This is a genomic window from Zoogloea oryzae, from assembly GCF_030161255.1.
Classification (GTDB): domain Bacteria; phylum Pseudomonadota; class Gammaproteobacteria; order Burkholderiales; family Rhodocyclaceae; genus Zoogloea; species Zoogloea oryzae.
On the sequence record NZ_BSPX01000022.1, the window covers coordinates 1 to 55,632 of the forward strand.

Sequence of the window (55,632 nt, forward strand, 5' to 3'; positions counted from 1 at the left end):
GCCGCCCCCTGCTCCGCCCGCCGAATCCCGCCCGGCGCCGCCGCCGCCGCCTCCGCCCGAGCCCGAAGACGAACCCGCGCCCACCCCGCCGCCGCGCAAGCAGCCGGATATCGCCATCAAGGCGCCGGAGCCCAAGAAGCCGCCACCGCCCAAGCCGGTAAAGGAAATCGTCAAGCCCGAGCCGAAGAAGCCCGAACCCAAGCCTGAGCCCAAGAAGCCCGAGCCGAAACCGGAACCCAAAAAGCCGGAACCGAAGCCCGAGCCGAAGAAACCTGAGCCCAAGCCCGATCCGAAGGCCGAAGCCAAAGCCCGCGCCGAGCAGGCCCGTATCGACCAGGCCAAGGCCGACAAGGAAGCCAAAGCCTCCGCCGCCCGCGCCCGCGAACTCGAAGACCGCCGGATGCGCGAGCTGATGGCCCACGACAGCGAGAACGCCAGCCAGTCCCGTCAGATCCAGGAAGAACTCGCCCGGGTCGCCGGCGCCAAGGCCAGCGCAGCCCGCAACAAGGCCATCGAAGCCTACATCGAGAAGATCCGCGCCAAGGTGAAGGGCAACATCGTGCTGCCGCCGGGCGTCAGCGGCGATCCCTTCGCGCTGTTCTACGTGGATCAGCTCCCCGACGGCTCGGTGATCGAGGTGCGCCTCAAGCGCTCCACCGGCAACGCCCAGCTCGATGGCGCCATCGAACGCGCCATCCAGAAGTCGAGCCCGCTGCCGCGCCCCGACAAGCCGGAACTGTTCAACCGCACGCTGGAGCTGAAGTTCTACCCGCTCCGCGACTAAACCGAGAGTCCTCCGCCCATGACCTCACGCCTCCTGTCCCTCCTGCGCAGCGTCGTCCCGGCCTGCGCGCTGGTGCTTGCGTCCTCCCTGGCCCAGGCCCAGCTCGCCATCGAAATCACCGGCGCCGGCGCCAACCGCATGCCGGTGGCCGTCGCCAGCTTCGAGGGTGAGAACGCCCTGCCCCGCGCCGTCACCGATGTCGTCCGCGCCGACCTCGAACGCAGCGGCCTGTTCAAGATGATCGAACTCGGCCCGAGCCCGATGGGCGCCGCTGGCCCGGTGGATTACGCCCGGGTCCGCTCCCGCGGTGCCGATGCCGTCGCCGTCGGCACCGTCAGCCCCAACGGCGCCGGCCGTTACCAGATCGAGGTGCGCCTCCACGACGCTGCCAAGCAGCTCGGCCTCGGCAGCCAGGCGATGGTGATGTCGCCCAACCAGTACCGCGCCACCGGCCACCGCATCGCCGACTTCATCTACGAAAAGCTCACCGGTGAACCCGGCGTGTTCTCGACCCGCATCGCCTACGTCCTCAAGTCCGGCCCCCGCTACGAACTGCAGATCGCCGACGCCGACGGCAGCAACGCCCAGACCGCGCTGGCTTCGAAGGAGCCGATCATCTCCCCGGCCTGGTCGCCGGACGGCTCGCGCCTCGCCTATGTGTCCTTCGAGGCCAAGAAACCGGTGGTCTACGTGCATAACCTCGCCACCGGCCAGCGCAACGTGGCCGCCAACTTCAAGGGCTCCAACTCCGCCCCGGCCTGGTCGCCGGACGGCCGCCGGCTGGCGGTGGTGCTCACCAAGGACGGCCAGTCCCAGCTCTACTCGGTCAATGCCGACGGCTCCGGCGTGCAGCGCCTGGCCTCTTCCGCGGGCATCGACACCGAACCGGCCTGGTCGCCCGACGGCATGATCTACTTCACCTCCGACCGCGGCGGCAGCCCGCAGATCTACCGCGTGCCGGCCGGCGGCGGCGACGCCCAGCGGGTCACCTTCGAGGGCGGCTACAACGTCAGCCCGCGCCCCTCGCCCGACGGCAAGAGCCTCGTCTACGTATCCCGCAACGGCGGCCGCTTCCAGGTCACGATGCTGGATCTCGCATCCCGCCAGACGCAAATCCTCACCGACTCCTCCAAGGACGAATCCCCGAGCTTCGCCCCCAACGGCCGCATGGTGCTCTACGCCACCGAGATCGGCGGCCGTGGCGTGCTCGCCGCCGTGTCCGCCGACGGTCGTGTGAAACAACGTCTATCGGTACAATCAGGCGACGTGCGCGAACCCGCCTGGGGGCCCCAGCCCCGAAACTGACCTGCTCGCGCGAAACCCGACGCTTCACCACGCATTCATCCAGCCCTTGCACGGATGCCCCACGGAGTCCACACCATGAAGTTCCAGCACCTCACCCTGTCCCTGATCGCTGCCGGCCTGCTGGCCGCTTGTAGCTCGGCCCCCAACCAGAACCAGGGTGCAGCCGTCGAAGACCGCAGCAGCGGCGCCGCCAGCAGCGGCATCGATGGCAACCGCGTCACCACCGTCAACGCCAACGACGGCGCCAACGGCTCCGCCTACCCCGAACTGCGCGACCCGAAGAACATCCTGTCCAAGCGCAGCGTGCTGTTCGACTACGACAGCTACGTGGTCAAGGATCAGTACCGTCCGCTCGTCGAAGCCCACGCCAAGTTCTTGGTCGCCCACCCCAAGGTCAAGATGCTGATCCAGGGCAACACCGACGAACGCGGCAGCCGCGAATACAACCTGGCCCTCGGCCAGAAGCGTGCCGACGCCGTCAAGAAGGCCCTGGGCCTGCTGGGCGTGGCCGAAAGCCAGCTCGAATCCGTCAGCCTCGGCGAAGAAAAGCCCAGCTGCACCGACGCCTCCGAGTCCTGCTGGTCCGCCAACCGTCGCGGCGACATGCTCTATTCGGGTGAATTCTGATGTTCCCGCGCCTTCTGCCCCGCCTGTTGGCCGGGCTGCTGGCTGGCCTGTTGGCCAGCCAGGCCCAGGCCGGCCTGTTTGACGACGAGGAAGCCCGGATGCGCATCAATCAGATGCGCACCGAGTTTTCCGCCCGTCTGGACAAGCTCGAAGCCAGTTCCCGCGCCCAGCTCGAACTGGCCGACCAGATCGAAAACCTGAAAGCCGAAATCGCCCGCCTGCGCGGCGAGAACGAAGTCCTCAGCAACGATCTGGCCAACGCCAACAAGCGGCAGAAGGACTTTTACGTCGACCTCGACAACCGCCTGCGCAAGGTCGAGCCGCAAGCTGCGGCCGAGGCACCGGCAGCGCCTGTCGCCCCGGCCGCCGCCGATCCGGCCAACGAAAGCCGCGATTACGAAGCCGCCCTCACCCAGCTGCGGGCCGGCAAGTTCCGCGAAGCCGCCACCGGCTTCGTTGCCTTCACCAAGGCCTACCCGAACAGCAGCTTCCAGCCCAACGCGCACTTCTGGGCCGCCAGCGCGCTGTATCAGCTGAAGGACAACGTCGGCGCCGCCGAGCACTACGCCAAGGTCGCCAGCCAGTGGCCGGACGACACCCGCGCGCCCGACGCCCTGCTCGGCCTGTCCAGCACCCAGGCCGCCCGCAACGACACCGCGGGGGCCACCAAGACCCTCGAACGGCTCGTCGCCAAGTACCCAAGCAGTTCGGCGGCAACCATCGCCCGCCAGCGCCTCAAGAAGTAAGCCCGCCGCGCCCGACACCGGGCGCGCTTTTTTTCCCATGCCAACAACCGCCAGCCCCGCCCCCCGCGCCGCCACCCTGCGCATCACCGAGATTTTCCACTCGCTCCAGGGTGAAACCTCGCGCGCCGGCCTGCCGACGGTGTTCATCCGCCTCACCGGCTGCCCGCTGCGCTGCAGTTGGTGCGACACCGAATACTCCTTCACCGGCGGCACCACCCGCACCCTCGACGACATCCTCGCCGAAGTGGCCGGCTACCACTGCCCGACCATCTGCGTCACCGGTGGCGAACCGCTGTCCCAGAAGAACTGCCTGCCGCTACTCACCGCCCTGTGTGACGCCGGCTACTCGGTATCCCTCGAGACCAGCGGCGCCCTCGACATCGCCGGCGTCGACCCGCGCGTCTCGCGCATCGTCGACCTCAAGGCGCCGGGCTCCGGCGAAGTCGCGCGCAACCTGCTCACCAACATCCCGCTGCTCAATCTGCGCGACGAGGTGAAGCTGGTGCTCGCCAGCGAGGCCGACTACGAGTGGGCCAAGGCGCAGATCGCCGAATACAGCCTCACCGAACGCTGCCCGGTGCTCCTCGCCCCGGTCCAGGGCCAGCTCAAGCCGGCCGACCTCGCCGCGTGGATCCTCCACGACCGGCTGCCGGTGCGGATGCAGGTTCAGCTGCACAAGGTCATCTGGGGCAACGAACCCGGTCGGTAAGCGGTCAAACCACGCCGGGCCAAGCCCCGGCACCGGATCACCCCTTGCCTGGATCCATTTTTTTGTATTGGATGAAAGCATGAGCACGCCCCGCGCCCTCGTCCTGCTGTCCGGCGGCCTCGATTCCGCCACCTGCCTCGCCATCGCCCGCGCCGAAGGCTTCGAGACCTACGCCCTGTCCGTCGAATACGGCCAGCGCCATGCGGCCGAACTCGCCGCTGCCCGTCGCGTGGCCGCCGCCCTCGGCGCCGTCACCCACCGGGTCGCCCACGTGGATCTCGGCCAGTTCGGCGGCTCGGCCCTCACCGACCCGGCCCTCGCCGTGCCCACCGACGGCGTCGGCGCAGGCATCCCGATCACCTACGTGCCGGCCCGCAACACCATCATGTTGTCCATCGCCATGGCCTGGGCCGAAGTGCTGGGCGCCGACCACATCTACGTGGGCGTCAATGCCGTCGATTACTCCGGCTACCCCGACTGCCGCCCGGCCTTCATCGACGCCTTCGAGAAGATGGCCAACCTCGCCACCAAGGCCGGCGTCGAAGGCCACCACCTGGCCATCCACGCGCCGCTGATCGACCTCTCCAAGGCCGACATCATCCGCCGCGGCACCCAGCTTGGCGTCGATTACAGCCTCACCGTGTCGTGCTATCAGGCCGACGACGACGGCCGCGCCTGCGGCCTGTGCGACGCCTGCCGGCTGCGCAAGGCCGGCTTCGAAGCCGCCGGCCTGCCCGACCCGACGCCCTACGCCTGAGCCTGCCATGGACGCCGCCAGCCTACCGCTCGCCCTGCCCGCCATCGCCTGGGCCGCCTTCGCGATCGGCGCGGTGTTCGGGCTCGCGGCCCAGCGCAGCAACTTCTGCACCATGGGCGCCATCGCCGACATCCTGCTGATGGGCGACTGGACGCGGCTGCGCATGTGGGCGCTGGCCGTCGCGGTGGCCATCGCCGGCACCGCCGGCCTGCAGATGGCCGGGCTGGTGGACGTGCACAACTCGATCTACACCGGCAGCCGCCTGCCGTGGCTGTCACACCTGGTTGGCGGCGCGCTGTTCGGCGTCGGCATGACCCTCGCGTCCGGCTGCGGCGCTAAAACACTTGTGCGGCTCGGCGGCGGCAACCTCAAGTCGCTGGTGGTGTTCGTCTTCCTCGGTCTCTCGGCCGCGATGACCCTGCGCGGCCTCTTCGGCGGCTGGCGCGTCGAATGGCTCGACCCCGTTGCCCTGCAGCTCGCCACCCCGCAGGATCTGCCGACCCTGCTCGCCGCCCGCTTCCAGCTCGACGCCCGCAGCGCGTGGCTGGCCTGCGCCACCGTCGGTGCCGGCAGCCTGGCCCTGTTCGCGCTCTCGAGCCGCGACAATTGGCGGCCCGGCCCACTGCTCGGCAGCATCGCCATCGGCGCCTGCATCGTCGCCGGCTGGTATCTCAGCGGCCACCTGGCATGGCTGGCCGAAGATCCCGAAACCCTCGCGCCCGCCTTCCTCGCCACCAACAGCGGGAAGATGGAATCCCTCAGTTTCGTCGCGCCCTACGCCTACAGCCTCGACCTGCTGATGCTATGGACCGACAAGAGCCGCATCGTCACCATCGGCATCGCCACCACCCTCGGCGTCATCGCGGGGGCGCTGCTGGGCGCGATCACCAGCCGCAGCTTCCGCATCGAGGGCTTCCGCGACACGCCGGACCTCGTCCGCCACATCGCCGGCGCCGTCCTGATGGGCTTCGGCGGCGTCACCGCGCTGGGCTGCACCATCGGTCAGGGCCTCTCCGGGCTCTCCACCCTTTCGGTCGGCGCCATCCTCACCGTAGGCGCCATCATCGCCGGCGCAACGGTGTCGATAAAAATTCAGCTACGAAACAGTTGACGGATCCCTTGGAAGGGCTATAATGCGCGTCTCTTCCGGGGGGTCGGTAGCTCAGTCGGTAGAGCAGCGGACTTTTAATCCGTTGGTCGCGAGTTCGAATCTCGCCCGACCCACCAGTTGATTAGGTGGGCTATTTAAAACCGGCTCCCGCAAGAATGGGTTGTTAGCTCAGTTGGTAGAGCAGCGGACTCTTAATCCGTAGGTCGAGTGTTCGAGCCACTCACAACCCACCAAGATTTTCAAAGACTTAGGCCACCTTCGGGTGGCCTAAGTCTTTTTGCGCGGGCTTTCAGTCCGTGGTTCGGTCCATTCCCGGACGGGGTGCCGTCAAGCGGACACCCCGCGCGCAAGCTACAACCAGTTCCCCATCAGCACGTACGGCGCCCAGAAGTACGGGTGGCGCAGGTCGGTCTTACCGCTGGCGTCCTTGGTCCGCCCCTTCAACATGGCCTGTTGCGCGCTCTGAAGCGCGGCAGACTTGCTCATCGCCTGCTGCTCACCCCGCAGGCGGTAGAACTCCACCATCAGCGGCGCAGCGCCCACATCGGCCACCGGCCACAGAGTTGCCAGCACGGCCTTGGCGCCTTGGGCGCGGAACACCCCGCCGAGGGACTCGACGCCCCCTTCGCTCACTCCCGAATCGCAGGCCGACAGGGCAATCAGGTCGTACTGCCCGAGCCGCGGGGTCCACTTCAGGATGTCGGCGGTGGAGAGCTTGCTGCCATCCCCCAGCAGCAGCAGCGACTTATCCAGCTTGAAGTGGGTCGCGATGTGCAGAAAGCTCGCCCCACCGCTGGCCGAACCGAACAGACCCTGCAACACTTCCGGCGTAAAGCCATCGTCCAGATAGCGCCGCCCGCCAATCGAACCCTCGCCCGGCCGACAGGCCTGGTCAGACGAAGCCCGCACCACACCGCACACCTCCCGCGTTACGCCGGGCAGCGCCACGTTGCCAAACTCCGGGTCGGCCCGAGAGGCACCCAGCGCCACACCCTGCCAAGTGGAGCGCGGCGCGATTTCCAGCCCGGCGAGGCGGCTTGTGCCGTCGGCGGTGAGCACGGTCACCGCATAGTGCTCGACAAAAAAACTACCATCTGGCCGCTGAAGGGCGGCGAAGGGCACTTCGCGCAAGCTGCCGTAAGGCAGAATCGCCCATTGGCGTATGCCGGCGCTGGGCCCCAGCTGGGCCTCGGCTGGCGCGATCAGGTGAGCGTACAGCGCCTGGGCCGCCGGCTGAAAATCGGTCCGGTCGCGAATCGCCGCCCGCAAGGCTTGCACCAAGCGGTTCAGTTCCTTCTCCGACACCTTGCGCATCAGGGGCACCGCCCCGTTTTCGGTGGTGACGATCAGGTTCAAGCCCCGCGCGCCCGGCAACAGGAGCAAACCCGCGGTAGCCAACCCGCCATCGCCCCGCGCGTGAATCTCGGCGAGCTTGGTCGCCAACTCCGTGCGCGCTGCATCGTAGGCATTCAGCCGAGCCGCGTGGGCGGCCTGGGCGGCGTCGACAAAACGCCGGCCCGCCTCCTGCAGCGCGGCGGTGGTGCTCGCCTCCAACTGCGCGCGACGGGCGTCCAGTTGCGCCACCTCGGGACCGTCCGGACTACGGCTGCCGCGCTTGACCTCGTCCGCCAGCACGCGGCGACGATCCTCAAACCCCCGCCAACGCCCGGCCACCTCGTCCAGCACCTGTCGATAGACATCCTCCTCCGCCGTCCACCGCAGCCCCGGCTGGGCCGCAGCGTCGCTGCCGTTGCGGCGCACGTATTCGATCAGGTCGACCTCCTTCAGCATCAGCAGGACCCGCTCAGCCTCGGCGATCCGTCCGCGCTGGATCAGGAGTTCGGCAAGCGCCTTGTAAGGGCCTGCGACCTGCAGGGTAAAGGAGTCGCGCATCGCCGCATCCAGGCCGCGGGTACCCACGCGCATACGCTGGCGAGTATTGACCGACAGCTTGTAGTAGAAGATCGCCTCGTCAATCTGCCCCTCGTCATCGCCCTTCGCCAGCAAGTTCGCCAGATTGGCGGACAACGTCGCCAGATGTTCGATCGCCCCGTGATCCCGCCTGGAGTCTCGAATGTCGGTAACCGCGACGGCGCGAACCGCCCTCCGGAGTAGCAGCAAGGCTTCGTCGTTACGCCCCATCTCCTCATACAGCCTAGCCAGATTGTTCAGATTACTCGCAGTAGCCGGATGGTCCGCACCCAGCACCTTCTCGTTGATCGCCAGCGCCCGCTCGAACAGTGGAAAGGCATCGTCGTAGCGGCCCATCGCCTCCTTCAGCACGCCCAGATTGTTCAAGCTATTTGCCGTATCGGGATGCCCCGAGCCAAGCACCGCTCCTCGAATCATCAACGCTCGAATGTACAGCAGGTAAGCTTCGTCGTAGCGGCGCATCGCTCGGTACAGTCCCGCTAAGTTGTTCAAGCTCGTCGCCGTGTCCGCGTGCCCCACGCCCAACACCTTCTCGTGAATCGTCAGCGCCCGACTATAGAGTGGCAGGGCTTCGTCGTAACGCCCCATCTCCTGGTACAACCTGGCCAAGTTGCTCAGGCTTGCCGCCATATACGGATGATCCGCGCCCAGCACCTTATCCAGGATCCATAGCCCCCGACGATATAGCGGCAAGGCTTCATCGTAACGCCCCATCGCCGTGTATATCCCGGCTAGGTTGTTCAGGCTCATCACCGTATGAGGGTGATCCACACCCAGTTCCCTCTCCCGGATCGACAGCGCCCGACGATGTAGCCGCAAGGCTTCGTCATGACGCCCAATCGCTTCATACAAAAGAGCTAAGTTATTCAGGCTCGTCGCGGTGGTCACATGAGCAGGGCCCAGCACCTTCTCCATTATCGCCACTGATCGCAAACATAGCGGCAAAGCTTCCTCGTAACGTCCCATCGATCGGTACAACTCGGCCAGGTTGTTCAGGCTCATCGCGGTATCTGGATGCTCCGCTCCCAATACATCCTTCTGGATCGCCAGCGCCCGGCGGGATAGCGGCAAGGCTTCGTCGTAACGAGCCATCACCCCATACAAAAAAGCTAGGTTGTTCAGGCTCTTTGCCGTATCCGGATGCTCCTTACCCAATGTCGTTTCCGTAATCGCCAGGGCTCGCCGAAGCTGCGGCAAGGATTCATCGTAACGACCCATCGCTTGGTACAATCCGGCTAGGTTATTAAGGCTCTCCGCCACGCTCAAGTGATCCGCGCCCAGCGCCTTTTCCCGGATCGCCAGCGCCCGACGGTACAGAGGTAAGGCTTCGTCGTAACGCCCCATCTCTGTGTGCAAAAGAGCTAAGTTGTTTAGGTTTCTTGCGACATCGGGATGGTTCGCACCCAATGCTCTCTCATTTATTGCCAGCGCCCGACGATACAGCGGCAAGGATTTGTCGTAACGCCCCATCGCCTTGTACAACCCTGCGAGGTTATTCAAGCTCGTCGCCGTATTCGAATGCCTCGCGCCCAGTTCCTTCTCATGGATCGCCAGCGCCCGACGGTACAGTGGCAACGCTTCGTCGTAACGCCCCATCGCCTCGTACCCTCCGGCCAAGTTGTTCAGCGTCGTCGCCGTGCGGGTATCGTCCGCGCCAAAACCACGTTCGGCCTCAGCCACAGCCTGTCGTGCCATCGGCAGCGCCTCGCGATACTTGCCCTGCTGGTACAACTGCACTACCTGCCGATTGAGTTCATCTACATCGGCCCACGCGACCATCGGCCCAAACAGCCCAAAAGCAAGCGCCGTTGCCCGCAGCAATCCCATTGCCGGTTTCATCGTTTGAACTCCCAGTATTCGCCGTTCGATCCCTTCACTCGGGCAAGCCGCGGGCGCTGCCCTGGCGACAACCCCTGATGGATGACCAGAAAAAGGTCGCTCATCACGGTTTCGTTATCGCCAAAGTAGCTGTGGCCAAGCCCGAACCATTCCCTGGTGATGTGGCTGGCGTCTACGGAGTCGAGGGGCGGCAGCACCGCGATGTCCGGCCCGCCGGAACCGAGACGTTTCTCGCCGTGCAGCCACGCGGAAACGGCGACCGGAATGTCCTGCCTGGAGGCGTAGAGGGTGAAGCGCGGCGGGTTGGCGCTGTTGAGTTCGTAGATCCAGCGCTGGCGGAATTCTTCTTCGCCGATGTCGGGCGAGGCGAGCACCACTTGGCGGAAGGCCCGGTCGGCGCCGGGGCGGCGGCGCAGGAGTTCGGCTAGACCCTGGGTGAGCACCCGGTTGCCCATGCTGTGGGCCACCACATAAACGGGCACGCCGGGCCCGAGGCGGGTCAGGTGATCCAGCACGTCGGCCATCTGGCGCCAGGCGGTGCGGGCTCTTTCTTCGTCGCGGGTGTAGGCCACGAATTCCCCGTTCGAGGGCCAGCTGAACAGCACCGTCGGGCCGGGAAAGGCGAGGTCGTAGGCAAGTTGCCCAGCCTGCTTGGCCGCCTCCGCAAAGGAGTTGTTGTAGCCATGCACGAAGAGCAGCACTCCACCTTTATCAAAGGCGCCGGCGCGGCGGGCCAGCTCCGCCTTCCAATCGCGCGCAAGCATTGTTTCGACACTTGGAGCCAGCAGCACATGACGCTTGGGGTCGACGTCCCATTCGAGGCGCAGCAGCGACGGGCTTTCGAGCTTGGCCCAGCGGTGATCAGCGGGTATCGACACGTCCACCGCGCCAAACTTCACGTTATTGCTGGGCTGGCCGCCAAAGGCCTCCTCTGCCCGAGTGGCGCCGGTGGGCTGGCGGGTGGTAGCAAAGTAGACGCGTAGCCAGTCGTGGCGGCGCACATCTGCGGCCGCGCCAGGGGGCTGGCCCTTGGGCGGGGCGGCCTGGCCCGCGCCCCCGCGGGCCACGGCACTTAGCCGGGGCTGATCGCCCGGCCCACGGCTGCGTTCGATCTGGATCACGGCGAGGTCATCCGGGCTGTAGCTCAAGGTCAATTCGGCGGCCGGCTCGCTGCCGCAGAGCACCTCATCGAAGGGTGCCACCTGGACCTCGTCCGGCTTCAGCTCCGGCCAGAGCTTTTCGCGGACGGCGCGGCCTGCGATCGTCAGCAGGAGATCACCCGCTGCCGGCCCCTCGCTCTTGAGCTTGAGTTGCCGGGTCTGCAGAAACTCCCGACCGGGTTCAAAGGACTTCCCGCGGATGCACAGGCGCACCTCTTCCGCATGGGCCGCAGCAACCAGCGCGACGCTGGCAATACAACCGACGATCACTCTCCCGAATCGCATTCCGCACCTCTTAATTTTCAGGGCAACACAGACCAAGCAGGCTAACGTGATCTTTAATGCAAATCGCAAAAAAATCCAGTAGAAGCCCGGAGTGACCGTCAGGCCACCCCGGTTCCGTCTTCTTTCTTCGTGGCTCGCCCAAGCCTTTACGCGGCCTTGGCCACGCCCAACGCGCCCGTCGAGCCCTCCACCTGAGCCTCACCCGCGGCGACTTCCGCACCCGCAGCCCGGCCCACCACACGGGCCATCGCTTCCGACGCAGACTTCAGGCTGGTATCAACCAGGTGCAGGTAGCGGGACGTGACGTTCAAGGAACTATGGCCCAACGCGTTTTTCACGACAACAGCATCAACACCACTCGCCAGCAACATGCTGGCGTGTGTGTGGCGAAGATCGTGAATGCGCGCCTTTTCCAGTCCAGCCGCCTTGAGCATCCGGTTGAACGGCTTGGTCAGGTTGTAGATGGGCTTCGCCGGACCATCACGGCCCGGGAAGACCCATTCGGACACCCCGCGGCTAGTTTGGGCCTGCAGGAGCGCGACCAGCACCCCGCTCAACGCGATCCGGCGGGTCTTGCCGTTCTTGGTGTCGTCGCCGTGCAGCAGCCAGACACCGCGCTCCAGATCGAGCGCACTCCACTTCAACTTGGCGACCTCGTTCCGGCGCGCGCCGCACAGCAGCAGCATCTTGAGCGCAGCAGCAGCGGTGCGATTCGGGTCGGCATCCATCGCCTGCACCAGCTTGGCGATCTCGCTTTCGGTCAGAAAGCGCTCGCTGGCGTTGTTCTCGCGGAACATCTTGACCCCGGTGCAGGGGTTCTTCTCGACACGCTCCCATTCCACCGCACGGCGGAAGATCGCGCTGAGTAGTGCCAGGTGGCGGTTCGCGGTGGCGGGAGTGTGACTGTCGCGCACGGCCGCGTGATAGAGCTCGATATCGCGGCGCCCGATGGCGGTCAGCTTCTTGTCGCCGAAACGTGCCAGCAGGTGGTGATTGAGCTTCGAGATGTCGTCCTTGGCGGTGCGTTTCCCCATCTCCAGGATGTAGGGGACGAATTCATCCATCGCAAAATCCCGGAAGGTCGGGATGACGGCGTGGGCGCGGTCACGGACATCATTCGGGTTGAGTCCGCGCTCGACCAGCCCCTTCATGTCCATTGCCGACTTGCGGGCTTCGGCCACGTCAACGGCTGGAAACTCGCCAATACGGGCGTAACCGCGCTGACCGTTCAGCACGAAACGGAAGATAAAGGTCTTGCGGTTCGCCTTGGTCACTTCCAGCTTGAGTCCACTGACGCCAGAGTCGGAATACGCGGCAGCGTTGGCAGCGGCGGTCGGCAACTGCGCGGGCAGCGCCTTGATGCGCCGGTTGGTGAAATCGAAAGTCTTGCTCTCGGCCATGGTGATGGTCCTTTCCTGACAAGAAAAAAGAACGGCCGCGACCGGATAGGAACCGGGGCGGCCGCGGCATGGCGAGGGCCGGGTCGGCAACTCGCTATCGGTTTGTTCTGGCTTCCGCGCCAAAAAAGAAGCCGACCCACGGAATGCGGGTCGGCGGATCGGGACGGGCTGAATGAGGGATGAAGGGCGCTGGCAGCCCAGGTCTTACGTCTCCGTGGTCCGCAGGCCCGGCGATGGGCCGGAGGACCCATCACGGCTTGCCGAGGCTGGCGCGATCGACCCGCACGGACGCGGGCGTGCCCCCGTCTGCCACGCCCCGGTCCATTCCCGGCCGGTCTGGCCGGTTTAGCGGCGCGCTACACCGCCCTGCTCAGCCAGGCGAAGCCGCCAAACCGCGTATCAAGCACGTCACGGACATCAACACGCACGACGGTTGAGGCGCCAAGCCTCAACAGACGCGCCCGGCCTTCAGCTTCATCGGAAACGAACACCCACCGCGCCGCAGCTCCGAACTCGGCCTGCAAGGCGATGGCCTGCGCAGGAAAGCCGAGACGTGCCAGGGTCTGGATCAAGGCCTGGCGCTCGGCCTCCAGACGCGGCAGGCGCGCATCGAATTCGAGGATGCCGGCGCGCTCTTCGAAGGCCTCGCGGCGGTTGTCGTCGAGCTGCGCGACCAGGCGGGCGACACCCGCATCAAGCGGGACAGGGTGGTGACTGGCAGGCATGCTCAGTACTCGGCGGGCAGCAAGAATGTCGTCGCCGAGCGGTCGCCTTCAGTGAGCAGCCAGACGGTTTGCCCGCCGACTGCGTAGCTCGACAGGATGCGGCCACCGGTCGCGACGGCAGCCTCGTTGGCCTGCGCGTCATCCGCCGACACCTGGCCCCAGTCACCCGACAAGTGCCTGGCCAAAAGCCGGACCGGGGCGATGTTGTGCTCGCGCAGCAGGGCGTCGGCGCCGGGCGTGGCGACGACGTCACCAAACGGAAAGCGCAATTCAGTTGCAGCGTTCATTTCAAGCTCCAGAAAGCAAAACGCCCGATGCGGTGGAGGCATCGGGCGTCGGGGTTCAAAAACGGGCAGAAGCAGGTGCGCATTAGGGGCGGAGCACCCCGCCAGCTAGACCTCCACCGGCTCACTGACGGCATACTCGGCAGCCAGCGTCAGCAGGCGTGGCTCGACATCCGGGTGGCGTGGAACGAACAGCGTGACGCCATCATCGCCCGCGCCGAGAAACACCAGCTCGTACCAGCGTGCATGGCGTCCGGCGTACTCGAAGATCGGCGTGAAGTCGGGATGCCCGTACTCGACGCCGGACACGGGGTTACGAAGAAGTGGCGTTCCAAGCGCTGCCTCGACCACCGCCACACCGTCCCCCGGCACCATGACGACGAAGAAACCGTTCACGTCCGGGTCATAGGGCAGCCCGTCGCAGCGTTCATCGATGCGCCGGGTGATCAACTGGCGCAGGAAGGCGTCGTCGAGGGCGGCAAGGCCGGCCAGGTCACGGATGGTCTGCATGGTCACCCTCCCCCGCTTCTGCGGGCGCAGCCTCGACCGGGATCAAGCGGTTGCCGCCACGACGGTTCTTCTTCCCGGGCTTGTCCGCCACAGGCGCGACGCCACCCGCGCTGACAAACACTTGAACAGCCTCGGGCAAGGCGGGCGGGAACAGGAAAGTCTCGGCGTCATCACGCGCCAGTACGCCAGCTTCAAAAGCAGGCCAATCACCGATCTTGAGGTACTTGTGCTTGACTTCGCTCGGTGCCAGCAGCCCGGCATGGACCAACGCGGCGGCCAGGAAGCCCGCGTTGTTGTTCGACTTGCCGATGAAGGCCACCCGGAAGACCTTCACACCAAAAGGCGTCTCGGCGGGCTGGTCGGCGATGGCTTCCTCGATGTCGTCGAAGGCGACGATCTCGCGGTTGAAGTTGCCACCGCCCTCGTTGGCGAGGATGGTCAGAAAGACCCGGCTGCGGCCAGGGTCGGTGAGCACGGCGTAGCGGATACCACCGCTGCCGCTGAGGGTCGGTGCGCGCGCTTCGATCACCTGTCGGTAAGCGGTCTGGGCGAGGGCTTCAGGGCTGTTCATGTTCAAGGCTCCAGAAAGAAGAAGCCCCCGGGGTCACGAGGACCGCGGGGGCGAAAAGAAAGAAGAGGTAACGGGATTCAGTCGATCGTCAGGCGAAAGTCGATCTTCCGCTGGGTGACGACGTAAGCGACCACGGGCACGAGCAGGGAAACGACCGGCCCGGCACCAGGCACCGCCACCAAGGCGGCGCGGGATAGCACGGAAGCAAGCACATTGATCCTCCAGATGATGGATGGGGTGAAAGGCGAGGTCGTCAGATCAGGCCACGCTCGGCGAAGGACAGCGGCGTGGCGTTGCCGGCGACGATGAAGTGGTCGAGCACGCGCACGTCCACGAGGGCCAGCGCCTGCTTGAGCGTTTCGGTGAGCCGGATGTCGGCGTGGCTCGGGTCGGATTGCCCGGACGGGTGGTTGTGGGCGAAGAGGACGGCCGCGGCATTGTGTTCGAGCGCCAGCTTGACCACCTCGCGGGGATAGACCGAGGTCTGGCTCAGCGTCCCGCGGAAGAGCTCGCAGTCGGCGATGACCCGGTGCTGGGCGTCGAGCAGAACCACCGCGAAGACTTCATGCGGCAGGCCGGCGTAGCGCAGACGCAGCAGGTCGCGCACCTTCTGGGGACTATCAAGCGGGTCGCTCAGCTGCACCGATTCACTCAAGGCGCGGGTCAGCAACTCCCGGGCAGCGTCGAGAATGCGGACGGCGCGGTAGTCGGCTTCGGTTTCGCAGACCTGGGACAGCCGGGGGTGCAAGTGAAAGAGTTCGACCAGCGGGCGCCCCGACATAGCCTCGGCGGCCACGTCGCCGATGACGAGGCCGAGCAGGGTCGAGGTGGGCAAGGATCTGATGGTGAGGGTGGGGTCGGACATGCGGGCCTCCATGAAGGCCAATGCCCACAGACGCGGCATCGGCGGCGTGGGCAAGAGAAAGCCCCGGGCTCCTTGCGGTGGCCGGGGCTGGCTTGAACCTTGCGGATCACAGGAATGATATGGAGGTGAGGAAGCGAGCCTTCGCGCACCCGAAACAGATAACCACAAGAGAATCACAGAAACCCAGCGCAAATCACTCTACATAGGACATTCGACAACCAGGCGTGTAAGGTTGCAGGATCCAAAGTTCATAATTCCGGCAAGCGCATGTACCCGATCAAGCGAAGACCTACGGCAGCAGTCCCCCACAAACGCGATACACCATGATGAAGACCATCCTAAGACTCGCCAGCTACGCGCTATCCATCAGCCTCCTGATGGGCTGCGCAACCGTCGCCGTCACAGGTCGCAGCCAGCTCAACTTGGTTTCGGACGCTGAGCTGGTCAAAACGGCCAATGAAAGCTTCGCCCAGCTGATGAACGCGGCCTCATCAAAAGGCGCGGTTCTGCAAAGTACCGAATCCCCGGAAGCCGCCAACACCATCACCACGGTGAATCGCGTCAGCGGCAGAATCATTGACGCAGCAGGTCTGCGAGGAAAGTACAACTGGCAGGTCACTGTGTTGAAGTCGAACGTGCCCAACGCGTTCGTGATGCCAAACGGGAAGATCGTCGTCTATACGGGACTATTCCCCATCGTGAAGACCGAGGCTGGATTAGCCGCGGTCATCGGGCATGAGGTCGCCCACGTTGTCGCCCGTCACTCTGCGGAGCGGGCCAGCCAAGTACTGCTCACTCAAACAGCCGCACAGGCAGCGGACGCAGCCTTGGCCGCCAAAAACAACAAGAACCGTCCTGCGATCGCAGCGGCATTGGGACTGGGCGCCCAGTATGGGCTGCTACTTCCCTTCAGCAGGCAGCATGAATCAGAAGCCGATCGGATTGGTCAGTTGTACATGGCCAAGGCTGGCTACGACCCGGCGGAAGCGATCGCCGTGTGGGAACGGATGGCAGCCCAATCAGGAGGCTCCCGCTTCGAGTTCACGTCCACCCACCCCAGCGAACAGACGCGCCAGGTTCAGCTCAGGCAGTGGCTTCCGGAAGCGCAACTTTTCTACGCCGACAGAAACCGCGCGCTCCCACGATCAATCGACGAACTGCAATCCGCGCAGATTCGTGTCTCACAGCAAACCGCACTGGCCCCCGTCGCACTACAGCCGACAATTCGCGAAGGTTACTGGTTGAAGAAACGACTGCTTGCCACTGGGGCAGAAACGACCTACCGCGTCGACCAGATTCAACCGTGCGAACTGGGTCAATGTGCGTTCATTTCTTCATCGGCCAACGAGAAGCAGGTCATGACCACGGACTTCCGCATCTCAAGATCCGAGAATCCTAGCGGGGCTTGGACCAAGTTCTCGCCAGCCGTCAGGGAAGCTCAGTTTCCGCTACGGGTCGGTGATGCCTGGGAAGACGCAACGGAGATTGAAACCTCTGATGGCAAGAAGCGGTCGTTAACCATCAGAAGTCAGGTTGTTGCATACGAATCCCTCACGGTGCCAGCCGGCACATTCATGACTTACAAAATCGTCCGGACCACGGCGGGGACACGGCTGGCGGAGAACTGGTTTTCACCGGAGGTCAGAGGAATGGTAAAGGGAACAACGTTCTCCCCTACCGGCCAGGAGATTACTCGGGTCCTGACCGACTATCAGAGGAACGAGGACACCCCAGGGGCGCTGTAAAGCGATCAAAAAGGGGGGCGCTTCGTTTCGCGAGGACATACGGGCTTGCGCGAATGCGCAAGCCCTACCTTAGGCCAAGCGCGCGCCGCTCCTTGAGCGTCGCCCGCTTGGCGGATCACCGCCCCCCCCGGATCGGCGGCACCACCACCTTACCTGTGCAGCCATCATCGCCATGGCCGCATCGGTGTATGTTGGTCGTTTACCACTCCCCTTCCCACCATCTACACCGGCGCCGAAACGACCAACCGCGCATCAGCCTCACCGACGAACCTCGCCACATCCAGATCCGGGAAGCGCCCAAGCAACACCGCCAGCAACGCCTTCACCTCATCGTTCAGACCGACGACACCCTCGCCCAGCTTCGCCCGCTTGGCGTTCTTGAGCTCGGTTTCCGTGGTCGGGTAGCCGGCATCGGTCAGCCAGGCGGCGATCACCCCGTAGGTCTCGGTCTTCTTGAGACCCCACGCTTCCTGGGCGTAGGCGCGCAGGAAGGTGCGGCGCAGCACGCCGACCTCACCTTCCTGGGTCCGATGGATACCGGCCCCGCCTTCGACCTTCTTGCGCCGCCGCTTGATAGCGCCACCCGAGAAGTCCGACCAGTGCAACCAATCGTCCAGGCTCTTCAGGCAGCGCTCATCCCGCCACGCCTTGTTGAAGACGACGCGCACCGCTTCGGCTTCCTCGACGGTGTCCCACGGTTCGGTATCCAGTGCAATGTGCTGGCCTTTTGCTGCCGCGCCCTCACCAACCGTTTCCATGCGCGGGTTAAGCGCCTTCCGCTTCCAGTCAAACTCCAGCCCGAGACGCACCGGCCGCTCGATGCGGAACACGTCCAGATCCTCCGTCCACTGCTGGCGCAGGCTCACGAAGGGCCGCATCATCGTCTTTGAGGCCGGCGTGCGGTTCAGGTAAAGGTCGATCATGTAGGCGTTTTGCAGCGCCTTGACCATGGGCTTGGTGACCTCCCCGGGCGGCAGGTCGATCTCGGGGATCACGTTACCTTTGGCCAGGACGAAGCGTTTCTCGTCCTCAAGGTCGGGGCTCGGGTCGATCAACCCGGTGAATTGAGCACGGACCCGGGCCGACACGATCTGACGGGTGCGGTGCTTGACCTCCAGGATCGGCTTGCCGGGCGCGACACGGGCCGTCGCTGCCTTGAAGCGGGTGGCCAGCGGCCCGCTCTGGTCGATCTCGGCGAGGGGGGCGTTGGTCAGAAAACCGTCGGTCGTCACGCTGACAATCTGGCGGTGGCGCGGCACGCTGTTCATCAGCTCCGCGATGAAGGCGCGCACGAAGCCCATGGTGAAGCTGAAGAAGACCTCGTTGGTCATCTCGTCGGGCTCCAGTTGCACGCTCTTGAGCTCGCCGGCATCAAACACGTTCTTCGGCTTCAAGCCCATGCCAGTGCGTCCAAAAAGGCCGTTGCCGCACAGCTTGATGTACTCGTTATCGAAGCTGCCCTTGGGGTACTGGGCGCGGTGGTCACGGATGGTCGTCACGAAGGGCTCGAAGGGGCGGACGTTTTCGTTCTTCCACGGGTAGATGACGCCATGAAGGATGCGAATCTCCAAGTCCGGGTCAATGTGCAGCGCCGCCTCGATCTCTGGCGCGGTGCAGTAGGAAACACCACTTCGTACGAAGAACAGGTTCTGCCCTTCCCCTTCGACCGGGAACACGGGCGCGCGGACATGCTCGCCATGCCGGAATTCGACCAGCGCGAAGCCGAGCACGTGGCCGATGAACTGCTGCACGTCCAGGCAGACGACGGGGTGCTCGAAGTCCACCAGCCCGAGCATGGCAAGTACGGTTGTGTAGGCGCTGGCGAGGTCGATGTCGTACCAGAGGCCCACCGGCGTCGGGCCGACATGGAAGCACTCCCCGCGACCACCGTGGGCCGTCATGGTCACGAAGGCAGCATGGATGGCCCGCATGGGCAACGGCGCATCCACGGTGACAGTGCGCACCCGCCCGCTCTTCTCGTCCCAGACGCTTGTGCGCTGTGAATGCCGCCCGAAGACCTCGTTGAACTTGAGGCCGGCGTCCTTCAGGGTTTTCTTGAAGAGGCTGACCGCCACGCCACTGCTGGTGAGCGGGAGCTTGGGCTTGCCGAGCAGGCGGGCGATGCTTTCCTTCAGGCGACACAGGAAGTAGACGGCGATGAGGGCGTCCTGGGCCGCGTACTCGGCATAGAGGTCCGGGTCGTCGATCAAGAGCTGCGGCATGTTCTCGATGGCGCCCGGCGGCAATTCGATCTTCTCCTGGCCAAGCAGCTCACCGACCTCGGCCAGGCTGGTGCCGACCGGCGTGTGACGGACCAGATCAACGAAGCGGACCTGCAACAGCCGACCACGGCCTTGATCATCGACAATGAAGCGCCGGGAGCGGGTCAGGCGCTCGATGTCCTGAGGCTCGATGTGGGCGTCGAAGGCAATACCTTCACCACGGGTGCCGACGCTGCCGCCCACGCTGTCAAACTGGGTCTTGAAGCGCGCCAGGTCCGAGAACGCAGTCAGGTCCGCCCGCAGGAAGAAGGCCGACACGGTCACACTCTTCGGCCATTCGAGAATGACGCCGTCCTCCATGGCCATCAGGAGGACGTCGGTCAGGAGCTTGTCAAACTTGGGTCGATCACCCTTGCGACCACCTTTGACGTAGTGGATGTGGGCGAACTCGCCACATTCACCAACCACGTGAATCTGAACGCTGGTGACGATATTGCTCCGGGTCGCGGGGTCGTACCCCCACTCGGCGTCCAGACCCACGAGCACTTCGGGGCCGATCCCTTCGAGCAGCACGCCCGGCGGGGCGGCGGTCAGGATCTGGAGCTCGTTGAGCTGGATCTGGCGCTCACGCTCCAGCATCTTGAGGGGGTCGAAGACGATGTCGGAAACGGGCGGGGTGTAGGGCGTGATCGCCGGCTTGTCAGCGGCTGGCAAAGCGGGATTCAGCACTGCTGCGTTCATGCAGGTTCTCCAGCGCAATAAAAAGGGCATGGCGTTGTCGCCATGCCCTGAAGCAGTTGAACGGGAAAGAGTTGGGGGTCAGTGGATCATTCTTCGAAGATCCGGGACAGCGGCGTATCACGCCACGCATCGGCGACGGCGACCCACTCGGCATCAAGGTCGATGAAGACGAGGCCGCCGCGGGGCTTGGTAGCACGCGGGGTCTCGGGACCACCGACCCGCTCGGGCAGATCGGTGGCGGGGTCGAACTTGAGGAAGGTGTGGCTCATCAGGCTTCTCCGGCAGGGGCAACGCTCAGGCGGCGAGCACCGCCCAGTCCGGGTCGGGGGCGTTGCGGGGGTCACGCATCACGCGGACAAACTCATCCCGGATGTACTCGAGCTTGTCCGGATCGGGCCACTTGTCGAAGAAGCCGATGATGCGCAGCCCCTCCTTCAGGACGACGGCGCGATCCTGGATGATGCTGACGCTACAGCGCTCGTTGAGCGAAACGTAGTCTTTGTTGGGGGCCGGAATCTGGCGGGTGTAACGGCGGGTCTTGGACATCATGAAGCTCCTTTGTGGTTGGAAAAACTGACTCACGGTCAGTGACGTCAGGATGCCTCACCTCAAATTCACGTCAGGGCAGCTAAGCCCGTGCAATCACCCTGCCTTAGCTTCCACCCCGTCGACGCCGACCGCCCGCTCCAACGACGTATCCAGCCAAGGCAGGACGGGATACGCCGGGCGCCGCGGATCGTCCTCCTGATCGAGGGGGAGCCACGCATTCACGAAGTTACGCATCTGCGCCTGGGAGGCCAGGTGCGCCTGTCCGACCTTGATCTGATCCCGCAGCCACTTCGACAGGGACGAGGGCAATTCGGACCCCATCCCTGCCAGCAGCTCTTCGAGCATGGACGCGGGGCACTGCCCGAAGCTCAGCAGGCACAGGTCCACCAGCTCAATGGCGACCGCCTGCCGCAGGCCACGCCCTTCTTCCGTGTGGTAGCGCGTGAAGGGATGCAGCTCCGGCGCCTCGCGGACAACGAACTCGAAAGACTGGCGCACACCGTCCAGCATCTTCAACAGTTGCGGAACGGCGGCTAGGTCCTGGGACGATAGATGGCGGCGCAGGTAACGATCGCCCATGAGCTTCACCAGTTCCGACCGAAGCTGAAGCTGCAACTTGACGACCCCTTCGACCTCTTCCTTTGTGGTCGTGCAGGGCGTCCAGGTGTCCCAGTGGAAACGGGCCGACAACACCGCATACTCGCCGAAGAAGCGCAGATCACGCTCCCGCTCCTGGTACTCACGAATCGTATGCCACGCGTTCTGCCCCTGCCCTTCGTCATCACGCCCGTCCTGGCCGACCTTGAAGGCACGCCGCGCCGGCCGGACGGTGCCATCCAGCCGGAGTTGACGGACCCTGAGCAACCAGGCGCCGACCGCCCCTTGCCGCAGCAACGCAAGGCCATTGTCGATACACCCACACACATCCGGGGTATAGAGACCGGCCTCCCGCCGAACGGTGGTCACGTGGACAACACCATCCTTGACCACCTCCCGAGCGATCGGGCGACCCCGCCGGGCATGGGCGATCTCGGTCAGGCACTGCAGGTAAGCCTTTTCAAACGCGAGGAACTCGGACCACGCGGGGTATTCCAGCGCCTTCAATTCCCTGGACATCAATCCCATCCTTTAAAAGACAAAATCCCGGAACGGCATCACACCGTTCCGGGCCAACAACAATCACCGCCCGTGCTGGGGCACTGGACAACACACTACATCAGCCAAAACGCCGAAGAGCGGGCACCAGTCGGGAGCCGGAGCATGGAAAGGGTCCATCAGAACGGCGATCAGCTCGTCCCGGATGAACAAGAGCTCATCATCCTCACCCCACGCATCGTAGAAACCGAGGATGAAATTCCCCTCCCGCACGACGACCGCAGGCACATCGAGGTCGAGCTGGACGCTGCAGTTCTGATTGAGCGCCAGGAGATCCCCGTTAGGATCGAGAATCTGACGGCTGAAGGCTTCGCAGTAGCTCATGATTACGCTCCGGAACAGTGGGCAACACGGACAGACGGACGCAGCGCATCGATCATCTCCCCGGAAAAGTCAGGCATCGGCGGAAGCTGATCGAAGTCGATATCGGCCGCGATGAGCGCTTCAGTATCCGGATCATTCCGGACGGCGACGGCCTGGGCAATCTTGTGCTGCAGCTTCTCCCGCACATCGGCCACGCTCTCGGCGTACCCCCGGTCGACGACCAGCATCTTGAGGAGCTGGAGGACCATCAGGAAGTAATCATCGTCTTCCACGACCCTCTGCTGGAATTCCTCATCCTCGATACCGAGCAGACCCATGGCCGTACCGACGGCGCGCAGGCTCCACAAGATGGAATTGCGGCAGCCCTGAATGTCTTCTGCGCTGACAACGGCGACGGGCGTGTCCGCGGCGTTCTGTTTCTGCTTCATGCTGGTGACCTCTCTCCCGACAATCTCGGGGATTCGTGATGAAGTCTGGCCGACTGACCAGACCCGCCCACGATGCCAGCAGACAAGGTGGCTCACGGACACCTAAGGCCGTCGAAACCGGGCGCTTAGCTTCCAGGGAGGTAAAGCATGAGGACGCGTTGGCGCGACGCGTGAAGAGGGATATACGCCCGTGCGCCGGGAGCACACGGGCTACGTAGGCCAAGTGCACGCCGCTCGTCGAGCGTCGCGCACTTGGCGTGATGTTGTCGCAGTCGCAGCAGTATTCGTTGCCACCAACACCCCGGCTGCCGACCGCCCGGTGACCGCCGGTGTAACTTGGTCGTATACCACTCCCCTTCTCAAGGCTTACACCGTCGCCGGCCAGCCCTCCAGCACGAGTTCATCACCGGAGCTGTCGATCAGCGTCACGATAGGGTGTCGCCCTCGCCGACGACTGGCGCGAACCAGCCCGGCGGCTTCGAGGCGGGTGAGCCCATCACACACGGCATCCGGGCTGAGGGCGAACTGGCTGCGCACCCAGCACCCGCAGGAGACGGTCGGGGAACGTGCTGAAATCGCGGCGGCGATCAAGGCTGCAGCCAGCGCCAGGGACTTGCCGGGCAGCGCCGCAGCGCGGGACAGGAAACCCATCGTGGGCGATTGCGGAGCGAGACGACGGAGGCCAGGCCGGGGCTTGGCGGGAAGGCTTGGGGCGATCTGCACGGACAACATCGACGACTCCGGTTATGGCATCGATGACCTGTTTTCACGACCCGGTTTTCACCTCCCGCCAGGAACCAACACCCCCTCACCAATCGGCTCCGTATGCGCAGCGTTTCTACTGTGATGGCTGATTACGTCATCCACTTTCGACGGCTCCGCCTTCACCACGTCCCAGCACCATGTACCGAACCCGCCCCTGGCATTGACCGCGCGAACCCACGCATCCAACGCCCGGCGCTTGGTCCGGCTCTGGTCAGAATCTTCGCCCTTGATCTCCAGGACAAGATGCTTGCCGTTAGCGAGACGAATGAGAAAGTCGGGGACGTACTTCCGCCTGCTACCGTGCCATAGATAATGGAGCTGGAAGCCCAAGTGATCATTCTTCGCGTACGCCGAAACATCGGTGCGCTTCTCCAGCACCTGCGCGGTGTAGTGCTCCCAGGTGCTGTCGACCACCGCATGACTGATCTGTGACTTCGTCGTTTCCAGGCAGGGTTTTGTCGAGTACCACGTCCGCATCACGCGGGTGGAGCCGATCGGGAACTCGGGGTCAAACACCGGCTCCAGGCGCTCGGCGTTCTCTTGATGGACCTGCTCGATCACGTGCTGAACGATGTTGTCGATCGACAGCGCGATCAGAATCCGCTTGCGCAGCGGGTCTTGGTGGAAGAGCGATGGAATGTCCAGCTTGTCGGAGTTGAAGAACTGCTCGACCAGTCGGATCAGTTGCTGGATCAGCGACTCCCGGCCACCCGTGAAGCCATGCTGCAAGGTCTCGAAGGCCTTGCGGGCTGCGACGAACAACAGGCGCTGCAGGCGGAACTCCTCAGGCAGCTTCTCCAGGTCGATCGATACGGCTTTGGCGAGATCGGCCGCACCGCCTAGGGCGGGTGCCATGTCGGCGCTGACGTGAATCTGGGCCGGGTCCAGCTTGAGCGTTGGCACCTTCGACCAGTCGACCACCAGTTCCGGCCGGACAACGAAGTCGACGCGCAGCACGTTCGGCCAGGCAAGCTCCAACTCTCTGCGGTCCTTGATGGATTCGATCTGGGTGCTGTGCTTCGGGGGCGGTGGCGGCTCACCACCCTCGCCATCCTGGAAGATGGACAGCGGCACGCCGAAGACATTGACGAATTCCGGCAGGAACAAGTCACGTTCAACACCGTCCGGGCAGACGACCGGCTCGGTATCGTAGGACACGCGACGCAGACCACGGCCGATCACCTGCTCGCAGAGCAACTGGCTGGTGAAGGCACGCAGGCCCATGATGTGCGTAACGTTCTTCGCGTCCCAGCCCTCGGAGAGCATGGCGACGGAGATGACGTTCTGCAGGTCCTGGCCGGCGGTGTTGCGCTTGCCGACGTTGTCGACGATGGCGCGCAGCAACTCTTCCTTCTTCACCGCCCGCAGCAGCTCCTTGCGGGCTTCCGGAATGTTGGCGGCTTCAACGATCGCTTTCAGGACAGCTTCGTACTCCTTGTCGCTGCTGGCAGCTTCTCCGATTTCGGCCTTGTCGAGCACTTTGGAGTCGACACGCAGCGTCTTCTCCGGGGCCTTCAGCTCAGGCCAGTAGGCGTCGCCGTGACGGAAGTAGTGCTCGATGCGAGCTGCCGTTTCGGTCCGGTTGCAGACGGTCAGCATCACCGGGGGCGAAGCATGACCGTTGGCTTGCCACGACTTGAGTGTTTCTCGCCAGTCGGCACCAAGTAGCGTGTAGGCCTCCTGAACGATCTGGGGCAGCGCTTCGTGAGGTTCGGCGCCGCGTCGGTTCAGATCCTCGCCGACCTCCGGCTCGCGGTAGAGGTGGTACAGCTTGCTTCGGTAGGTTTGGGCGTTGGGCAAGGCGTTGTCGCGGATGACTACGCGGGGCGTCTTGACCAGACCAGCCTCGATGGCATCGTTCAGGCCGAAGTCGGAGATGACCCACTCGAACAGCGAGGACTCTGTGCTGGTCTTGCCGGTAGGGGCAAACGGGGTGGCCGACAGGTCGAAGCAGCGGATGATCCGACGCATCTTGTGGATGCGGTCCAGCCCCTCGATCCAGCGGGTGGCCTCTTCCAGGTCGATGCCGAGTTCCTCCGCATCCTTCTTGCTGACCTTCACCTCGGCCGGCTTGCGGTAGGCGTGGTGCGCCTCGTCGTTGATGATCAGAATGTCCTTGTAGCCGGACAGCTTGCCGAGCACCCGGCGGACGTAGGCCTCGTCGCTCTCGGCGCCTTTCTTGACCACGGAGCGCTCCTGCTCCTTCAGGGGCATCAGGCTGTGCCAGTTCTCGATGCCGAGTTCGACCTGGTTCAGCTTCTGGCGCAGCCCTTCGTTCGGGCAGAGACCGAAGGTGTCGTAGTAGTTCTCCGGGTGGCCGGGGCGCAGCACCTGAAGGCGTTCCTTGACGGTGAGGCCAGGGGCGACGATGAACACCGTGCGCGAGAAGTCCTTGTTGCGCTTCGGGTAGGTCAGCGCGTTCAGCACCTGCCAGGTGATGATCATCGCCATCACGGTAGTCTTGCCGCTGCCGGTCGCCATCTTGCTGCAAAGGCGTTCCCAGACTCCGCCATCGCCCGGTATGGCAATCCCTTGCTGGTAGTCGGGTGGGGCCTCGACGTGCCAGATCAGAGTCTCAATGGCCTCGATCTGGCAGAAGTAGAAGGCGTTCTGGCGGCTGGCGTCCGGGTCTTGCCAGTGCTCCAGCAACTGGCGGGTGACGGTGGTGACGCCGGGGTAGCCGGCCTCTCGCCATGCATCGACCCGTTCGCGAATGCGGTTGACGAGATCAAGCTCGACGGTGCGGACGGTGTTGTTCCGCGTGTCGAAAATTTCGTAACCCGCTGGTCGTCGCCCTTCCTTTAGTTCCAGCTTGCTGTCGCTCTGGCGCAACCAGTGGTGCGTCGGGCGCAAGAAAGGCGAATTGATGATCAGGGACTTTGGTGCAGTCATTAGCAGCCCCTTACTTCAGCGACATGACCTTGAGCGACTCGATACCCCGGTCGTCCACGATCTTGACCGCAATCTTGCGATTGTCGCCTGCCTCGAAGGGCAGGCTGATGGTGCCGTGGAACTTGTCCAGCTTGGACTCGTCCAGCTCCGCCCGGATGTTCTTCTTGAGCTTTTCCCAACCCTCCCCCTTGCCTGCCATCGGGAAGAACACCTGACGGGGGAAGACGCTGCGCTCGTCATAGTCGGTGTCGAGCGACCACATTGCGATCTTGCTCTTGCCGCCGGATACGAGCTCACCCTTGACGGTGTCGAAGTAGTCGAAGCCGTGCACCTCGACCTCGTAGCGACCATCCTTGAGGCTACGCACCTCGACCTCGGGCTGGCCCATGAGCCAGAAGCTCTGGTTGGACGACTTCGCCTTCTTCAAGTCCTCGGTCAGCAGGTCGGTGTTCATCTGAGCCTTCAGCGCGGTGATGCCCTTGAGGGCGTCGATGTCCTTGGCGGCCTCCGGATCGAAGGTGAAGGCGCAGAAAACGATCATCTTCGGCAGGGGGAAGAGATTACCCGCCTCGTTGAGGGCGTTAGCCACCTGCCGCTGCTCCAGCGCAGCATGCTCGGGACCGAAGCTCACGACGACACGCTCGCCGCTGTCGAGGTGACCGACGGCATGGAGGTTACGGATGTCGTGATCCGAAGGGAGGGCTTCGAGGTCGGCGAACTTGAGCATCTGCCCAGCCTTCCCGCGAATCCCTGCTTTTAGAAGCTCGTCACGCCACTGATGCTGGCGGCCAGACTCGCCGGTACGAGCGATGCTGGTGTCGGCCTCGTCAGGGCCGCTGGCCTCGTCCAGTGCCTTGACGCTGGGGAAGGGGACCGCCTCGACGGTGAACGGGCCGGTGATGCGCAAGCGGTTCTTGGCAACGCTGGGCTGGTCAAAGAGAACTTCCTGGTCGGCGTGAGCCGCGATCGACTGATCCATCAACCCCTGCATGTGCCGGCGGGCGTGCAGGAACTTGTCGTGGATCATTGTCACCGCCTCGGGCCAGTCGGTCGGTGCATCGAAGGGCACTTCCCACTCCTGGAGGGTATCGCCCTTGGCGAAGTCGAGTTTTTTCCCCTTGCGTCCGCCCTCGGTGACGATGAAGGCTTCAGCCGGGTGCTTGGCCAGTTCGGTGTTGAGATTGCCGAGCAGTTGCTCGATGGCCGGGCGCATCCGCTCGTAAATGCTGTCGATGTCGGGGTTGTTGGCGATCGACTTCAAGGTGACGTGCGGCACGGTCTTATAGATGAAGCCGCCTTTCAGACCTTCGTGCGGGTACTTCAGGTCGAAGTAGTCGAAGCTCGAAGTCATCAGGCGCTGCTTAGCCAGAGTGATAGCGACGCGTGAGGTGTCGCAGGTGATCCAGCGGCGGCCCCACTTCTCGGCGACGAAAGCGGTAGTTCCAGAGCCGCAAGTGGGATCAAGGACGAGATCACCTGGATCGGTTGTCATAAGGAGGCAGCGCTCGATCACTTTCGTTGTTGTTTGGACAACGTAGTCTTTACCCAAGAGTTCCATTGTGTCATTCCAGACATGTGTAATCTCTTGGCATGGGAAGTCGCTGCTCTTGGCTATGAACTTCAGAGTGTTGGTGGCGAACTGGATGCGATTACTACTTTCTAGATTTCGCAATCCGTTGGCAGTTGTCTTCCAGCAGCGGTTGCCACCAGGGTGAAAGTTTTGGCCACGTAGTTCAATGTTAAAGGTGGTACTTTGGGAGAACGCACCAGAAACAAGGGGGCGATAAGCAATGTATGCCTTCACACGATCTTCCAGACCGTCGCGTTCAATTGTCGCTAGGTCGACGGTTCGTCCTGTGTCGAGTTCTGCTCTGTCGAAGTAAGTTCCTTCTCCTGTTTGCTTGAACTCGAATAGCTGGTGGTACTTAGTTCTATCCTTGGATTTACCGTACCAGACCAAGTAGTCTGAGGTTGTCTTGATATAGCGAGCGGTGAAGCCGCTGCCGGTGCGGAAGGTGATCAGAGAAATGAAATTTTCCGCTCCGAACACTTCGTCCATGATCTCCCTGACATGGTGCAAGTTCTCGTCGGATATCTGGACGAACACGCTACCCGACTCGCTCAGCAGTTCACGCGCCAGCAGCAGCCTGTCACGCAGGTAGGTTAGGTACGAGTGAATGCCAAGTTCCCACGTGTCCCGAAAAGCCTTGATCATCTCTGGTTCCAGAGTCAAGTCGGCGTCGTTTCGGTCCTTGACGTCGCGCTTGCCAACGAAAGGCTGGAAGTTGGAGCCGTACTTGATACCGTAGGGGGGGTCGATGTAGACCATCTGCACCTTGCCGGCCATGCTCTCCTTCTGGAGCAGGCTGTTCATTACCAGCAGTGAGTCGCCTGCGACTAGGCGATTCGCCCAGCCCCGTTCGTGGTGGTAGAAGTCGATGGCATCGCGCAGGGGTAGGTTCTCGAACGGCGCATCGAACAGGCCGGGCTGGATGGCCTTGGCAGCTCCTGTGCTCTTGCCTTCGCCTTTCATCGCCTTGCGAACGGCAGAGAGGATGCTGGCCGGATCTACACGTTCGTGGACGTGCAGGCTGACCGTGTCCACCTCGAAGCTAGTGCGCTCAGCCTTACCTGCCCAGTTCAGGTAGGGGGTCTGCAGACGCTTGAGTTCTTCGAGGGCGCTGCGCATGCGCTCCATGTCACCGCTGGCCAGGGCCTCGTCGATGACGGCTTCGACCCGCCCGCGTTGCGGATCGAACTGCAGGGCGGGGTCGAGGTGCGGGTCGAAGGCCCAGCGAGTCTTGCCGGCCTCGGGGTCAGTGGCCGGCGTGACCATGCCAACCTCGGGGTTGTTCTTGCGCTTGTCCTGATGGCGGTACGAGATGATCTGCGCCTCTTCGGCAGCGGTGCGCTTGGGGGTCGAAGTCGCCACTGTTGCGCGGGCCTTGCGGGGGGCCTTCACCGGCTCGGGTTCAGGTGCCTCTTGAGCTTCAAGGGAGAAATCCGCGCCCTCATCGTCCTCGGGCACCTCGGCAAGCCGGACCGATCCGCCACGCCCGGCCCCCTTGATCAGCACGCCTTCAGCCACCAGTTCGCTCTGGACCTGCCAGTAATCGTCCTCAGCGATCTCCAGCCCCTTGGCAGCCAGCGCGTTCTCGATCTCACGCCGCAGCGCCGTGTTGCCGATCGCCGAACCATCGGCAGGAACAATCGACAGCAGCGCCCTCCTCAGATGCGTGTGCAACTTGGCCATACCCAACCCCTCGAATCCACAATGACAAGACGATGCCCAAACCCTGGACAGCCAAGCATTATGCGGAGGAGGCGGCCGAATGTCATGAGAAGAATGGCCTTGTAGCGGTGTAATCTCCCTATCCAGGCGCTGTCTTCGAGCATGCTTTAAATCAAGATGAACATCACACCAGAATGGGTATCGGCTATCGCCGCAATGATCGGCGCGATCGGAGTCTTGTGCGCGTTTGGCCAACTGAATGCGTCAAAGCACATCGCACAATTGCAGTTCGAGGACGGGCTCGCCAAGGAGTATCGAGAATTGGCCAGCCAGATCCCTACCAAGGCCCTTCTCGGCCAGGCGCTGGACGATGAAGAATACGAAAGCGCGTTCGGCCAACTCTTTCGGTACATCGACCTGTCGAACGAGCAGGTGTGTCTGCGCAGGCGTAAGCGCATCAGCGCGGACGTGTGGAAAGAATGGTCTTCCGGGATCCAATCCAACCTTGCCATGCCCGCCTTCGCCCGGGCATGGCAGGAGATCAAGCAGAGCACGACGAGCTTCTCCGAACTGCGCCGCCTTGAAAGCGAAACATTTGCGACAGATCCGGCACGATGGGACTAACAACGATCACGAATGCGCCCGTGTCATCGGTGTAACTCGCGCGTACACCAGTCCCCATCCCGGGACATGCACGCGGACCCGGGTGTTCTGGTAACACCTACTATCAGAAACAAGCAGCCGTTTCGCCCGTCGCCAAGAACTTGCCAGGGGTAGTTCACTGAACTACACTACACCCATGAATTTCGAATGGGACGAAGCCAAGAGCGACGCTTGCTTCCGTGAGCCGGTTTCGACTTCGCCTACGCGGCACGCGCTTTCTTCGATCCTGATCGCCTGATTCAGGCCGATACGCGCCACAGCTACGGCGAAGAGCGCTATCAGCTGTTGGGAAAGATCGAACAGCGTCTTTTCGTCGTGGTCTATACGCCACGAGATGACGTTCTGCGCATTATTTCCGCACGCAAGGCAAACCAACGAGAGGTCCGACACTATGAAGACAGTACGCGTGACGATTGACCCCGCGGTCCCCACCTCGCTGGAGCTCGGCCGGATTGACACCGCTCGCGTTGACGCGACATCGGATGAAGAGATCGCCACCCAGCAAGCTGCCGATGAAACGCAAGCCTTGCTTGATGCCGCGAAGTTCGCCCGTCGGGTTCGCCGGCGCCTGGGATTGAGCCAGGCAGAGTTTTCAGAGCGGATCGATGTGCCGCTCGACACCATTCGCAACTGGGAACAGGGTAAGCGCAGCCCGACTGGCGCAGCGAAGGCGCTGCTCAAGGTTCTGGACAAGGCGCCCGAAGCCGCGTTGGCAGCACTCCGCTGACTCGCCAGATCGGGGCACGGTCCCTTTTACTGGTCGATCAATCGCGGCCGCCCTCGATCGCTTCACGAAGACTGCCGCCCAGCGTACGCCCTTGGCGCATCTCCCGCAGGCGCGCAAAGACGCCGGCGACCTGCGCCTGCTGGGTGAGGGCAGCCACAGGAGACTCTACCGCCGCAACGATCCGGACAACAGGCAGACCACGCCGGATGATGGTGACCTCCTCGCCCAGTTCAACTTCGACGAGCAGTTTGGAGAACTGGGCCTTGGCCTTGCCGACGGGAACGGTTTTCATCGCGGGGATACTGACGGAGTCGGTTAGCCACCAGATTATAGGTTGGAAGCAGACCCCGGCTCCCATACTGAACTAAGGACTTTTCGATCGCCGTACCGACAGCGTTTCGGACGCCCCGGTCCTTACCCGGTCCCAACAGAGGGAAAGCCCGCGCCAGGACTGGCTTCACGAACTCGGACGGGCGTTCTCCCCCAACGGGAAACGCCTCGCATCGGACCGGAGAATGCCCGGTCCCACCCCGATCCATCGCACGTCCAATCAGGGCATGCGCAGGCTCATCGGACATCTCAGCAATCAGAAAAAAACAATACCGGACAATCACTTATGAAAGGGGCGGTGAATCCGGCATGGAGATAGAGCCAATGCCCGACGCGTCCCGGGCGCGCCCTCTTGCATGACACCTAGAACGACGCCCAAGCGCCGCGATGCTCGGTCCGGAGCGAGGTTTTCGGGCTCTTAATCCGTAGGTCGAGTGTTCGAGCCACTCACAACCCACCAGATTCAGAAAAGGCCAGTCCTCCGGGACTGGCCTTTTTGTTTTTGTGCTCGCATCACGCCCGACGGCATCCTGCCGCCAATCCAGGCGCGATCACTTCACCAATGGACGAATCCGCGTGAAGCCGGCGTCCATCGCCCATACCTGCCCCGTCACCCGCGCTGCGTGCTCCGACAGCAGCCAGCCCATCAGTTGCGCCAATTCCTCCGCCGATCCGATGCCTGGCAGCGGATATTGCCGCGCGGCCGCATCCCGCCCGGCGGCGCTGCCGAGGATGGCTGAGGTGGCGGGCGTGTCCATGATGCCCGGCGCCACGCCATTCACCCGGATGCCCGCTGCCGCGTGACTCGCCGCGGCACCGCGGACAAGCCCCTCCACCCCCGCCTTGGCCGCCGCCACCGCTTCGTGATTGGGCGTGCCGATCTGCGCCGCGGCTGACGACACCAGCACTGCCGAACCCGGGCTGCGCGCTTCGCGCAGGGCGCCGATGAAGCCACCCAGGGTGTGAAAGGCGCTCACCAGATTGGCGCGCAGGCAGTCGTCGAAATCCGCTTCGGACATCCGATGCACCGAACCCAGCCGGATGTTGCCGACGCAGTGGGCCAGCGCAGTGGGGAGCAGGCCCGCCGCAGCAGCCCGCTCGAAAATCTGCCGCACCCCGGCAACGGTGCTGCAGTCGGCCTCGATCTGCAGGTGCCGGTCGCCAAAGGCTGCGGCCAGCCGAGCGGCATCGCGGCTCACGACAATCAGCCGCCAGCCATCGGCAGCCAGCCCGGCGGCCACTGCCCGCCCCAACCCACCGGCGGCACCGGTGACAAGTGCAATCCTGTCCATGACAACTCCCTCGGCACGTGGCCGCTCGTAATCGGCTTTGAACGGCTCCTGATGCGCTGTATTATGGGGCACCCTCCTTTTTTGTCTAGGACAAAAATTGAAATCAAACCCAAAAGTCGCCGTCATCGGTGCAGGTATTGCCGGTTTGTCCTGCGCAACATCCCTCAAGGCAGCGGGTATCGACCTCACCCTCCTCGACAAGAGCCGCGGCTCCGCAGGGCGGATGAGCACCCGCCGCGGCGACGACTGGCAGTGCGACCACGGCGCCCAGTACTTCACCGCCCGCGATCCAGCCTTCCGTGCCGAAGTCGCCCGCTGGCAGCACGCGGGTGTCGCCGATCTGTGGCGCGCCCGCATTGCCGTACTAGGCGAAGCCGGCGAGCACGGCGCCGACTTCGCCCTCGAACGCTTCGTCGGCGTGCCGCGCATGACCGCCCCCGCCCGCTTTCTGGCCGACGCGCTGCCCCTCACGGCGCAGACCACCGTCACCGAGATCCGCCCCAGCCCCGACGGCTGGTGGCTCGTTTCGGCAGAGCACGGCCTGCACCCCACGCGCTTCGACGCGGTGCTGCTGGCGGTACCTGCCCCCCAGGCCGTGCCCCTGCTGCGCTCGCCCGCGCCGGGCCTGGCGAACCTCTCCGCCCGCGCCAACATGCGCGGCAGCTGGGCGCTGATGCTGCGCTATGACGCCCCCGTCGCGCTTCCCTTCGACGCCGCCTTCGTGAACAGCGGCCCGCTGCGCTGGATCGCCCGCGACAGCAGCAAGCCCGGCCGCCCCAGCGGCGAGACATGGCTGCTCCACGCCACCGCCGAATGGAGCGAGGCCCACATCGAGGCCACGCCCGAAGCCGTCGCCGACGCCCTGCTCCGCGCCTTCGCCGAGCTGGGCGCACCGCCGCCCGAGGCCTGGACCGCCCACCGCTGGCGCTACGCCGACACCGAGCCGCCCCTCGACGCCTGCCATGTGTGGGACGTGGACCGCCGCATCGGCCTGTGCGGCGACTGGCTGAACGGCGGCAAGGTGGAAGGCGCGTGGCTCAGCGGCCGCAGCCTCGCCCAGGACGTCCTGCAGCACTTCGCCAGCCCCTGACCGGCCGCGCCCATGGACTACAGCGTCGTCTGGTTCAAGCGCGACCTGCGGCTCCACGACCACGCAGCGCTCTCCGCCGCCGCGCTGCGGGGCCCGGTGCTGTGCCTGTACGTGGTCGAGCCCTCCCTGTGGGCCGAGCCCGACGCCGCCCGCCAGCACTACGCCTTCATCCTCGAAAGCCTGCGCGACCTGTACCGGGCGCTGCGGGAGCGAGGTGGCTGCATCCACCTCGTCACCGGTGAAATGCCCGAGGTGCTGGGCCGCCTCCACGCCGAGGCGCCTTTCGGCGCGCTGTATTCCCACGAGGAGACCGGCAACGGCCTCACCTACCGGCGCGACATCGCGGTGGCCCGCTGGTGCCGTGACCACGGCGTGCGCTGGCAGGAATTTCCCCAGTTCGGCGTGGTGCGCCGCCTCGCCGACCGGGACACCTGGCAGGCCCGCTGGGAAGCCTTCGTCGGCCAACCCTGCCTGCCCGAGCCACCTCAACTGCGCTTCGCGCCGCTGCCCTGGCCCGACACCCCGCCACCCACCGCCACCGCGCTGGGCCTCGGTGACGACGATCCGCCGGGACGCCAGCGGGGCGGTCGTACAGCCGGCCTCGCGGTGCTGGACGACTTCCTCACCGAGCGCAGCCGGCAGTACCGGGGCGGCATCTCGTCGCCTCTTTCGGCCCCCACCGCCTGCTCGCGCCTGTCGCCCTACCTCGCCTTTGGCTGCCTCAGCCTGCGCGAGATCGTCCACGCCACCCGCCAGGCCGTCGCCAGCCTGCCCGCCGGCGCCCAGCGCAACGGCCTCACCGCCTTCATCAGCCGGCTCTACTGGCACTGCCACTTCATCCAGAAGCTCGAGAGCGAGCCGGCGCTGGAATTCCGCAACCTTCACCGGGGCTACGACGGGCTGCGCGAGGCCGACTGGAACCCGGCCCACTTCGCCGCCCTCACCGCCGGACGCACCGGCTGGCCGCTGGTGGACGCCTGCGTCGCCATGCTGCGCGAGACCGGCTGGATCAACTTCCGGATGCGCGCGATGCTCGTCTCGGTGGCGGCCTACCCGCTGTGGCTGCACTGGCGGCCGGTCGGGCTGTGGCTGGCGCGGCAGTTCCTCGACTACGAGCCGGGCATCCACTGGAGCCAGATGCAGATGCAGTCCGGCACCACCGGCATCAACCTGCCGCGCATCTACAACCCCATCAAACAGGCCCGCGACCACGACCCGAAAGGCCACTTCGTGCGCCGCTGGCTGCCCGCCCTGCGCAAGGTGCCGGACAGCTGGCTGTTCGAGCCCTGGCGCATGCCCGCCGCGGTGCAAGCCGCCCACGGCCTGGCCCCCGGCGACATTCCCGAGCCCTGTGTGGATCTGGACGCTGCCACCCGCAGCGCCAAGGCCCGCCTGTTCGCCCTGCGCGCCCAGCCAGAGGTGCGCGCCGCCAAGGCCGCCATCGTCGCCCGCCACGGCTCGCGCAAGCGCGCACCCAACGGCAGCCCCCGCGCCCGGCAAGCCGCCGACAAGGCCCAACTGAAACTGGATCTGTGATGGCCCACGCCAAACCCACCCTGCCCACCAAGACCTGCCCCTGCTGCGGCCGCCCCTTCGCGTGGCGCAAGAAGTGGGCGCGGGTGTGGGACGAAGTGAAGTATTGCTCCGAGCGCTGCCGCCGCACGCGGCCGACCAAAGCCACGCCATGAACACCGTCATCCACTGGTTCCGCGCCGACCTGCGGCTTGCCGACAACCCGGCCCTCACCCGCGCCGCCCACGCCGCCGACCGGCTCATCCCCGTCTTCATCCACCCGCCAGCCCAGCGCACCGCGTGGGGTTTCGAGCGCGTCGGGCCCCATCGCCGGCATTTCCTCGCCACCGCCCTCGCCGATCTGGATGCGCAGCTAAGGGCCGCCGGCAGCGGGCTGGTCGAACTGCACGGCGACCCGGTCGAACGCCTTGCCGATCTCGTCAGCCACACCGGCGCCACGGGCATCGTCTGCGAGGTGATTCCGGCGCCCGAGGAGGAAACCCAGATCGCAGCCCTGCGCGCCGCCGGCATCACCGTCGAGACCCACTGGCAATCCACGCTGCTCGATCCTTCCACGCTGCCGTTCGACGCCGCCAACCTGCCGGATGTCTTCACCGCCTTCCGCCAGAACGTCGAAGGCGCCGGCATCCGGCCACCGGCGCCGATCCCTGCGCCGACACGCCTGCCGCCGCTGCCGGACGGCCTTTTCCCGGGCGCCAACCGGATGCCCGCTCCACCCCCGCCCGCCGACCCGCGCTCGGCCTTCCCCTACGCCCTGCCCGCCTTCCACGGCGGCGCCAGCGCCGGGCGCGCCCACCTCGCCCAATATCTGGCCCGCGGCCTTCCCCACAGCTACAAGACCACCCGCAACCGCCTCGCCGGCATCGACGACTCCAGCAAGTTCTCGCCGTGGCTCGCCCTCGGCGCCCTGTCGGCGCGGCAGATCCACGCCGGCCTCAAGGATTTCGAGGCCCGCCGCGGCGCCAGCGACGGCACGTACTGGCTGTGGTTCGAGCTGCTGTGGCGCGACCACTTCCGCCTGCTCCACCGCAAGCACGGCCGACACCTGTATCGCGCCGGCGGCCTGACCGGCAGCGCACCGCCGACCCACGACTACGCCGCCTTCGCCCGCTGGCAAACCGGCAACACCGGCCACCCGCTGATCGACGCCGGGATGCGCGAGCTCGCCGCCACCGGCTACCTCTCCAACCGCATGCGCCAGATCGTCGCCAGCTACCTCATCCACGACCTCGCCTGCGACTGGCGGGCTGGCGCCGCGTGGTTCGAGGCCCAGCTGGTGGATTTCGACGTGTGCAGCAACCAGGGCAACTGGCTGTACATCACCGGCCGAGGCACCGACCCGCGCGGCGGACGCCGCTTCAACCCCGACAAGCAGGCCGCCGAGCACGACCCGGACGGCGCCTACCAGGCCTGCTGGAGCACCCCATGACCACCCTGCGCCTGATCCTCGGCGACCAGCTCAACCCGCTCCACAGCTGGTTCGCCGAGCCCCGCCCGGACGTGATCCACGTGCTGATGGAGATCCGCCAGGAGACCGACTACGTCCTCCACCATGCCCAGAAGATCCTCGCCATCTTCGCGGCGATGCGCGACTTCGCCCGGCAGCTGGACGGGGCCGGCCATCGCGTCGAATACCTCGCCATCGACGACCCGGCCAACCAGCAGTCGCTCACCGCCAACCTGGACGCCCTGATCGCCCGCCACGGCATCACCCGCGTCGAATACCAGGCGCCGGACGAATGGCGGCTCGACCGGCAGCTCGCGGCGTGGGTGCGGCAGTTGACGATCCCCGCCACGATGGTCGGCAGCGAGCACTTCTACACCGCCAGGCTGGACGCCGCGCGGCTCTTCGAGGGCCGCAAGCAGTGGCTGATGGAACACTTCTACCGCTCCATGCGCACCCGCCACGCTGTGCTGATGGCCGGCGGCAAGCCCTTGGGCGGGCGCTGGAACTTCGACCACGACAACCGCAAGCCGTGGCCCGGCCTGCCCCGCGAGCCGGCCGATCCGCGCGTGCGCCACGACCACTCGGCCCTGTGGCAGCGCATCGAGGCGGCGGGCGTGAAGCACTTCGGCAACCCGGCGGCGGATCGCCTCGGGTGGCCGCTCAACCGTGGCGAGGCGCTGGCCCAGCTGGAGGATTTCGTCGCCGAGGCGCTGCCCCACTTCGGCGATTTTCAAGACGCCCTGAGCAGCCGAGCGTGGCGCCTGTTCCACTCGCTGCTGTCCTTCGCCCTCAACACCAAGATGCTTGGCCCGCGGGAGGTCGTCCAGCGGGTCGAGGCGGCCCACGCCGAGGGCAAGGTGCCGCTGGCGGCGGCCGAGGGTTTCATCCGCCAGATCATCGGCTGGCGCGAATACGTGCGCGGCGTGTATTGGGCGCACATGCCCGGCTACGTGGACCACAACGTGTTCAGCCACCACGCGCCGCTGCCGACGTGGTTCTGGACGGGGCAGACGAAGATGCGCTGCCTTGCCCACAGCATCGGCCAGTCGCTGGAGCACGCCTATGCCCACCACATCCAGCGCCTGATGGTGATCGGCAACTTCGCGCTCCTCGCCGGGCTCGCCCCGGCCGAGGTGCATCGCTGGTACCTGGGCATCTACATCGACGCCTTCGAGTGGGTCGAGCTGCCCAACACCCTGGGCATGAGCCAGTTTGCCGACGGCGGCCTGCTGGCCACCAAGCCCTACGTGTCGAGCGCCGCCTACATCGACCGCATGGGCGACTACTGCAAGGGCTGCGCTTACAAGGCCAAGGCCCGCACGGGCGACGACGCCTGCCCGTTCAACGCCCTGTACTGGGATTTCTTCGACCGCAACCGCGAGCGGCTGGGCGCCAACCACCGGCTGGGGATGGTCTATCGCCAGCTGGAACGCTTCGACGAGCCCGCCCGCACGGCGATCCGCCAGCGGGCGGAGGCCTTGCGGGCCGATCTGGATGCCCTGTAATGGGTCAGGCTGGCGTGGCAGCGCAGCGACGGCGGTAGTCGCTGGGGGATTCGCCGTGCCAGCGGCGGAAGGCGCGGGTGAAGGCGCTCTGCTCTGAAAAGCCGAGCAGGAAGGTGATCTCGGTGAGGCTGCGCTGGGGGTTCTCCAGGTAGCGCCGGGCCAGCGCCTCGCGGGTCTCGTCCACCAGCCGCTTGTAGGTGATGCCATGCTCCGCCAGCCGGCGCTGCAGGGTGCGGCGGCTGAGGCCGACGGCTTCGGCGAGGCCCCGCTCGGTGGGCTCGCCGGAGGTGAGATGTTCGAGCAGGTGGGCCTTGCAGCGGGTGACGAGGTCGTCCCGGGTGAGCTCGGCCAGCTGCCCGGTGAGGATCTGGTCGAAGGTGGCCGCCATGTCCCGGTAGGCGGTAGGCAGGCGCCGGTCGGCATCGACGTTGGCGAGGAGGAAGCTGTCTTCCGGAGCGCCGAAATCGACGCGGCAGCCGAAGAACGTGTCCCAGGCCTCGCGCCTCGCGGGGAGCGCCCGACGCAGACGCACCTGCAGCGGGGTGAAGGTGTCGCCGAAGTTGGTGCGGCACATGTCGATGATGATCGACAGCGAGAAGTCGGTCATGAACGGCCCGATCGCCTTGTCGCCACGCCCGTGGTCGTACACGAAGCGCAGGCCCTCGGGCGATTCCTGCACCGTGTAGCGGAAGCGCTCGCCGAGGATGCGGGCGTAGCGCTCCAGGCGCTTGAGCCCGGTGCGCAGGGTGCTGCTCGAGAGCCAGGCGTAGCCCATCGTGCCCAGGTTGGAGGGATGCCAGCAGCGCGCCGCATGCAGGGCGAAGGCCGGGTCGGACAGCCTCGGGCAGGCGCGCTCGAAGACGATGTCGGCGATGCGGCTCGGAAAACGTTTGCCGGGCTCCGCCAGCTGCTCCGCCGAAATGCCGAGCCCGGCCAGCAGCTCGGCCGGATCGAGCCCTTCCCGCTCGAACATCCGGATCATCATCAGCCACACCGTGGCCAGCGAACTGGTCGTTGCCATGCGTCCTCGCCCCAATTTTCTTGTGGCGCAGATCGTCAATCGAAAGGCGCGGATCGTCAAGCCCGTAACGGGCTGTTTTCATACGCTTGCAGGTAAGGCGTCACGCTTTCCGCACACGCCGGACCCCGCGAGCAATCGCGCCTGCAATCCTGACGATGGAGCCAGCATGTCGAACCACAAGTTCGCCGTCGATCCCATCACCGGTTTCCTCAACCGGGGTGGGAGCCTGTCCCTCGCCCGTCGGGTCATTGGCGCAGTCAACGCAAAGGACCAGCCGCTGGCCTTGCTGTGGCTGGATCTCGACCGTTTTCACAAAGTCAATGCCTCGTTCGGGCATCGCGGCGGAGACCGCATCATTGCCCATGTCGCCACCCTCATCCGGGGGCTCGTGCCGCAGACGGCCCACTGCATGCGGATGGGGAGCGACGAATTCGTGATCCTCCTGCCGGGCACCAGCCTGGGCGAGGCCCGGGCCCTCGGGCAGCAGCTCGCCCAGGCCCTCGAACAGCCGCTCGAACTGGACGGGATGATGATCCACCCCACCGCCAGCATCGGGCTCGCCCAGCACGCCGCCGGCGAGCGCCTGCACGCCTTCTTCGAGCGCGCCGACCGGGCGATGCTCGACGCCAAGCGCCAGGGCGGCAACCGGCTGGTGGTGTCGGGCAGCGAGACCTTCCGCGGCCGCCACGGCGTGCAGCTGGCCCGCGAGGAGCTGGCGGTGGAATCCGACCTGCATCTGGCGCTGGAGACCGGCGGGCTGTCCCTCGACTTCCAGCCGGTGCTCACCTTCGACGGCCGCATCGAAGCCGTCGAGGGGCTGATGCGCTGCCGGGTGCACGATCGCCTGCTGGCACCGGGGCGCTTCATTCCGGTGGCCGAGAAGACCGGCCTGATCGTGCGCCTGGGCGAATGGAGCCTGCTCCAGGGCACCCGCTTCGCCGCCCGCCTGTGCCACGCCGGGCTGCCCACCAAGGTGGCGATCAACGTGTCCCGGGCCCAGCTCACCTCGCCGACCTTCCTGCCGGCGCTGCACGGGGCGCTGATCTGCGCCAACGTCGATCCGGCCCTGATCGAGCTGGAGCTGACCGAATCGCTGGTGATGGACGAATCCGAGATCGTCCAGCAGAACCTCCGCCGCGCCCGGGAAACCGGGGTCGGGCTGGCCATCGACGACTTCGGCACGGGCTACTCGAGCCTGTCGTGCCTGAAGGACCTGCCGGCCACCAAGCTCAAGCTCGACCGCTCCTTCGTGCAGGTACTGCCCGACGACCGGCGCGCCTACGCGGTGGTGCGTGCCATGTCGCGGCTGGCCCGGGAGCTGGGCATGGTGATGGTGGCCGAAGGGGTCGAGACGCCGGAGCAGCTCGCCGCGCTCCACGACGCCGAGGTGGACGCCATCCAGGGCTTCATCTGGGCCCGGCCGATGAACGAAGAAGCCTTGCTGGGCTGGCTTGAGCAAAGGAACACGCCATGACGAACCAACCGAAACCTGCCCATCCGGTGGTCGACGCACTGCTGGAGCGCTCGATCCGCGACATCGACATCCCGCCGCGGCCGCAGATCATCGACCGGATCCGCCACGAGATGCACCGGGACGAGCCCGACATGTTCATGGTCGGCCGGCTCATCAGCCGCGACGTGAGCCTCGCCGCCGGCCTCATCAAGACCGCCAACTCGCCCTACTTCGGCTTCTCGCTGCGGGTGCGCTCGGTGAACGAGGCGCTGATGATGCTGGGCCTCGACGCCGCCAGCCGGGCCATCGCGGCGATCAGCCTGCACAAGGCCTTTCCGAACAGCGCCCATTACGAGCGCTTCTGGCACACCTCGGCCGAGATCGCCGCGCTGTCGGGCTGGCTCGCCCAGCACCTCGCGGTGCCCTGCGTGCGCGCCGACGACGCCTACACCTTCGGGCTGTTCCGGGATTGCGGGATCGTGATCCTGCTGCGCCGCTTCGGCACCTATCGGGACATCCTGATGCGGGCCAACCGCGACAGCGAGCGGCTGTTCACCGCCCACGAGCTTGACGCCCTGCCCACCCACCACGCGGTGGTCGGCAGCCTGCTGGCCCAGAACTGGTGGCTGCCCGAGATCATCTCCCAGGCGATCCGCAGCCACCACGACCCGGAGATGCTCGACCGCTTCGACTCCGGCCTGCCGCTCGCGTCCCGGCGCCTCGTCGCCATCGCCCAGACCGCCGAGCGGCTGGTTCAGCTGGCCACCGGCGGCAGCCAGACCCGCGAATGGGACAAGCTCGGCCCTTCGTGCCTGCGCCTGCTCGACCTGGACGAGGAGGCCCTGGCCGGACTGGTCGAGCCGGCCGCGGCGCTCCTCAAGCGCATCGACTGAAGGCTGGCCCGGCCGGCGCGGATCAGGCCTTGGTGCGCAGGGTCTGGTCGGCCAGGGCCTTCATCTGATCGGCGACCAGCTTCTGCAGCCGCTCGTCGGTCAGGTTTCCGTCCCCATCGAAGGCGCCCGCAAAGGCGTTGGCGAAGACTTCCGGCTTGTTGAGGGGATGCAGGTCGAGGAACACGCACACCTGGCGCAGGTGATACTGGGCGCGGGAAGTGCCCATCCCGCCGCCGGCGCCCATGATCGCCGCCGGCTTGCCGGCCAGGAGCGCGTTATCCGGCTCGCGGGAAGCCCAGTCGAGGATGTTCTTGAGGGCCGGGGCCATCGAGTAGTTGTACTCGGTGGAGGCCAGCACCAGCGCGTCGGCCTGGGCCAGCTGCGCCAGCACGCGCTCGACGGCCGCCGGCTTGGCGGTGAGGTCGGCGTTGTAGAAGGGCACATCCGACAGATCGGCAAACTCCATGCTCACCCCGGACGGCAGGCTGGCCTGGGCCGCGCGCAGCAGTCCCTTGTTGGTGGACTTCTGGCGCAGGCTGCCGGCAATACCCAGAAACTTGAGCGACATGATCGATTACCCCTTGATGTGCGTTGAACGGGCGGCATCTGCCGCAGTCCAGAGTCGGACATAGCGGCAACATTACCGGTTCCCGGCAAGACGGCCCAACGTGGGTGCCGCTGGCCGTGCTATCATGTCGATCTGAATCGTGCATTCGTATTGTCGTCCGCGCGTCTTGCGCAGGCGGTGCTCTCACCCCATCGAATTCACATCCGCAACGGCCTGCCCTCCGCCGGTCCGATGCTTTCAGCTGGCGCGCCAGCCTCGCTGTCCACCACGCCAATCACCTGCGCCCGCGATATTTCTCGCAGGCAACTCGTGCCGATCGCCCACCCGGTGGCCGGCACCCGCCCTCCCCGGCCCCAACCGGGCCAGGCGAAACCCGGGCCCATCCACCCTTTTCCGGATGCGCGGCCCGCCACAAGGAGCCCGAACATGGCCAAAGAAGAACTCATCGAAATGCACGGCAAGGTCACCGAAGTCCTGCCGGACGGTCGCTACCGCGTCACCCTCGACAACGAACACCTGCTGATCGCCTACGCCGGCGGCAAGCTCAAGAAGAACCACATCCGCATCATCGCCGGTGACGAAGTCACCCTCGAAATGTCGCCCTACGACCTCTCCAAGGGCCGCATCACCTTCCGTCACCTGCCCCCGCGCAGCGGCGGAGCTCCGGCTCCCTCCCGGCGCTACTGAACACCCTGAAGCCGGCCGGGCACCCACGAAGCCTCAACAATCGTGAAAAACGGCCGGATTTCAGGCAATCATGCGTCGGACATCCTTGCGGGGGGCCGCCGCTCTTGATACTATCCGCCCCGCTTTTCAAGGGTTGTCGCACTTCAGGCCGTCAGGCCGCGGTGTGAGCCACCAACCCGACGGCGCCGCATTCTGCAGCGCACGTGCAGTGCTCATGTAGCTCAGTGGTAGAGCACTCCCTTGGTAAGGGAGAGGTCGGCAGTTCAATCCTGCCCATGAGCACCACACACCCCCTTGCCTGTCCTCCGTTTTTTCGCCCTCCGGACGCACCCGCCGCCATGATGACGTCACGCCTGCCTGCGCCTTTTTGCGTCATCGAGGGCCCGCGACGCATCCCGACATCCACCACGCGCGCGACTTGATGCACACTGAGGCCTGCACAGACCTGCGTACCTCGGCATGACGCAGACACGGCGAGGATTCGGCCCACTCCCATGATTTCCCGGCTCTTACCCCAGCGATCGGCCAGGCCGTTGCAGTTCGTCCGTGCCGCGATCATCGGCGTCACGTTGCTGGCGCTGGGCATCATCTGGTACGACACGCTCACGTCCACCGGGCAGAACGAACGGGAAGCCAACGACCGGTTGCGCGCCCAGGCGCTGATCCAGGCCCGAGCCGCCGGCGCAACGGTGCAGGCGGGCATCGAGCGCTTCGACTTCGCCCTCCGGACAGCCCGCATCGCCTCCCTCGACAGCCCCGCCGCGATGGCCCTGCAGGGCCGGCTGATCACCGAGACGATGCCGCCGGGGCTGGTGCTCCAGCAGTTCCGCATCGACGCCGAGGGCTATCTGGCCTACTCGTCCCTCGGCCCGTCGCCGCGCAATTTTCTGGGCGACCGGGATTACTTCCGCCAGCTCTCCACCGAACAGGAAGACCGGCTGGTGGTCTCGCCGCCCGTGCTGGGCCGCCTGACCGGCAAGTGGAGCATCCAGGTGGCACGTGCCATCCGCCGGGACGGCCACTTCGACGGCGTGGTGTCCATCGCCGTCTCGCCCGAAGCCTGGGCCGAACAGCTCGCCCGCTTCGAGAGCGGCCCCCGCGACACCCTGACCCTGCTCTCCGCCCAGGGCCACGTCCTGCTGCGCAGCCTCGACCCCACTGCCCACTACGGCAAGCAGGCGCCTCAGCAACGGGAGTACATCACCCGCCCCAGCCTCAAGGAAGGCCACTACGTCGCCCACGCCTCGGTGGATGGCGTCCTGCGCCACTACGCCTGGACCCGCCTGCCCTCTGGGCTGGTGATGATGAGCGGCATCGCCCTCGACGATGCCCTCGCCCCGGTGCGCGCCCAGAACACCTGGGCGATCCAGCAGGCGGGCATCTTCAGCGGGCTGCTGCTCCTCGTGATCGGCGCGCTGCTGGTCGCCCTCAAGCGCTACGAGCGGGCGGTGGCCGCCCTCGCCGACCGGGAAGAGCACCTGTCCGAAGTGCTCGACTACATGGCTGAAGGCATCGTCATCGTCGATACCGGGAACCGCATCGTCGACATCAACCCGGCGTTCAGCGCCATCACCGGCTTCGGCGTGGACGAGCTGCGTGGCCAGCACATCTCGACGCTTCCCGCCGGCCGGGTGGGTGGCAAGAGCCTGGGCGAGCTGTTCGGCCCCGCCGACCTGCACCACCAGCGCGGCGATTTCGAGGGGCGCCGGCGCGACGGCGAGGCCTACACCGGCCACGCGGTGATCTCGGCCGTGCTGGCCGCCGACGGCAGCGTGGTACACCGGGTGGCCCTGGTGGCCGACGTGACCGAACTGCGCCGCCGTGACGGCGAGATCTGGCACCAGGCCAACTTCGACCGCCTCACCGGCCTGCCCAACCGCTCGCTGATCTCCGACCGACTCGAGAGCATGGTGCATCACGCCCGCCGCCATCAGTGCGAGGTGGTGGTGCTGTTCATCGACCTGGACCGCTTCAAGCCGGTGAACGACCGCTTCGGCCACGACGTGGGCGATCTGCTGCTACAGCAGGTGGCCCAGCGCCTCCAGCGGCTGTTCCGAGAAGAGGACACCGTGGCACGCCTGGGCGGCGACGAGTTCGTGGTGGCGATGCCCAGCGACGCAGGCCAGGCCGCCATCGAACCCACCGCCGCCAAGGTTGTCGAGGCGCTGTCGCAGCCCTTCGAGGTGGATGGGCACGTGCTGCGCATCGCCTGCAGCGTGGGCGTGGCCCGCTTCCCCAACGACGGCGACACCGCCGAGCGCCTGCTGATCGCCGCCGATCACGCCATGTACCGGGCCAAGAACGCCGGCCGGGCGCGCTGGAGCGCCTGAGCGCCGCTAATCCGGCCCGTCGTCGCGGCCCACGAAACCGCGGCTGATGTTCCGCAACCAGCCGATCTGGCTTCGGAAGGCCCGGCAGCCGCGGCAGAAGATCAGGTGCAGGCGCAGGCTGAGGCGTTCGCCCGGGCCCAGCGGCCGGTCGAGGCCGGCCGACATCAGATGGGTTGCCTTCTTGCAGGTCAGCATGATGCGGGCTCCGCACCGAACCAGCCGTTGGTGAGGCATTGCCTCAACCCGGCCCGGGCCCGGTGAAGGATGACGTGGCAGTGGCTCGTCGTGAGGGAAAGGGTTGCGCAGATCTCGTCGGTTTCGAGCCCGAGGAATTCGCGCATCATGAACACCCGCGCCGTGCGGGCGGGCAGCACTTCGAGGCAGGTTTCGAACACCAGCCAGAACTGACGCTGCTCCAGCGCCGCGTGGGGGTCGGCCCAGGGCCGCGGGCGGGTGTCCGGGCGCCAGTGCTCGCTGGCGTTGAAGAGCCCGTCGAGGGTCTCGTCCAGTTCTTCCTCATCCCGCTCCAGGCTCGAAATCTGCACCGTGCGCCCGCGCTCCCGCAGGCTGTCGATGATCTTGTGGCGCAGGATGGTGAACAGCCAGGTCTTGAGGGCCGAGCGCCCGGCAAAGCGGTCGATCCCCGCCAACGCCGCCTCGATGGCCTCCTGCACCACGTCCTCCCCCGCCGCGTCGTCGTGCAGCTGCAGGCGCGCAAACTTGATCATCTGCGGGCGGAAATCGGCGATCAGCTCGGCGGCACTCACCGATGCGCCCCCAGGATCACCCCGGCATCGGCCAGCGCGGCGAGGTTGTGCGCGCCAAAGGCCACGAAGGCCGGGTCGGCCGCGCGGCCTAGCTCGGCGGCCAGGGTCTCGATGGCCGCCCGCCCTCGGGTGACGCCGTCGCACAGGGCGAGCAGACGCGCCGAGGCCGGGCTGAGCTCGATGAAACGCACCACCTCGCTCCCATCCCGATACACCACGATGCACACCGGCGCCGGCTTGCGCGGGCGAAAATCCGGCCCGATGCGCTGCACCGGCCAGGCAAAGGCCAGCGACAGCGCCGCGGGGTTGGGCTGGGGAAAGTCGTCCAGCAGGCTGGCGCCCGCCTCCACGGGCGGCAGCGCCACGTCCATCAGATCGACCGCCAGCTCGGCCCACTCGTAGCGGGCGAGATCCGCCAGCCAGCGGGGCAGCCCGGCAGGCGGAGCAGACTCGAGATAATCGACGAAGGCCCGCGGGATGTCGCGGAACCACGCGCTATGGCACGGCCAGTCCCGGTAGAAGCTGCGGCACAGGCGTGTCCAGCGGGCTTCGCCTAGGCAGGTGCGGGCGACCGGAAAGCAGCGGTCCACAAAGCCCCGCAGGTTGTTGAAGAGCAGCGTCTCGTACACCGCCATCCGTGGTGCCGACACGCCGGGTGGGCACGGCACGCTGCGCCCGCCCCGCAGGCGCGCGCCGAAGGCCGACTGGAAAGCCTGCAGGCCGGTCATGCGGCCTCCGCCTGCCGGGCACGCTGCTGGAGGGCGGCGATGCGCGCCACTTCAACCCCGAGCTCGGCGAGCGGCGGGAAGTCGAAATCCCGCTCCAGGCAGGTGGGCAGCGGCCCCACGCAGCGGTAGGTGGCATCAAGCAGCGCCCACACGTCGCCGATCACCGGCGCGCCGTGGGTGTCGATCAGCAGGCCGTCGGCCTCCCGGTGATGGCCGGCGATGTGCAGGTAGCACACCCTATCCAGCGGCAGCGCATCGAGGAAGGCGAGCGGGTCGAAGCCGAAGTTGCGGGCGTTCACGAAGAGGTTGTTCACGTCCAGATGGAGCAGGCAGTCGGCCTCTTCGAGCACCGCCCGGATGAACTGCGCCTCGCTCATCTCGGCCCCCGGCGGGGTGAGGTAGCGGGACGCGTTCTCGATGCCGATGCGCGTGCCCAGCACGTCCTGGGCCTGGCGGATGCGCGCGGCCGTCCAGCGCACCGCCTCGGCGGTGAAGGGCAGCGGCAGCAGGTCGTACAGCTGGCCGGCGGCGTCGCTGCTCCACGACAGGTGCTCGGTGTACAGGCCGATGCCGTGGGTGCCCATGAAGGCGCGGATGCGCCTGAGCAGATCCACATCCAGCGGCAGCCCGCCGCCCAGCGACAGAGACAGCCCGTGGCAGACAAAGGGATGGCGCTCGGTGAAGGCGCGCAGCCGGCGGGCGGATTCGCCGCCGACGCCGGCCCAGTTTTCGGGCGCGAGCTCGAAGAAGGCGACCTCATCCGGCACGCCGGCTTCCAGCTCGGCGAGCAGCTCGCGCCGAAACCCCAGGCCGGCGCCCGCAGGCCAGGCGCCGGCCGGGGCGCTTATTTCTTGCTGGCGCCGCACGAGGCGTCGGCCTTCTTCTTGGCGGCACCGCAGCTGGCGTCGGATTTCTTGCCGCCACAGCTGCCGTCGGCCTTCTTGCCGGCCTTGCGCTCGGCGCCGCACTTGGCATCGGCCGCCTTGCCGTCCATGGGCTTGTCCATCATCTTGCCGTCCATCGGCTTGGTGTCGGCCTGGGCCAGCTGGTAGCCGCCCGCCAGGGGCGTGGCGGAGAAGGGGTTGTCGCCAGCCTGGGCAGCGGTGGCGCCAAGCAGCGCGGAAGTGGCCAGCACGGCGGTGATCGCGGACGTCTTTTTCATGGTGAATCTCCTGTCGGGGGTGGGGCTGCCTCGCACAACATGCACGGGCTGCCGTTTAGTCGCTGCGGCGCCCGGCTTTCTTACAGGGTAGGCGAAATATTTTTCAGCCGCGCGCCGAATCCGGCCGGCGCCACGCCAGCCCCGCCAGGGCCAGCGCCGCAAAGGCCGCGCCGCACAGGAAGGTGGCGCGGGAGCCAAAGGCATCCCACAGCCCGCCGGCCACCACGCTGGCGACCAGCAAGGCCAGCCCGCCAGCCAGGTTGAACACCCCGAAGGCGGTGCCGCGCAGTTCGGCCGGGGCGGCATCGGCCACCAGCGCCGCCAGCAGGCCCTGGGTCATGCCCATGTGCAGGCCCCACAGGGCGACGCCGAGGGCCAGCCCGGGCAGGCCGTCCACCAGCGCCAGGGCCAGATCGGCCGCCACCAGCATCGCAAAACCCAGGCCCAGCAGGCTGCCCCGATGCATCCGGTCGGCCAGGACGCCCACCGGGTAGGACGACAGGGAATACACCACGTTCATCACCACCAGCACCGCCGGAATCCAAGCCAACGCCACGCCCAGCTCCTGGGCCCGCAGCACCAGGAAGGCCTCGCTGAAGCGCGCCACGGTGAACACCGCCGAAATCCCCACCACCCACCAGTAGGCCGCCGGCAGCCGGGCCAGCTCGGCGCGGGACAGGGGCGCGCGCACGCGCTCCGCGCCCGGCCGGGGCACGTCGTGCACCGCCAAGCTGATCAGCGCGAAGGCCCCGAAGGCCGGCAGCACCGCCACCCAGAACACCAGCCGGATGTCGCCGCCGGTGAGCGCCATCAGCCCGATCGCCACCAGCGGCCCGAGAAAGGCCCCGGTGGTGTCGAGGGATTGGCGCAACCCGAAAGCCGCGCCCCGCAGCCCCGGCGGCGCCAGATCGGCGATCAGGGCGTCCCGCGGCGCACCGCGGATGCCCTTGCCGATGCGGTCCACAAAACGCGCCGCGACCACCCAGCCCACCGTGTCGGCCAGCGGAAACACCGGCTTGGTGAAGGCCGCCAGCCCGTAGCCGATGGCCGCCAGCAGCTTGCGCCGGCCCAGCCAGTCCGACAGCGCGCCGGAGAACACCTTGGTGATCGCCGCGGTGGCCTCGGCGATCCCCTCGATCACCCCCACCGCCAGCGTCGAGGCACCGAGCGCGCCCACCAGATAGACGGGCAGCAGCGCGTGGATCATCTCGGACGAGATGTCCATCAGCATCGACACCAGCCCCAGCGCCCAGATGCCCGCCGGCAGGCGGGGACGGACACCGGTTTGCGGGGAGGAGCCTGAAGGCGTCATGGGTGGCACTCCGGTGGGCTTGAAAATATTCTCGAGATTTTTTCGCCCACAAGGGCAAACGCGGCCGGCCCTCGGTTATCCTTGGCACCTCGCCCGCGCAGGGTCGAAGAATGACACGCCAGGAGAACACAGAAAATGACCGATCAACAGGGTTTGCCGTGGACCGACGCCTTCCTGCTCGGGTTCGAGGCCATGGACGACACGCACCGGGAGTTCGTCGAGGTCGTCGACCGGCTGCTGACCTGCCCCGATGACGATCTCGCCGCCGCGATGCGCGCCTTCATCGAACACGCCGAAGCCCATTTCGGGCAGGAGAAAGCGTGGATGGAAGAGACCGACTTCCCGCCCCGGGACTGCCACGTGGACGATCACAACGCGGTGATGGAATCGGCCTATCAGGTGGAAGACCTGGTGCGCTCCGGCGATGTGGAAGTGGGCCGCGAGTTTGCTGCCGAGCTGGCCCGCTGGTTTCCCAGCCACGCGGACTACCTGGATTCGGCGCTGGCCCAGTGGCTGGCCAAGAAGAAACTCGGCGGCGTGCCGGTCGTGTTGCGTCGCAACCTGCCGATCGACCGCTGACCCGGGCCCGGCTTACCGGGAGAGGGTTTCGTCCAGCTTCCGGTAAGCGCCGTCGCGGATCTCGGTGAAGAACGCCTTGCGCTGAGTGTCGCCATTGGCGTCGAAGACGATGCGCTGCTGCAGCCCCTGATAGGGCCCGTTGCGCAGCACCGCCGCCTTCACGCTCTCGCCGGCGGCGCGCCTGGAGAGGGCCTCGAACAGCACCATCGCCGCATCGTAGGCCGCCACCGCGCTGTAGCCCGGATTCTTCTGGAAGCGCTTGAAGTAGGCCTCGCGGAACTCGTTGAAGCGGGGCGAATCGTCGTCCCGGTCGTAGTTCTGGACGATCAGCAGCCCTTCCACGACCTTGCCGCCCAGCTCGATCAGCTGTTCGCTGGCGGCCCACTCCGAGGCTCCGATGGGCAGCGTCGGCGCCTGACGGCGGGCCTGCTGGGCAAGCCGCGCCACGTCGATGGCACCGGCCACGAAGAGCAGGCTGTCCGGGCCCTTCTTCAGCATCGCCCCGACCACCGCGCCGAAATCGGTATCCGGGCGCGATTCGTAGGCCACCTCGGCCACCACCTCGCCGCCCTGTTTGGCAAAGGCGGTGCGGAACTCATTGAGCCACGACAGGGTGAAGGAGCGGTTGCGCTCGTCGCAGGCCACTGCCACCTTGCGCTCGCCACGCAGGAACATCACGCGGGCGTAGTCCCGGGCGTTGTCCCGGGAGGCTCGGTTGATCCGCACCAGGTTGTCATTCTTGCCGACGAAATCCATCGAGGTGACGGTCGGGCTGATCGCCAGCGTATCGTTGCCAGCGAGCACCGGCACCACCACCTCGGCCATGCCACTGGTGAACGGGCCGATCACCGCCTCGACCTTTGCGGCGACCAGTTCGGATGCGGCTTTGGTCGCCGTCTCCCGGTTCTGGGCATCGTCCCGGACCACGAGCTCGATCTTGCGGCCCTGCACGCCGCCGGCCCGGTTGATCTGCTCGACCGCCAGCACCACCCCGTTGTAGCCCGACTGCCCCAAATCCGAGTTCTGGTCAGACAACCCGCCGATGAATCCGATGCTCAGCGGCGCCTCCGGCCCGCATCCCGACAGCAGCAAACCGACCGCTGCAACCAGCACACATTTCAGCAACGACATACCAACCTCTCTGCACTCGCGCACAAGCGCAAGGATACCCGCATACATTACATCAGAATATGCCTGTGGAAACACCGGTCATCCCGCAACGGCGTCCAGGGGCGGTGGCGGAAGCGAAAGCCCCGGCTCACACAAGCGCCAGGCCTGCCCCGCGCAACATCGCCAGAACCCTGGCGACAGACCCCATAAAGTTTTTTCAAATTTTTGCGATAATAACAAAATTATTATTTTTGACGAGTTTAAATCTCACGATGGGCCGTACGCCCCCCTCACTCAAGTCCGCCCAGGACGGGCCGTCTACAAGGGGTGCGCGCATCGGACGCCCGCGGGCTCGGCAACGCCACCCACCGCCGGCTGATTCCGCGTTGCGCACGCCCATCCAGACACCAAGCCTCATCGACCCAGGCCGCCGAACGGATCTACACAATGTCTCCCCGTTCCCTGCTCGCTAACCGTCAGCATCGCTGGCGTGCATCCCTGCGCCTGCGGCTCGTCGCCCTGGGGCTGGCGCCGCTGCTGATCGCCTTTCCGCTGATCCTCGCCACCCTGCTGCTGGTGGGGGACGCGCGCTTCACCGACCTCCTGGAGAGCAGCTCCCGCGGCAACCTCGCCAGCGCTCGCAACTACATGGACCAGGTGCGGGCACAAACGCTCCGGCACGTGGAAGAAGTGGTTCAGGTGGAGCGGATCGCCCACTTCCTGTCGGCCCACGGCGAGCATGTGACGCAGGACCCGATCCCCCTCCTCGACCAGTACCTCGCGTCCCGGGCCGAGGTTGCCCGGCTGGACTACCTGATCATCGCTTCCCCGGATGGCCGGGTGATCGCCTCCAGCACCGGCCTCGCGCCGGGCAGTCGTCTGCCGGGCAGCTTTGCGCTGCGCCAGGCGGCCGCCGGGGTCGCCACCGCCCGCTATACGCGCTTCGAGGCGGCCGAGCTTGGCGCCCTCTCGCCTGATCTGCCGGCCCGCGCACGGGTCGAGGTCACCGACCGCGAGGGTGCCCAAGCCGAGACCCGCGGCCTGATGATCGAAGCCGCCGCCCACCTGCCCCTCAGCAACAGCTACGCCGACGCGATCCTGGTGGGCGGGATGCTGCTCAACAACAACGTGCCGATGATCGACCGCATCCGCGATGTGGTCTTCCCGGTCGCCCTCAACGCCACCTCGAACGACGGCGTCACCACGTTCTTCCTCGACGATCTGCGCGTGGCCACCACCGCCGCCCTCGGCAGCGACATGCGCGCCATCGGCACCCATGCGCCGGAGGCCGTCCGCACCACGGTGCTGGAGGGCGAGAAAACCTGGGCCCAGCGCACGCTCATCGGCGACCAGTGGCACATTGCGGGCTACGAGGCGATCCACGACGGCGAGGGGCGCCACATCGGGATGCTCGGCACCGGTTTTCCCGAACAGCGCTATGCCCGGGAGCGCTGGCTGCTCACCGGCAGCATCGGCGGCCTGCTGGCCCTGGCGATGCTCGGGCTGTCGGTGTCCTTCCTGTACGGCGCCCGCAACATCACCCGCCGCCTGAGCGCGATCTCCGACACCATGACCGCGATCCACCAGGGCGAGCACAGCGCCCGCGTCCCCCGGGACGACGAAGTGGATGAGATCGCCCAGCTGGCGACCCACTTCAACAACCTGCTCGACTCCCTCGACTGCCAGCGGCTTGCCCACCAGCAGGCCCAGCGGGGCGTTGCCGAGGAGGCCTCGCGCCGCCGCGCCCTGTTCGAGATGGCCCGGGACGGCATGGTGGTGCTCAACGAAGACTGCAGCGTCTTCGAGGCCAACCTGCAGTTCGCGGCGATGCTCGGCTATCGCCCCGAAGAGCTCGCCCGCCTTCACGTGTGGGACTGGGAAGCCCGCTACTCCAAGAGCGAGCTGCTCCCGATGATCCGGAACGTGCGCGCCGACGGCGAAACCTTCGAGACCATCCAGAAACGCAAGGACGGCAGCGTCTATGTGGCCGAGGTGAAATCGAGCCGCGTCGAATGGGGCGGCAAGACCTACGTGATGTGCTCGGTGCGCGACATCACCGAGCGCCAGCAGATCGCCAGCGAACTCGAAGCCCACCGCCACCACCTCACCGACCTCGTCGAGCAGCGCACCCGCGAGCTCGCCGCCGCACGGGACGAGGCCGAAAGCGCCAACCGGGCAAAGAGCGCCTTCCTCGCCAACATGAGCCACGAGATCCGCACCCCGATGAACGCCATCATCGGGCTGTCGCACCTGCTCCAGCGGGAGATCCGCGAACCGGTTCAGCTCGACCGGGTCGAGAAGATCGGCTCCGCCGCCCAGCACCTGCTGCGCATCATCAACGACATCCTCGACCTGTCAAAGATCGAGGCCGACAAGATCACCCTCGAAGCCATCGACTTCCCCCTGCGCAACACCCTCGAGAAGGCCACCAACCTCATCCGCGAAAGCGCCATCCAGAAGCAGCTGCCGGTGGTGGTGGATATCGACCCCGAGCTGCCGGCGCTGCTGCGCGGCGACCCAGTGCGCATCGAGCAGATCCTCGTCAATTTCCTGTCCAACGCGGTGAAGTTCTCGAGCCATGGCGCAATCACCCTGCGCGCCATCCGCCTGCCCGGCACCGGCAGCGGCGTCGATCTGCGGCTGGAAGTCGAGGACCACGGCATCGGCCTCAGCGAAACCCAGCAGATTGCCGTCTTCCGCGCCTTCGAGCAGGCCGACAACTCCACCACCCGCAAGTACGGCGGCACCGGCCTCGGGCTGGCGATCAGCAAACGGCTGGCCGAGCTGATGGGCGGCGAGATCGGCGTGCGCAGCGCCGAGGGCGCCGGCAGCACCTTCTGGCTGCGCCTGCACCTCGAAGCCGGCCAGGCCATCCAGCGCAGCGAAGGCCCCGCCGACCCGCTGCCCGGCGAGTTCTCCGACCCCCTGCGCCGCCTGCGCGAGCACTACGCCGGCCGCCGCATCCTGCTGGCCGAGGACAACCCCCTCAACCAGGAGATCGCCTGCGAGCTGCTCAGCGACGCCGGCATCAACGTGGAGCTCGCCGAGGACGGCCAGCAGGCTGTGGACAAGGTGCGCGACAGCGGCAGCTTCGACCTGATCCTGATGGACCTCAGCATGCCCGTGATGGGCGGACTCGAAGCCACGGCCGCCATCCGCGCCCTGCCCGGCGGCGCCACCGTGCCCATCGTCGCGATGACCGCCAACGCCTTTGACGAAGATCGCAACCTGTGCCTCGCCGCCGGCATGAACGACCACGTGCCCAAGCCCGTCGACCCGGACGTGCTCTACCAGACCCTCCTGCGCTGGCTCCCCATCGGCGCGCTGGCGGGCCCCGCGCCGGCGCCACAAGCCGACACCCAGCCCAGCCTGGGCGACATCGACGGCCTCGACGTGGCGATCGGCCTGCGCACCATGCGCGGCCATGAAGAACGCTACCGGCGCATCCTCGGCGTGTTCGCCCGCTCCCACCGGGACGATGCCGCGACGCTGCGCCAGATGCTCACCGACGGTCGCCTGCCCGAGGCCGAACGGGCCGCCCACAGCCTCAAGGGCAGCGCCGGCTCGATCGGCGCCATGCGGGTGGCCAGCACCGCTGCCGCCCTCGAAAAGGCCATCCGCGACAAGGCCCCGGCCGACCAGCTGGAGGCTGGCATCACCACCCTCGCCACCGAGCTTGCCCAGCTCGTGCCGGCCATCGAGGCCACGCTGCAATCCGGCGCCCCGGCACCCGCCCCCCAGGCCAGGCCGGCCGATCTGCAGGAAGTGCGCCGCGTCGGCAGCGAACTGTCCCGCCTGCTGTCCGAAGACGACATGCAGTCCGCCACCCTGTGGCGCACCCACGGCAACCTGCTGGCCAGCCTGCAGCCGGACGCCGCCCGCCAGATCGGCGACGCCATCGAGAACTTCGAGTTCGAATCCGCCCACCAGATGCTGGACGAACTGATCGCCCACCACGTGCCCGAAGAGCACTGAGGCCCTCAGGCCGGCGGGACGGGTGCGTCAGATCGGGATGTCGAGGCTCGCCGCGGCTTCGGTCAGGCAGCTCAGGGCCAGGCCGAAATCAAACGAACGCACCGCCTCGGCGAGCACCGGAAAACGGTGCCCCAACCCCGCCCGCAGCATCGCCTCGTGGGCATCGAGGGTCTGGTTGGCGGAGAAGTCATCGTCGGCCAGCTCCCGCGCCAGACGCGCGCAGGCGGCCTGCAGCTCGTCCTGATCCACGGCCACCGGCGCCGGCAGGCGGCGCTCGCCGGGCAGCGCCGCCACGATGGCCGCCACCAGCGCAGTGAGCCGCCGGCTGATCTCGGCCGGCAGCGGCACCATCACCACCAGCCGCTCGCGCTTGCGCACGGCCAGCTCGAAACGGGCCACCAGCTCGCTCAGCCCGTAGGCGCCGATCTGCGCCGCCACGCCCTTCAGGGTGTGGGCCAGCCGCTCGGCGGAGAGCCAGTCCACATCCTGCAGCGCCGACGTCACATGGGCCGGGAAATCCCCCTGGCCGCTGACGAACTTGCCCAGCAGGGCGATATAGAGGGATTCCCGCCCGAGGGCGTTGCGCACCCCGGCCGGCACGTCCAGTTCGGTGATCGCCGCAAGCCGGGCGATCACCGCGCCGGTCCCGGTCGCCGGTGCTTCGGCTTCAGCCCGGGCGCCCGCCGCTGGCGCGGCCATGCCGCTGCGGGGCTTGATCCAGCGCAGCAGCGTGGCCCACAGCGTGGCCGGGACGATGGGCTTGGCCACGTGGTCCTGCATGCCGGCCGCGAGGCAGC

51 protein-coding genes, 3 tRNA genes and 1 pseudogene are annotated in these 55,632 nt (G+C 66.2%); 25 read left to right on the forward strand and 30 right to left on the reverse strand.

Going from position 1 to position 55,632, the window contains the following annotated elements; genetic code table 11:
• From tolA to QQK25_RS09010, 9 genes are all read left to right on the forward strand, one after another.
• Positions 1-784: cell envelope integrity protein TolA (gene tolA, locus QQK25_RS08970; protein WP_284187607.1), on the forward strand; the 784-nt coding region annotated here is incomplete at its 5' end.
• Positions 785-802: 18 nt separating this feature from the next.
• On the forward strand, positions 803-2,089 hold the full coding sequence (tolB, locus tag QQK25_RS08975) for a Tol-Pal system beta propeller repeat protein TolB (RefSeq protein ID WP_284187608.1): 1,287 nt from the start codon (positions 803-805) through the stop codon (positions 2,087-2,089).
• Positions 2,090-2,164: 75 nt separating this feature from the next.
• Entirely contained in the window at positions 2,165-2,716 is a 552-nt protein-coding gene (pal, locus tag QQK25_RS08980; protein ID WP_284187609.1) for a peptidoglycan-associated lipoprotein Pal, read from the forward strand.
• Positions 2,716-3,462 carry a tol-pal system protein YbgF gene (gene ybgF, locus QQK25_RS08985; protein ID WP_284187610.1) on the forward strand — a complete coding sequence of 249 codons (747 nt, stop codon included), beginning with the start codon at positions 2,716-2,718 and terminating at the stop codon, positions 3,460-3,462. The genes pal and ybgF overlap by 1 nt, the downstream gene beginning before the upstream one ends.
• Positions 3,463-3,499: 37 nt before the next feature.
• The gene (gene queE / locus QQK25_RS08990) at positions 3,500-4,171 is read left to right on the forward strand and encodes a 7-carboxy-7-deazaguanine synthase QueE (RefSeq protein WP_284187611.1); all 672 of its coding nucleotides are present in this window, start codon (positions 3,500-3,502) and stop codon (positions 4,169-4,171) included.
• A 79-nt stretch (positions 4,172-4,250) separates the two neighbouring features.
• Positions 4,251-4,928, forward strand: coding sequence for a 7-cyano-7-deazaguanine synthase QueC (queC, locus tag QQK25_RS08995; protein ID WP_284187612.1), 678 nt, complete (start codon positions 4,251-4,253; stop codon positions 4,926-4,928).
• Between the two features lie 7 nt (positions 4,929-4,935).
• Positions 4,936-6,039, forward strand: a complete 1,104-nt coding sequence (locus QQK25_RS09000; protein WP_284187613.1) for a YeeE/YedE family protein — start codon at positions 4,936-4,938, stop codon at positions 6,037-6,039.
• Positions 6,040-6,079: 40 nt separating this feature from the next.
• Positions 6,080-6,155: transfer RNA gene (locus QQK25_RS09005), tRNA-Lys, on the forward strand.
• Between the two features lie 41 nt (positions 6,156-6,196).
• Positions 6,197-6,272, forward strand: a tRNA-Lys gene (locus tag QQK25_RS09010).
• 118 nt (positions 6,273-6,390) lie between these two features.
• Here the strand turns inward: QQK25_RS09010 and QQK25_RS09015 are convergent.
• From QQK25_RS09015 to radC, 9 genes and pseudogenes are all read right to left on the reverse strand, one after another.
• On the reverse strand, positions 6,391-9,810 hold the full coding sequence (locus tag QQK25_RS09015; protein ID WP_284187614.1) for a CHAT domain-containing tetratricopeptide repeat protein: 3,420 nt from the start codon (positions 9,808-9,810) through the stop codon (positions 6,391-6,393).
• Positions 9,807-11,255 carry an alpha/beta hydrolase gene (locus QQK25_RS09020; protein ID WP_284187615.1) on the reverse strand — a complete coding sequence of 483 codons (1,449 nt, stop codon included), beginning with the start codon at positions 11,253-11,255 and terminating at the stop codon, positions 9,807-9,809. The genes QQK25_RS09015 and QQK25_RS09020 overlap by 4 nt, the downstream gene beginning before the upstream one ends.
• Positions 11,256-11,401: 146 nt before the next feature.
• A complete protein-coding gene (locus QQK25_RS09025; protein ID WP_284187616.1) occupies positions 11,402-12,655 on the reverse strand; it encodes a tyrosine-type recombinase/integrase in 1,254 nt (417 codons plus the stop codon).
• Positions 12,656-13,011: 356 nt separating this feature from the next.
• Complete coding sequence (locus QQK25_RS09030; RefSeq protein WP_284187617.1) at positions 13,012-13,380, reverse strand: hypothetical protein; 369 nt, start codon at positions 13,378-13,380, stop codon at positions 13,012-13,014.
• Positions 13,381-13,382: 2 nt separating this feature from the next.
• On the reverse strand, positions 13,383-13,667 hold the full coding sequence (locus QQK25_RS09035; RefSeq protein WP_284187618.1) for a hypothetical protein: 285 nt from the start codon (positions 13,665-13,667) through the stop codon (positions 13,383-13,385).
• 105 nt (positions 13,668-13,772) lie between these two features.
• On the reverse strand, positions 13,773-14,174 hold the full coding sequence (locus tag QQK25_RS09040) for a hypothetical protein (protein WP_284187619.1): 402 nt from the start codon (positions 14,172-14,174) through the stop codon (positions 13,773-13,775).
• Entirely contained in the window at positions 14,158-14,745 is a 588-nt protein-coding gene (locus QQK25_RS09045) for a hypothetical protein (RefSeq protein WP_284187620.1), read from the reverse strand. Before QQK25_RS09045 ends, QQK25_RS09040 begins: the two co-directional genes overlap by 17 nt.
• A gap of 77 nt (positions 14,746-14,822) precedes the next feature.
• A complete protein-coding gene (locus QQK25_RS09050) occupies positions 14,823-14,957 on the reverse strand; it encodes a hypothetical protein (protein ID WP_284187621.1) in 135 nt (44 codons plus the stop codon).
• A 41-nt stretch (positions 14,958-14,998) separates the two neighbouring features.
• Positions 14,999-15,433 (reverse strand): annotated as a pseudogene (gene radC / locus QQK25_RS09055) (RadC family protein); the annotation flags it as partial.
• A 500-nt stretch (positions 15,434-15,933) separates the two neighbouring features.
• On the opposite strand from radC, the gene QQK25_RS09060 reads away from it, so the two are divergent.
• Entirely contained in the window at positions 15,934-17,355 is a 1,422-nt protein-coding gene (locus tag QQK25_RS09060) for a M48 family metallopeptidase (RefSeq protein WP_284187622.1), read from the forward strand.
• 221 nt (positions 17,356-17,576) lie between these two features.
• Here QQK25_RS09060 and QQK25_RS09065 read toward each other — a convergent pair whose 3' ends face one another.
• The 9 genes from QQK25_RS09065 to QQK25_RS09105 form a co-directional block, all read right to left on the reverse strand.
• Positions 17,577-20,318: a hypothetical protein gene (locus QQK25_RS09065; protein WP_284187623.1), complete on the reverse strand. Its 2,742-nt coding sequence runs from the start codon at positions 20,316-20,318 to the stop codon at positions 17,577-17,579.
• Positions 20,319-20,404: 86 nt separating this feature from the next.
• Positions 20,405-20,587: a hypothetical protein gene (locus QQK25_RS09070; protein WP_284187624.1), complete on the reverse strand. Its 183-nt coding sequence runs from the start codon at positions 20,585-20,587 to the stop codon at positions 20,405-20,407.
• A gap of 25 nt (positions 20,588-20,612) precedes the next feature.
• The gene (locus QQK25_RS09075) at positions 20,613-20,864 is read right to left on the reverse strand and encodes a hypothetical protein (RefSeq protein WP_284187625.1); all 252 of its coding nucleotides are present in this window, start codon (positions 20,862-20,864) and stop codon (positions 20,613-20,615) included.
• 96 nt (positions 20,865-20,960) lie between these two features.
• The gene (locus tag QQK25_RS09080; RefSeq protein WP_284187626.1) at positions 20,961-21,983 is read right to left on the reverse strand and encodes a hypothetical protein; all 1,023 of its coding nucleotides are present in this window, start codon (positions 21,981-21,983) and stop codon (positions 20,961-20,963) included.
• A 63-nt stretch (positions 21,984-22,046) separates the two neighbouring features.
• Positions 22,047-22,346: a hypothetical protein gene (locus QQK25_RS09085; protein ID WP_284187627.1), complete on the reverse strand. Its 300-nt coding sequence runs from the start codon at positions 22,344-22,346 to the stop codon at positions 22,047-22,049.
• A gap of 2 nt (positions 22,347-22,348) precedes the next feature.
• Complete coding sequence (locus QQK25_RS09090) at positions 22,349-22,774, reverse strand: hypothetical protein (protein WP_284187628.1); 426 nt, start codon at positions 22,772-22,774, stop codon at positions 22,349-22,351.
• 366 nt (positions 22,775-23,140) lie between these two features.
• Positions 23,141-23,425 carry a hypothetical protein gene (locus tag QQK25_RS09095; RefSeq protein ID WP_284187629.1) on the reverse strand — a complete coding sequence of 95 codons (285 nt, stop codon included), beginning with the start codon at positions 23,423-23,425 and terminating at the stop codon, positions 23,141-23,143.
• A gap of 129 nt (positions 23,426-23,554) precedes the next feature.
• Positions 23,555-26,431: a BPTD_3080 family restriction endonuclease gene (locus QQK25_RS09100; protein ID WP_284187630.1), complete on the reverse strand. Its 2,877-nt coding sequence runs from the start codon at positions 26,429-26,431 to the stop codon at positions 23,555-23,557.
• Positions 26,432-26,441: 10 nt separating this feature from the next.
• Positions 26,442-29,684, reverse strand: a complete 3,243-nt coding sequence (locus QQK25_RS09105; protein WP_284187631.1) for a site-specific DNA-methyltransferase — start codon at positions 29,682-29,684, stop codon at positions 26,442-26,444.
• Positions 29,685-29,840: 156 nt separating this feature from the next.
• Here QQK25_RS09105 and QQK25_RS09110 point away from each other — a divergent pair, with 156 nt between their 5' ends.
• From QQK25_RS09110 to QQK25_RS09115, 3 genes are all read left to right on the forward strand, one after another.
• Positions 29,841-30,287: a hypothetical protein gene (locus QQK25_RS09110; RefSeq protein WP_284187632.1), complete on the forward strand. Its 447-nt coding sequence runs from the start codon at positions 29,841-29,843 to the stop codon at positions 30,285-30,287.
• Positions 30,288-30,563: 276 nt separating this feature from the next.
• The gene (locus QQK25_RS23640; protein ID WP_368736554.1) at positions 30,564-30,743 is read left to right on the forward strand and encodes a BrnT family toxin; all 180 of its coding nucleotides are present in this window, start codon (positions 30,564-30,566) and stop codon (positions 30,741-30,743) included.
• On the forward strand, positions 30,733-31,053 hold the full coding sequence (locus tag QQK25_RS09115; protein WP_284187633.1) for a helix-turn-helix domain-containing protein: 321 nt from the start codon (positions 30,733-30,735) through the stop codon (positions 31,051-31,053). The genes QQK25_RS23640 and QQK25_RS09115 overlap by 11 nt, the downstream gene beginning before the upstream one ends.
• Positions 31,054-31,090: 37 nt before the next feature.
• Here the strand turns inward: QQK25_RS09115 and QQK25_RS09120 are convergent, their stop codons facing one another.
• Positions 31,091-31,345 carry a type II toxin-antitoxin system Phd/YefM family antitoxin gene (locus QQK25_RS09120; protein ID WP_284187634.1) on the reverse strand — a complete coding sequence of 85 codons (255 nt, stop codon included), beginning with the start codon at positions 31,343-31,345 and terminating at the stop codon, positions 31,091-31,093.
• 589 nt (positions 31,346-31,934) lie between these two features.
• Complete coding sequence (locus QQK25_RS09125) at positions 31,935-32,675, reverse strand: SDR family NAD(P)-dependent oxidoreductase (RefSeq protein WP_284187635.1); 741 nt, start codon at positions 32,673-32,675, stop codon at positions 31,935-31,937.
• A 97-nt stretch (positions 32,676-32,772) separates the two neighbouring features.
• Between QQK25_RS09125 and QQK25_RS09130 the strand changes: the two genes are divergently transcribed.
• Genes QQK25_RS09130 through QQK25_RS09150 form a run of 5 tightly spaced genes read left to right on the forward strand, consistent with a single transcriptional unit; the run spans position 32,773 to position 38,250 of the window.
• Complete coding sequence (locus tag QQK25_RS09130) at positions 32,773-33,765, forward strand: NAD(P)/FAD-dependent oxidoreductase (protein WP_284187636.1); 993 nt, start codon at positions 32,773-32,775, stop codon at positions 33,763-33,765.
• Positions 33,766-33,777: 12 nt separating this feature from the next.
• On the forward strand, positions 33,778-35,301 hold the full coding sequence (locus tag QQK25_RS09135; protein WP_284187637.1) for an FAD-binding domain-containing protein: 1,524 nt from the start codon (positions 33,778-33,780) through the stop codon (positions 35,299-35,301).
• The gene (locus QQK25_RS09140; RefSeq protein WP_284187638.1) at positions 35,301-35,453 is read left to right on the forward strand and encodes a DUF2256 domain-containing protein; all 153 of its coding nucleotides are present in this window, start codon (positions 35,301-35,303) and stop codon (positions 35,451-35,453) included. Before QQK25_RS09135 ends, QQK25_RS09140 begins: the two co-directional genes overlap by 1 nt.
• Entirely contained in the window at positions 35,450-36,727 is a 1,278-nt protein-coding gene (locus QQK25_RS09145) for a DASH family cryptochrome (RefSeq protein WP_284187639.1), read from the forward strand. The genes QQK25_RS09140 and QQK25_RS09145 overlap by 4 nt, the downstream gene beginning before the upstream one ends.
• Complete coding sequence (locus tag QQK25_RS09150) at positions 36,724-38,250, forward strand: cryptochrome/photolyase family protein (RefSeq protein WP_284187640.1); 1,527 nt, start codon at positions 36,724-36,726, stop codon at positions 38,248-38,250. The genes QQK25_RS09145 and QQK25_RS09150 overlap by 4 nt, the downstream gene beginning before the upstream one ends.
• 4 nt (positions 38,251-38,254) lie before the next feature.
• Here QQK25_RS09150 and QQK25_RS09155 read toward each other — a convergent pair whose 3' ends face one another.
• Entirely contained in the window at positions 38,255-39,271 is a 1,017-nt protein-coding gene (locus QQK25_RS09155) for an AraC family transcriptional regulator (RefSeq protein WP_284187641.1), read from the reverse strand.
• 166 nt (positions 39,272-39,437) lie between these two features.
• On the opposite strand from QQK25_RS09155, the gene QQK25_RS09160 reads away from it, so the two are divergent.
• A complete protein-coding gene (locus QQK25_RS09160) occupies positions 39,438-40,745 on the forward strand; it encodes a putative bifunctional diguanylate cyclase/phosphodiesterase (protein WP_284187642.1) in 1,308 nt (435 codons plus the stop codon).
• Positions 40,742-41,617: an HDOD domain-containing protein gene (locus tag QQK25_RS09165; RefSeq protein ID WP_284187643.1), complete on the forward strand. Its 876-nt coding sequence runs from the start codon at positions 40,742-40,744 to the stop codon at positions 41,615-41,617. The genes QQK25_RS09160 and QQK25_RS09165 overlap by 4 nt, the downstream gene beginning before the upstream one ends.
• A gap of 22 nt (positions 41,618-41,639) precedes the next feature.
• Here QQK25_RS09165 and QQK25_RS09170 read toward each other — a convergent pair whose 3' ends face one another.
• A complete protein-coding gene (locus tag QQK25_RS09170) occupies positions 41,640-42,185 on the reverse strand; it encodes an NADPH-dependent FMN reductase (protein WP_284187644.1) in 546 nt (181 codons plus the stop codon).
• Positions 42,186-42,611: 426 nt separating this feature from the next.
• On the opposite strand from QQK25_RS09170, the gene infA reads away from it, so the two are divergent.
• The 3 genes from infA (at position 42,612) to QQK25_RS09185 (ending at position 45,202) form a co-directional block, all read left to right on the forward strand.
• Entirely contained in the window at positions 42,612-42,872 is a 261-nt protein-coding gene (infA, locus tag QQK25_RS09175; RefSeq protein WP_153163123.1) for a translation initiation factor IF-1, read from the forward strand.
• A gap of 210 nt (positions 42,873-43,082) precedes the next feature.
• Positions 43,083-43,157: transfer RNA gene (locus tag QQK25_RS09180), tRNA-Thr, on the forward strand.
• Positions 43,158-43,405: 248 nt separating this feature from the next.
• The gene (locus QQK25_RS09185; RefSeq protein WP_284187645.1) at positions 43,406-45,202 is read left to right on the forward strand and encodes a bifunctional diguanylate cyclase/phosphodiesterase; all 1,797 of its coding nucleotides are present in this window, start codon (positions 43,406-43,408) and stop codon (positions 45,200-45,202) included.
• 6 nt (positions 45,203-45,208) lie between these two features.
• Here the strand turns inward: QQK25_RS09185 and QQK25_RS09190 are convergent, their stop codons facing one another.
• The 6 genes from QQK25_RS09190 to QQK25_RS09215 all read right to left on the reverse strand — a co-directional run bounded on the left by QQK25_RS09190 (position 45,209) and on the right by QQK25_RS09215 (position 49,171).
• A complete protein-coding gene (locus QQK25_RS09190; RefSeq protein WP_284187646.1) occupies positions 45,209-45,397 on the reverse strand; it encodes a zf-HC2 domain-containing protein in 189 nt (62 codons plus the stop codon).
• On the reverse strand, positions 45,391-45,969 hold the full coding sequence (locus tag QQK25_RS09195; RefSeq protein ID WP_284187647.1) for a sigma-70 family RNA polymerase sigma factor: 579 nt from the start codon (positions 45,967-45,969) through the stop codon (positions 45,391-45,393). Before QQK25_RS09195 ends, QQK25_RS09190 begins: the two co-directional genes overlap by 7 nt.
• Positions 45,966-46,697, reverse strand: a complete 732-nt coding sequence (locus QQK25_RS09200; protein ID WP_284187648.1) for an HvfC family RiPP maturation protein — start codon at positions 46,695-46,697, stop codon at positions 45,966-45,968. Before QQK25_RS09200 ends, QQK25_RS09195 begins: the two co-directional genes overlap by 4 nt.
• Positions 46,694-47,563 (reverse strand): HvfB family MNIO-type RiPP peptide maturase, encoded by an 870-nt coding sequence (locus tag QQK25_RS09205; RefSeq protein WP_284187649.1) that lies wholly within the window; start codon positions 47,561-47,563, stop codon positions 46,694-46,696. The genes QQK25_RS09200 and QQK25_RS09205 overlap by 4 nt, the downstream gene beginning before the upstream one ends.
• On the reverse strand, positions 47,542-47,859 hold the full coding sequence (locus QQK25_RS09210) for a hypothetical protein (RefSeq protein WP_284187650.1): 318 nt from the start codon (positions 47,857-47,859) through the stop codon (positions 47,542-47,544). Before QQK25_RS09210 ends, QQK25_RS09205 begins: the two co-directional genes overlap by 22 nt.
• A gap of 103 nt (positions 47,860-47,962) precedes the next feature.
• Complete coding sequence (locus QQK25_RS09215; RefSeq protein WP_284187651.1) at positions 47,963-49,171, reverse strand: MFS transporter; 1,209 nt, start codon at positions 49,169-49,171, stop codon at positions 47,963-47,965.
• Positions 49,172-49,306: 135 nt separating this feature from the next.
• Here QQK25_RS09215 and QQK25_RS09220 point away from each other — a divergent pair, with 135 nt between their 5' ends.
• Complete coding sequence (locus tag QQK25_RS09220; protein ID WP_284187652.1) at positions 49,307-49,750, forward strand: hemerythrin domain-containing protein; 444 nt, start codon at positions 49,307-49,309, stop codon at positions 49,748-49,750.
• Between the two features lie 12 nt (positions 49,751-49,762).
• Here the strand turns inward: QQK25_RS09220 and QQK25_RS09225 are convergent, their stop codons facing one another.
• On the reverse strand, positions 49,763-50,881 hold the full coding sequence (locus QQK25_RS09225; RefSeq protein WP_284187653.1) for an ABC transporter substrate-binding protein: 1,119 nt from the start codon (positions 50,879-50,881) through the stop codon (positions 49,763-49,765).
• Between the two features lie 426 nt (positions 50,882-51,307).
• Between QQK25_RS09225 and QQK25_RS09230 the strand changes: the two genes are divergently transcribed.
• Positions 51,308-54,835, forward strand: a complete 3,528-nt coding sequence (locus QQK25_RS09230) for an ATP-binding protein (protein ID WP_284187654.1) — start codon at positions 51,308-51,310, stop codon at positions 54,833-54,835.
• A 27-nt stretch (positions 54,836-54,862) separates the two neighbouring features.
• Here the strand turns inward: QQK25_RS09230 and QQK25_RS09235 are convergent.
• Positions 54,863-55,632: Hpt domain-containing protein (locus tag QQK25_RS09235; RefSeq protein ID WP_284187655.1), on the reverse strand; the 770-nt coding region annotated here is incomplete at its 5' end.

What these genes read in the sequence shown, in the direction of transcription:
- ybgF (WP_284187610.1), top strand. Translation starts at nt 2,716, where the DNA reads ATGTTCCCGCGCCTTCTGCCCCGCCTGTTGGCCGGGCTGCTGGCTGGC.
- QQK25_RS09020 (WP_284187615.1), bottom strand. Translation starts at nt 11,255, where the DNA reads ATGCGATTCGGGAGAGTGATCGTCGGTTGTATTGCCAGCGTCGCGCTG.
- QQK25_RS09060 (WP_284187622.1), top strand. Translation starts at nt 15,934, where the DNA reads ATGATGAAGACCATCCTAAGACTCGCCAGCTACGCGCTATCCATCAGC.
- QQK25_RS09075 (WP_284187625.1), bottom strand. Translation starts at nt 20,864, where the DNA reads ATGTCCAAGACCCGCCGTTACACCCGCCAGATTCCGGCCCCCAACAAA.
- QQK25_RS09025 (WP_284187616.1), bottom strand. Translation starts at nt 12,655, where the DNA reads ATGGCCGAGAGCAAGACTTTCGATTTCACCAACCGGCGCATCAAGGCG.
- QQK25_RS09155 (WP_284187641.1), bottom strand. Translation starts at nt 39,271, where the DNA reads ATGGCAACGACCAGTTCGCTGGCCACGGTGTGGCTGATGATGATCCGG.
- QQK25_RS09190 (WP_284187646.1), bottom strand. Translation starts at nt 45,397, where the DNA reads ATGCTGACCTGCAAGAAGGCAACCCATCTGATGTCGGCCGGCCTCGAC.
- QQK25_RS09230 (WP_284187654.1), top strand. Translation starts at nt 51,308, where the DNA reads ATGTCTCCCCGTTCCCTGCTCGCTAACCGTCAGCATCGCTGGCGTGCA.
- QQK25_RS09210 (WP_284187650.1), bottom strand. Translation starts at nt 47,859, where the DNA reads ATGAAAAAGACGTCCGCGATCACCGCCGTGCTGGCCACTTCCGCGCTG.
- QQK25_RS09120 (WP_284187634.1), bottom strand. Translation starts at nt 31,345, where the DNA reads ATGAAAACCGTTCCCGTCGGCAAGGCCAAGGCCCAGTTCTCCAAACTG.
- QQK25_RS09000 (WP_284187613.1), top strand. Translation starts at nt 4,936, where the DNA reads ATGGACGCCGCCAGCCTACCGCTCGCCCTGCCCGCCATCGCCTGGGCC.
- queE (WP_284187611.1), top strand. Translation starts at nt 3,500, where the DNA reads ATGCCAACAACCGCCAGCCCCGCCCCCCGCGCCGCCACCCTGCGCATC.
- QQK25_RS09080 (WP_284187626.1), bottom strand. Translation starts at nt 21,983, where the DNA reads ATGTCCAGGGAATTGAAGGCGCTGGAATACCCCGCGTGGTCCGAGTTC.
- QQK25_RS09125 (WP_284187635.1), bottom strand. Translation starts at nt 32,675, where the DNA reads ATGGACAGGATTGCACTTGTCACCGGTGCCGCCGGTGGGTTGGGGCGG.
- QQK25_RS09170 (WP_284187644.1), bottom strand. Translation starts at nt 42,185, where the DNA reads ATGTCGCTCAAGTTTCTGGGTATTGCCGGCAGCCTGCGCCAGAAGTCC.
- queC (WP_284187612.1), top strand. Translation starts at nt 4,251, where the DNA reads ATGAGCACGCCCCGCGCCCTCGTCCTGCTGTCCGGCGGCCTCGATTCC.
- QQK25_RS09225 (WP_284187653.1), bottom strand. Translation starts at nt 50,881, where the DNA reads ATGTCGTTGCTGAAATGTGTGCTGGTTGCAGCGGTCGGTTTGCTGCTG.
- QQK25_RS09100 (WP_284187630.1), bottom strand. Translation starts at nt 26,431, where the DNA reads ATGACTGCACCAAAGTCCCTGATCATCAATTCGCCTTTCTTGCGCCCG.
- QQK25_RS09085 (WP_284187627.1), bottom strand. Translation starts at nt 22,346, where the DNA reads ATGAGCTACTGCGAAGCCTTCAGCCGTCAGATTCTCGATCCTAACGGG.
- QQK25_RS09015 (WP_284187614.1), bottom strand. Translation starts at nt 9,810, where the DNA reads ATGAAACCGGCAATGGGATTGCTGCGGGCAACGGCGCTTGCTTTTGGG.
- QQK25_RS09165 (WP_284187643.1), top strand. Translation starts at nt 40,742, where the DNA reads ATGACGAACCAACCGAAACCTGCCCATCCGGTGGTCGACGCACTGCTG.
- QQK25_RS09150 (WP_284187640.1), top strand. Translation starts at nt 36,724, where the DNA reads ATGACCACCCTGCGCCTGATCCTCGGCGACCAGCTCAACCCGCTCCAC.
- QQK25_RS09135 (WP_284187637.1), top strand. Translation starts at nt 33,778, where the DNA reads ATGGACTACAGCGTCGTCTGGTTCAAGCGCGACCTGCGGCTCCACGAC.
- QQK25_RS09095 (WP_284187629.1), bottom strand. Translation starts at nt 23,425, where the DNA reads ATGGGTTTCCTGTCCCGCGCTGCGGCGCTGCCCGGCAAGTCCCTGGCG.
- QQK25_RS09070 (WP_284187624.1), bottom strand. Translation starts at nt 20,587, where the DNA reads ATGAGCCACACCTTCCTCAAGTTCGACCCCGCCACCGATCTGCCCGAG.
- QQK25_RS09030 (WP_284187617.1), bottom strand. Translation starts at nt 13,380, where the DNA reads ATGCCTGCCAGTCACCACCCTGTCCCGCTTGATGCGGGTGTCGCCCGC.
- QQK25_RS09065 (WP_284187623.1), bottom strand. Translation starts at nt 20,318, where the DNA reads ATGAACGCAGCAGTGCTGAATCCCGCTTTGCCAGCCGCTGACAAGCCG.
- QQK25_RS09105 (WP_284187631.1), bottom strand. Translation starts at nt 29,684, where the DNA reads ATGGCCAAGTTGCACACGCATCTGAGGAGGGCGCTGCTGTCGATTGTT.
- QQK25_RS09220 (WP_284187652.1), top strand. Translation starts at nt 49,307, where the DNA reads ATGACCGATCAACAGGGTTTGCCGTGGACCGACGCCTTCCTGCTCGGG.
- pal (WP_284187609.1), top strand. Translation starts at nt 2,165, where the DNA reads ATGAAGTTCCAGCACCTCACCCTGTCCCTGATCGCTGCCGGCCTGCTG.
- QQK25_RS09090 (WP_284187628.1), bottom strand. Translation starts at nt 22,774, where the DNA reads ATGAAGCAGAAACAGAACGCCGCGGACACGCCCGTCGCCGTTGTCAGC.
- QQK25_RS09110 (WP_284187632.1), top strand. Translation starts at nt 29,841, where the DNA reads ATGAACATCACACCAGAATGGGTATCGGCTATCGCCGCAATGATCGGC.
- QQK25_RS09035 (WP_284187618.1), bottom strand. Translation starts at nt 13,667, where the DNA reads ATGAACGCTGCAACTGAATTGCGCTTTCCGTTTGGTGACGTCGTCGCC.
- QQK25_RS09145 (WP_284187639.1), top strand. Translation starts at nt 35,450, where the DNA reads ATGAACACCGTCATCCACTGGTTCCGCGCCGACCTGCGGCTTGCCGAC.
- QQK25_RS09200 (WP_284187648.1), bottom strand. Translation starts at nt 46,697, where the DNA reads ATGACCGGCCTGCAGGCTTTCCAGTCGGCCTTCGGCGCGCGCCTGCGG.
- tolB (WP_284187608.1), top strand. Translation starts at nt 803, where the DNA reads ATGACCTCACGCCTCCTGTCCCTCCTGCGCAGCGTCGTCCCGGCCTGC.
- QQK25_RS09040 (WP_284187619.1), bottom strand. Translation starts at nt 14,174, where the DNA reads ATGCAGACCATCCGTGACCTGGCCGGCCTTGCCGCCCTCGACGACGCC.
- QQK25_RS09160 (WP_284187642.1), top strand. Translation starts at nt 39,438, where the DNA reads ATGTCGAACCACAAGTTCGCCGTCGATCCCATCACCGGTTTCCTCAAC.
- QQK25_RS09215 (WP_284187651.1), bottom strand. Translation starts at nt 49,171, where the DNA reads ATGACGCCTTCAGGCTCCTCCCCGCAAACCGGTGTCCGTCCCCGCCTG.
- QQK25_RS09140 (WP_284187638.1), top strand. Translation starts at nt 35,301, where the DNA reads ATGGCCCACGCCAAACCCACCCTGCCCACCAAGACCTGCCCCTGCTGC.
- infA (WP_153163123.1), top strand. Translation starts at nt 42,612, where the DNA reads ATGGCCAAAGAAGAACTCATCGAAATGCACGGCAAGGTCACCGAAGTC.
- QQK25_RS09045 (WP_284187620.1), bottom strand. Translation starts at nt 14,745, where the DNA reads ATGAACAGCCCTGAAGCCCTCGCCCAGACCGCTTACCGACAGGTGATC.